The organism is Micromonospora sp. CA-248089, from assembly GCF_050948515.1.
GTDB lineage: Bacteria > Actinomycetota > Actinomycetes > Mycobacteriales > Micromonosporaceae > Micromonospora.
Genome location: NZ_CP192016.1, coordinates 4,542,314 through 4,599,640, shown reverse-complemented (window position 1 = coordinate 4,599,640; position 57,327 = coordinate 4,542,314). Strand labels below are relative to the sequence as shown.

Genomic DNA, 57,327 nt, shown 5'->3' with positions numbered 1-57,327 from the left:
ACCGAGCACAGCGACGTGGACGTGGACGTGCTGGTGGCCGCCGACGAGGGACGCGCCGCCGCGGGGCACCGGCGGTCCACGTCCCGCCGCGGCACGCCGTACGCGGCCCGCCGGGCGTACCTGACCGAGTACGGCGGTCGCCTCGTGCACGTCTCCGTGGCCGCCCGCGACGTCCGCTCCTGGGTGCGCCGCCTGAGCCAGCCCGCCGACTGGGCGTTCGGCCTCCCGGTCACCGCGCCCGCCCGGCTGCTGTGGGCGGTGCCGGAGTGGCGCCGCCGGATCGACCTGCCCGTGCTGTGCCAGCCCGCCGACGAGCCCCGCCTGGAGGAGCTGCTCGCGACGCTGGGCAAGGTCGCCGCCGCCCGGGTGGCCGACGACCCGGTCGGGGTCCGGCTCGCGGCGGCCGACCTGGCCCGGCTCTGCCCCTCGGTGCTGCGGCCGGCGAACCCGTCGGTGCGCGTGGTGTCCCGCCGCGCCGCCCTGTCCGCCGCGCTGGACCTGCCGGTCGCCCCGCCCGGCTACCGCGACGACATGCTGCTCTGCCTCGGGCTGCGCGCCGGTGACCCGGCCGCTGTCGGCGCCGCCGCCGGACGGCTGGTCACCGGCATCCTCCCGCTGGTCCGCCCGTACGCGGACGAGATCGCCGCCACCCACGGCGCGGACCTGGCCGAGGCGCTCGTCGACGGCCGGGTGGACCGCTACCTCGGTCAGTTCGGCCGGGCGCTGGCGACAGTGACGCCCGCCTCCCGGGACACGTCGGCGGTACCCGGGCCGCGTGCGGGAGAATGGTCAACCGTGCCCGCCCCTGACGCGCCGCTGACCGGCGCCCCCAGTCCCGGCCCGGCCCGGCCGTCCCGGCTCGACCCGGCCATCGCGGCGAAGCTCCGCCGCACCCCGGACGGCCTGGTCGCCGCCGTGGTCCGCGCCCACGACTCGGGCGAGGTGCTGATGGTCGCCTGGATGGACGACGAGGCGCTGCACCGCACGCTCACCACCGGCCGGGCCACCTACTGGTCGCGCAGCCGCGGCGAGTACTGGGTCAAGGGCGCCACCTCGGGCAACCACCAGTACGTGCGCTCGGTGGCGCTCGACTGCGACGGCGACGCGCTGCTGGTCAGCGTCGAGCAGGTCGGGGCGGCCTGCCACACCGGGCAGCGCACCTGCTTCTTCACCGACCTGCCGGTCAGCTCCCCGGAGGTGACCCCGTGACCGACGGCACCGTCAGCCCGGACCGGTCCACCTTCGCCGACCTGGCCGCCCGCTGGCGGGTCGTGCCGGTGACCCGGCGGCTGCTCGCCGACGCGGAGACGCCGGTCGGGGTCTACCGCAAGCTGGCCGGCGGCCCCGGCACGTTCCTGCTGGAGTCCGCCGAACAGGGCGTCGGCTCGGCCGGCACGGCCTGGTCGCGCTACTCGTTCATCGGCGTGCGCAGCAGCGCCACGCTGACCGAGCGCGACGGCGCGGCGAGCTGGACCGGCACCCCGCCGGCCGGCGTGCCCACCGGCGGCGACCCGGTCACCGTGCTGCGCGAGACGGTCGCCGCGCTCGCCGGGCCCGGCTGGGATCCGGCCGGTGACATGCCGCCGCTGACCGGCGGCCTGGTCGGCTACCTCGCCTACGACCTGGTTCGCCGCTTCGAGCGCCTGCCCGAGCTGACCGAGGACGAGCTGGACGTGCCCGAGCTGGGCATGATGCTCGCGACCGACCTGGTGGTCCTCGACCACTACGAGGGCTCAGCGATCCTGGTCGCCAACGCCGTGCTGCCGCCGCTGGACGACCCCGGCCGGGCAGAGCGGGTCGACGCCGCGTACCACCACGCCGTGGGCCGGCTCGACGCGATGACCACCGCGCTGTCCCGGCCGATTCCGCCCATGGTCTCGACAGTGGACCGGCCCGGCGTCGGCGAGGTGGTCAGCCGCACCCCCGAGGGCGGCTACCCGAAGGCCGTGGAGACGGCCAAGGAGGCGATCCGGGCCGGCGAGTGCTTCCAGATCGTGCTCAGCCAGCGCTTCGAGCGTCCCACCGAGGCCGACCCGCTCGACGTCTACCGGGTGCTGCGCACGACGAACCCCAGCCCGTACATGTACCTGCTGCGCTTCGACGGCTTCGACATCGTCGGCTCGTCGCCGGAGGCGCACCTCAAGGTCAGCGCCGGCCCGGACGGGCGGCGGCGGGCGTTGCTGCACCCGATCGCCGGCACCCGGCCGCGCGGCGGCTCCCCGGACGGCGACGCCCGGCTCGCCGCCGAGCTGCTCGCCGACCCGAAGGAACGCGCCGAGCACGTGATGCTCGTCGACCTGGGCCGCAACGACCTGGGCCGGGTGTGCCGGCCGGGCACTGTCGAGGTGCCCGAGTTCGCCACCATCGAGCGCTACAGCCACGTCATGCACATCGTCTCCACAGTCGTCGGGGAACTGCGTGAGGACCGCACCGCGTTCGACGCGCTCGCCGCGACGTTCCCGGCCGGGACGCTCAGCGGCGCGCCGAAGGTGCGCGCCATGGAGATCATCGAGGAGCTGGAGCCGGTGCGGCGCGGCGTCTACGGCGGCACCGTCGGCTACTTCGCGTTCGGCGGCGACCTCGACATGGCCATCGCGATCCGCACGGCGCTGATCCGCGACGGCCGCGCCTACGTGCAGGCCGGCGCCGGGATCGTGGCCGATTCCGACCCCGACGCCGAGGACCGGGAGACGCGCAGCAAGGCCGCCGCCGTGCTCGCCGCCATCGCGGCCGCCGAGACGCTGCGGGCGGCCCGGTGAGCGCGCCCGGTACCACCGCGCCGCCGGCCCGCGGCCGGCGCGAACTCGCGTACGCGGTGCTGCTCTGCCTGGCCGGCGCGGGCCTGGCCTGCTGGGCGGTCACCCGGACCTGGGCGGTGGAGACGACCGCCCGGGGGTCGCTGCCGTCCGGGCGGGCCGAGCGCACCGGTACGGACCTGCTGCCCTGGGTGCTGGCGCTGACCTACGTGGGACTCGCCGGCGGTGGCGCGGTGCTCGCCACCCGGGGCCGGCTGCGCCGTCTGCTGGGTCTGCTGCTGGCCGCCGTCGGCGTGGCCGTGGCGGCCGGCGGCGGGATCGGCCTGACCGAGGCGGGGGTCAGCCGGCAGTGGCCGGTGCTGGTGCTCGCCGGCGGCCTGGCCCTGGCGGCCGGTGGAGTGTTCACCGCGCTGCGCGGCGACGGCTGGCCGGCGATGGGCGCCCGGTACGAGCGGCGATCCGCCCCGGCGGACGAGCCCGGCCGTCCGGCGGTCGAGCGTGGCACCCGGGACGCGTGGGACGCGCTGGACCGGGGCGAGGACCCGACGGTCAGCTGACCGGCTGCGCCTCGCGGGCGTCGCGCCGCTGCCGGGCCGCGGCCCGCGCGGCGGTCAGCTCGGCCACCAGCCGCTCCAGCTCGCGGCGGTGGGCGGCGCGGGCCCGGTCGGCGCAGACCGCCTCCCAGGCGTTGCCCCGTGCGGTCCGCATCCGGCCGTCGCCGGCCGTCGCGCGCTCCAGCGTGTGCACCACGCCGACGGCGAGGGAGGCGACGGTACGGGAGATGGTGGTCAAGCCGATGGTCTGGGTCGGCCCGTTGGCGCTCATGGTCACCCCATACGAGATCGTTGGCGACGGTCGGCAGCCGCCGGCGTCGAGTGTGCCCGACGACGATGCTTCCGGGTGGACGTTTCGCCGCCGTGAAGCACAGGTCAACGCTGTCGTACCGGGCGCCACCTGGGCAGGGCCGGAGGTCCTTGAGCTTGGTCACAGCCCGCCACGTGGAACCGGCCCTGCGGCCCCGGAACGATCGTGGTGAGATAGGGATGGGTGACGGTCGATGCCAGCGGTGGCGCTGCGTGACATGGCGTTCACCGGAAGTCGGCCATCATGCCACAGCCCATGTCGTGAGGTGCGCCATACCCCCGGGCACTCGTCGCCAGGTGGCGCCCCCTAGCATCGGCCCATGACGCCCGGAGAGGGGAGTCCGTTGGTGACTGCTGAGCATGCGCACGCGGAGGGGGACGACGCCGGAGCGGCGCCGTCCGCAGGGGTGCTCGACGAGATCCTGGCCGGCGTGCGCGAGGACGTGGCCCGGCGCCAGGAGCAGATTCCGCTGGAGCGGATCCGGGAACTGGCCGCCGCCGCGCCGCCGCCGCTCGACGCGTACGCGGCCCTGCGCCGCCCCGGCGTCGCGGTGATCGCCGAGGTGAAGCGCTCGTCGCCGTCCAAGGGGCGGCTGGCCGAGATCGCCGACCCGGCGGACCTGGCCGGCGACTACGCGGCAGGTGGCGCGCGGGCGATCAGCGTGCTCACCGAGGGCCGCTGGTTCGGCGGGTCGCTCGACGACCTGGCCGCGGTGCGGGCCGCGGTGAACGTGCCGGTCCTGCGCAAGGACTTCGTCGTCTCCAGCTACCAGGTGCACGAGGCCCGCGCGCACGGCGCCGACCTGGTGCTGCTGATCGTCGCCGCGCTGGAGCAGAACGTGCTGGTCGGGCTGCTGGAGCGGATCGAGTCGCTGGGCATGACCGCGCTGGTCGAGGTGCACACCGAGGAGGAGGCGGACCGCGCCCTGGAGGCCGGTGCGCAGGTGATCGGCGTGAACGCCCGCGATCTGCGTACCCTGGAGGTTGACCGCTCGGTGTTCGAGCGGATCGCGCCCGGCCTGCCGAGCAGCGTCGTCAAGATCGCCGAGTCCGGGGTGCGTGGTCCGCACGACCTGATCCGGTACGCCTCCGCCGGCGCAGACGCCGTGCTGGTGGGCGAGGGCCTGGTCACCCAGAAGAGCCCGCGCGAAGCGGTCGCCGAGCTGGTCAACGCCGGTAACCACCCGGCCACGCCCCGCCCGGTGCGCTGAGCCGCCGGGCACCCGATCCGAGAGGACGCCCGCGATGAGCGCCGCACCCGCAACCGGCCCGGTTCCCGACGCCGCCGGTCACTTCGGCCGGTTCGGCGGCCGGTTCGTCCCCGAGGCGCTCGTCGCCGCGCTGGACGAGCTGGACGCGGCGTACCGGAAGGCGATGGGCGACGAGGACTTCCTCGCCGAGTTCGACGCGCTGCTGCGCGACTACGCGGGCACCCCCTCGCTGCTCTACGAGGCCCGTCGGTTCTCCGCGCAGATCGGCGCGCGGGTCCTGCTCAAGCGCGAGGACCTCAACCACACCGGCGCGCACAAGGTCCGCAACGTGCTGGGCCAGGCGCTGCTCACCAAGCGGATGGGCAAGCGGCGGGTCATCGCGGAGACCGGCGCCGGCCAGCACGGCGTCGCCACCGCCACCGCCGCCGCGCTGTTCGACCTCGAGTGCGTCGTCTACATGGGCCAGGTGGACACCGAGCGGCAGGCGCTGAACGTGGCGCGGATGCGGATGCTCGGCGCCACCGTCGTCCCGGTGACCGCCGGTTCGCGCACGCTCAAGGACGCGATGAACGAGGCGATGCGGGACTGGGTCGCCAACGTCGAGGACACGCACTACCTGATCGGCACCGCCGCCGGGCCGCACCCGTTCCCGGAGATGGTCCGGGACTTCGTGCGCGGCATCGGCGAGGAGGCCCGCCGGCAGTGCCTGGACCTGACCGGCGCGCTGCCGGATGCGGTCGCGGCCTGCGTCGGCGGCGGCTCCAACGCGCTGGGCATCTTCCACGCGTTCGTGCCGGACACCGGGGTCCGGCTCTACGGCTTCGAGGCCGGCGGCGAGGGCGTCGACACCGGCCGGCACGCCGCCAGCATCACCGGCGGCTCGTCCGGCGTGCTGCACGGCACCCGCACGTACGTCCTCCAGGACGCCGACGGGCAGACCATCGAGTCGCACTCGATCTCGGCCGGCCTGGACTACCCGGGCGTCGGGCCGGAGCACGCCTGGCTGCACGACACCGGCCGGGCCACCTACCTGCCGGTGGACGACGCCGACGCGATGGCCGCGTTCGAGCTGCTCTGCCGCACCGAGGGGATCATCCCGGCGATCGAGAGCGCGCACGCGCTCGCCGGCGCCCGCGCGATCGCCCCCCGGCTCGCCGAGGAGCTGGGCCGGGAGCCGGTGATCGTGGTCAACCTGTCCGGGCGGGGCGACAAGGACGTGCACACCGCCGGCGCGTACTTCGGCATCCTCGACAAGGAGTGACAGCGTGAGCCGCATCGGGGTCGCCTTCGACAAGGCGCGGGCGGACGGGCGGGCGGTGCTGGTCGGCTGCATGCCGGCGGGCTTCCCGACCGTCGAGGGCAGCATCGCCGCCATGACCGCCATGGTCGAGGCGGGCGTGGACGTCATCGAGGTGGAGATCCCGTACTCCGACCCGGTGATGGACGGCCCGGTGATCCAGAAGGCGAGTGACATCGCGCTCGCCGGGGGCGTCCGCGTCGCGGACACGCTGCGCGCCGTCGAGGCGGTCGCCGCGACCGGGGCGAGCGTGGTCACCATGACCTACTGGAACCCGATCGAGCAGTACGGCGTGGACGCGTTCGCCCGCGACATGGCCGCCGCCGGCGGCACCGGCCTGGTCACGCCGGACCTGATCCCCGACGAGGCCGCCGAGTGGCTGGCCGCCTCGGACGCGCACGGCCTGGACCGGACGTTCCTGGTCTCGCCGTCCTCGACCGACGCGCGGCTGCGGATGACCGCCGAGCACTGCCGCGGGTTCGTCTACGCCACCGCGATCATGGGGGTCACCGGCGCGCGGGCGCAGACCTCCGAGGCGGCCCCGGTGCTGGTCTCCCGGCTGCGGGAGGTCACCGACATCCCGGTCGGCGTCGGGCTGGGCGTGGGCACCGGCGCGCAGGCCGCCACCGTCGCCGGGTACGCCGACGCGGTGATCGTGGGCAGCGCGCTGGTCCGGTGCGTGCTGGACGCCCCGGACCAGACCACCGGCCTGACCGCCCTGCGCAAGCTCAGCGCCGAACTGGCCGACGGAGTCCGCAACCCCGCTCGCTGACGCCCGGGTTCCGCTCCGTCGCTACCTGCTTGATCGACTCCATTTCGCCGAGCTGGCGTGGTCCAGGACGCCGGGACACCGCCACCTCGCCGAACTGGTGTCGATCAAGCGCGAGCGCGACCCGGCCGCCCGAGATCTTGGTACGAAACGGCCCTCATAGGGGCCGAAACGTACCAAGATCTTCAAGGTGTCCCGCGTGAGTGGGAGGGTGGTCAGCGGCTACTGCTGTCGGCCTGCTCGGATGCGCGCTGGCCGGGCGGGGCGGGCGGCCCGTCGCCGGGTGGCGTGAGCGCGTCGGCGGTGGTCGTGTGCCGCAGCACGCCGGAGCGCCCGGCGAGTGCGTCCGCGACCGCCGCGCGCGTCGTGGGGGTCAGCACGTCGGGCAACTCTTGCGGCGGCCACCACCGAGGCAGGCACCCGGTCGCCGGTTCGCCCGCCGGTCCGGCGTCGGCCGGCGCGGCGCGGAACACGTGCACCAGCACGTCCGGCCGCGAGCCGCACCGCCCGGCCGGTGGGGCGGGCGCCTGCGGATCGGTGACCCGGTAGAGGCCCACCAGGTCAGCCGGCTCCACCGCCCAGCCGGTCTCCGCGCGGACCGCCCGGACGACGGCGTCCGCCGGGCTCTCGTCGTGACGCAACCGGCCGCCCGGCAGGCCCCAGCGCCGGGCCCCCTCGGACCGGCGGCAGAGCAGCAGCCGGCCGGATGCGTCGGTGACGACAGCGGCGACCGCCCAGGTGAGCGGGCTCATGGACAAAGAGCCTACGACCGTGCAAACCAGATGTCATCCGACCCGCGCGGCAGGCGGCCCGGGGTGCCGCGCACACAGTCCGCACCGGTACCGTGTGCACCCGTGACCCTCGCCCCGATGACCCCACTGGCGGCCATGCCCAGCCCCAGCACCGCCGTCTGGCAGTTCGGTCCGGTTCCGATCCGGGCGTACGCGCTCTGCATCATCCTCGGCATCGTGGTGGCCTGCGTGGTCACCGAGTACCGGCTGCGCCGCCGCGGTGTCGCGCCGGGCGCGGTGCTCGACATCGCCGTCTGGGCGGTGCCGGCGGGCATCATCGGCGCGCGGATCTACCACGTGATCACCTCGCCGGAGAAATACTTCGGCGCCGGCGGCGAACCGATCAAGGCGCTCTACATCTGGGAGGGCGGCCTCGGCATCTGGGGCGCGGTGGCCGGTGGCGCGGTCGGCGCGTGGCTCGCCGCCCGGCAGCTCGGCATCCCGTTCACGGTGATCGCCGACGCGCTGGCGCCGGGCCTGCCCCTGGCGCAGGCGGTCGGCCGCCTGGGCAACTGGTTCAACAACGAGCTGTACGGCGGGCGCACCACGCTGCCCTGGGGCCTCGAGGTGCACGTGATGGACCCGGACAACCCGGGGCACGCGCTGCGCGACGACGCCGGCAACCCGGTGCTCCAGCCGGGGCTCTACCACCCGGCGTTCCTCTACGAGGCGCTCTGGAACATCGGCGTCGCCGCGCTGGTGCTCTACCTCGACCGCAAGCTGCGGCTCGGGCGCGGCCGGGCGTTCGCGCTCTACGTGATGGGTTACACGGCGGGCCGGTTCTGGATCGAGCTGATGCGCACCGACGAGGCGAACCTGATCCTCGGCGTACGCCTCAACGTCTGGACCGCCGCGCTGGTCTTCCTCGGCGCGCTGGCCTACTTCATCCGGGTCCGCGGTCCCCGCGAATACCTGGTGCCGGTGGGCGAGCCGGCCCCCGCTGCCGGCCCCGCGGGCGACGTGTCCCAGGTCGACCTCTCCGCCCGGGACGCCGACGTACGACCGGTCGCGCCCGAGGGCTACCGGGTGGTGACCGAGGACCAGTTCGAGGCGTACCGGAAGACCGGCGTGCTGCCCCCGGTGGAGCCGCCGGCCGACGACGAACCGGCACCGGCCGACTCCGCCGCCGACACCGCGACCGACGGCGACGACAGCGCGGACGCCGACCGGGCGGACGGCGACGGCACGGACCCGGAACGGGCGGACGCCGAGCGGACGAACGCCGGCCGGGCTGACGGCGGCGGGCGCCCGGCGGACCGGGACAGCTGAGCGGGGGAGTCATGCGCAGCGCGGTGGTGGTCGGCGCCGGCCTCGGCGGAATGGCGGCGGCCGGTGTGCTGGCCCGGTCGGGCTGGCAGGTCACGCTGCTGGAACGCGCCGACCGGGTCCGCCCGGAGCCGACCGCCGTGGTGCTCTGGCCCAACGGGGTCCGCGCGCTGCGTGCCCTCGGGCTGGGCGACGGGCTGGACGCGATCGCCACCCCGCTGCCCGACGGCGGCGTCCGCCGGCCGGACGGCCACTGGCTGGTGCAGGCCCGGTCCACGCCGGCCGAACGGATGCCGGTGGTGGTGCACCGGGAGGATCTGCACGACGCGCTCATCGCGGGCCTGGGTGACCGGGTCGAACTGCGGACCGGCGTGACGGTGCGGACGGTACGCGCGGCGTCGGGCGAGCGTCCGGCGGTGGGCGACGGCCGGCACACCTACGAGGCGGACCTGGTGGTGGCCGCCGACGGCACCGACAGCGAGATCCGGCGGCACCTCGCCCCGGAGACCGCCGTGGTCAGCTCCGGCTGTGCCGCCTGGCGCGCGGTCATCCCCTGGTACCGCGCCCCGCAGCTGCCGGACGACCAGCCGGTGCACGGCGAGACGCTCGGCGCCGGATACCGCTTCCTGGCCGCCTCGCTCGGCGAGCGGGGCACCGCGGGCGCCTCCCGCCGGGGCGGCGTCTACTGGGTAGCCACCGCCGCGGGCGCGCCCCGCCCGGAGCCGCCGGAGATCCAGCTCGCGCTGCTCAAGCGCTGGTTCGCGGGCTGGCCCGCCCCGATCGCCACGCTGCTGGAGGCGACCGACCCGGAGGACGTCGTCCAGCAGGAGATCCGTGAGCTGCGTCCGCTGCCGAAGGCGTACGGCTTCCCGGCCGGCCCGGGCGGCGTGGTGCTGCTCGGCGACGCCGCGCACGCCATGCCGCCGCACCTCGGGCAGGGCGCCTGCCTGGCGTTCGAGGACGCGGCGACGCTGGCCGGGCTGCTGCGGGAGTCGCGGCTGCCCGACGCGGTGACCGCGTACGACAGGTTGCGCCGCCCCCGGGCGGCCACGATGGTCCGGCAGACCCGGCGGATGTCGGCGGTCCTGCAGGCTCGGGGCCGGCTGGCGCTCCGGGCCCGGGACGCCGCCCTGGGCACGATCAGCCCGCGACTGCGCAACACCGCCGCCGCGGCGGCCGCCGCCTGGCAGCCGCCGTCCTGACCGTCCTGACGCGGCCCTCGGGGGCGCGCGGTCCCCACGCGGGCGGGCGGCCCGCGCCGGTGCTCAGATGACGGCTGCGGGCTCGGCGATGCAGGCGGTGCCGATCCGGCGGAACCCGACCCGCAGGTAGACGCGGGCGATGTCCTCGCTGCCCGCGCTCAGGAAGATCAGGCCGGTGCCGGCGGCGCGCAGTTCCCGGGCCAGGGTGGCGGTCACCGCGGCGCCCAGCCCGCGCTGCCGGGCGGACGGCAGCGTGGCCACGCCGGCGATCTCCGCCACGTCGTCGACCCGCATCGCCATCCCGCTGGCGAGCGCGCCCTCGTCGGGCGTCTCGGCGAGCACCGAGATGCGCCGCCCGTCGGCGACCCGGGCCGCCTCCTCCTCCAGCGCGGCCACGTCCAGCTGGGCGAGGGCGGCGTCCCGCTCGGCCGGTCCGGCCTCGCCGCGCGCCGTGCCGCCGTTGGCGAAGCCGACCGCCGCGACGGCCCGCCGCAGCGCGATGTCCGCCGCGAAGCCGGGGTCGCCGGGGTCCAGCACCCGCACCGGTACGTCGCTGAAGGTCCCCGGCTCGGGCAGCCGCTCCGGCTCCAGCAGCATCAGCGGTGCCTCCAGCACGCTGAGCCCCGCCGAGCGGGCCACCGCCAACAGGTCGGGCTGGTGCTCGTGCACCCACTCGAACGCCTCCGGCAGGCCCAGTTCCCGCTGCCGCGCGCGGACCGCCGTGACGTCGGCGAGCGTGGGCGCCTCGGTGGCGTCGTGCCGGGGCCGGGCGTAGAACGGCCAGCCGTCCCCGTCCCGGACGAACAGCACCAGAGCGCCGTAATCCTCGGTCCGGGCCCCGTCGCGGGGCACCGCGTCGTAGAACCGCTCCAACCGGGCGAGTACGTCAGCGCGTGCGAGATCCACCGCGCGAGACTACACGTCCCAGCATCTGGAAGTGTGATCAATCTGAACTGGTCTTGCGCCGGAAGCCCTAACGTAGACTCAATAAACCGCAGAGGGCCGACGTCGTCCCCAATCATGATCCATCCTGAGTGACGACAGGAGGCCCGGTGGCCTTTCCGTACCCTCACAGCCCGCAGCCGGCCCCACCGACCGGGCTCTACGACCCCGCGTACGAGCACGACGCCTGCGGCGTGGCCTTCGTGGCCGACCTGCACGGGCGGCGCTCGCACCAGGTCGTCGCGAACGGCCTCGGGGCGCTGTGCCGGCTCGACCACCGGGGCGCCCGGGGCGCGGAGCACAACACCGGGGACGGCGCCGGCATCATGATCCAGGTGCCGGACGCGTTCCTGCGCGCCACCGTCGACTTCCCGCTGCCCCCGGCCGGCCAGTACGCCACCGGCCTGGTGTTCCTGCCGGACGACGACGCGGCCGAGGCCCGTGCCCGCCAGGTGGTCGACAAGTACGCGCTGGTCGAGGGCGCCGAGGTGCTCGGCTGGCGGGAGGTGCCGACCGACCCGTCCGATCTGGGGGAGACCGCGCTCGCGGCGATGCCCCGGGTCCGGCAGCTGTTCGTCGCCGCGCACCGGCTGACCGGCTCGCCGGACGGCCCGGCCGGCTCCCCGCTGACCGGGCTCGACCTGGACCGGGTGGCGTTCTGCCTGCGCAAGCAGGTCGAGCGGGAGACCGCCGAGCGGGGCGTGCCGGCATACTTCCCGTCGCTGTCCGGCCGCACCATGGTGTGGAAGGGCATGCTCACCCCGGACCAGCTCCCGGCGTTCTACCCGGAGCTGACCGACGAGCGGGTGGTCAGCGCCATCGCCCTGGTGCACTCGCGGTTCTCCACGAACACGTTCCCGTCCTGGCCGCTGGCGCACCCGTACCGGTTCATCGCGCACAACGGCGAGATCAACACGATCCGCGGCAACCGCAACTGGATGCAGGCCCGCGAGGCGCTGCTGCGCAGCCCGAGCATCCCCGGCAACATCCGCCGGGTCTTCCCGGTCTGCACGCCCGCCGCGTCCGACTCGGCCAACTTCGACGAGGTGCTGGAACTGCTGCACCTGGCCGGGCGGAGCCTGCCGCACGCGGTGCTGATGATGATCCCCGAGGCGTGGGAGAACGACCCGGACATGCGCGCCGACAAGCGCGCGTTCTACCGCTTCCACGCCAGCCTGATGGAGCCGTGGGACGGCCCGGCGTCGGTCGCGTTCACCGACGGCGAGATCGTCGGCGCGGTGCTGGACCGCAACGGCCTGCGCCCGGGCCGCTGGTGGCACACCGCCGACGGCCTGGTGGTGCTCGGCAGCGAGGCGGGCGTGCTCGACCTCGACCCGGCCACCGTGGTCGCCAAGGGCCGGCTCCAGCCGGGCAAGATGTTCCTGGTCGACACCGTCAACGGCCGGATCGTCTCCGACGACGAGATCAAGACCGAACTGGCCGCCGAGCAGCCGTACCAGGAGTGGCTGCACGCCGGCCTGATCGAGCTGGACGACCTGCCGCCGCGCGAGCACACCGTCTACACCCACGACTCGGTACGCCGCCGCCAGCAGACGTTCGGCTACACCGAGGAGGAGCTGAAGATCCTGCTCGGCCCGATGGCCCGCAGCGGCGCGGAGCCGATCGGCTCGATGGGCACGGACACCCCGATCGCCCCGCTGTCCACCCGGCCGCGGCTGCTCTACGACTACTTCCATCAGCTGTTCGCCCAGGTCACCAACCCGCCGCTGGACGCCATCCGGGAGGAACTGGTGACCAGCCTGGCGTCCACCATCGGGCCGGAGGGCAACCTGCTCGACCCGGGCCCGGCGAGCTGCCGGCAGATCGTGCTGCCGTACCCGGTGATCGACAACGACGAGCTGGCCAAGATCCTGTCCATCGACGAGGACGGCGACCTGCCCGGCTTCAAGGCGGTGCGGGTCTCCGGGCTCTACCGCCTGCGCGACGGCGGCGCCGGCATCAAGGCCCGGCTGACCGAGATCTGCCGGCACGTCTCCGAGGCGATCGAGGACGGCGTCCGCATCCTGGTGCTCTCCGACCGGGACTCCAACGCCGACCTGGCCCCGATCCCGTCGCTGCTGCTCACCGCCGCGGTGCACCAGCACCTGGTCCGCGAGCAGACCCGTACCCAGGTGGCGCTGATCGTCGAGTCCGGCGACTGCCGCGAGGTGCACCACGCGGCCGTGCTGATCGGGTACGGCGCGGCGGCGGTCAACCCGTACCTCGCCTTTGAGTCGGTGGAGGACATGATCTCCACCGGCGTACTGGCCGGCGTCGACCGGGTGAAGGCCGTCCGCAACTACGTCAAGGCGCTCGGCAAGGGCGTCCTGAAGATCATGTCCAAGATGGGCATCTCGACCGTGTCCTCGTACTGCGGCGCGCAGGTCTTCGAGGCCGTCGGCCTGGACACCCGCCTGGTCCAGCGGTACTTCCGGGGCACGCCGAGCACCATCGGCGGCATCGGGCTGAACGAGATCCACGCCGAGGTGGCGGCCCGGCACGCGCGGGCCTGGCCGGCGCCGGGCGCGCAGGCCACCGACCGGCTGGAGGTCGGCGGCGAGTACCAGTGGCGCCGCGAGGGCGAGCTGCACCTGTTCAACCCGGAGACGGTCTTCCTGCTCCAGCACGCCACCCGCAGCCGCCAGTACGACGTGTTCCGGCAGTACACCGCCAAGGTCGACGAACTGGCCGCGCAGGCGGGCTCGCTGCGCGGGCTGTTCACGCTGCGCACCGGCGTACGCCCGGCGGTGCCGCTGGACGAGGTCGAGCCGGCGAGCGAGATCGTCAAACGCTTCGCCACCGGCGCCATGTCGTACGGGTCGATCTCGGCGGAGGCGCACGAGACGCTCGCCATCGCGATGAACCGGCTCGGCGGCAAGTCCAACACCGGCGAGGGCGGCGAGGACGTCGAGCGGCTGCACGACCCGGCGCGCCGCTCCGCGGTCAAGCAGATCGCCAGCGGCCGGTTCGGCGTGACAAGCGAATACCTCGTCAACGCCGACGATCTGCAGATCAAGATGGCGCAGGGCGCGAAGCCCGGCGAGGGCGGGCAGCTACCCGGCAACAAGGTCTGGCCGTGGATCGCCCGGACCCGGCACGCCACCCCGGGCGTCGGCCTGATCTCCCCGCCGCCGCACCACGACATCTACTCCATCGAGGACCTCGCCCAGCTCGTCCACGACCTGAAGTGCGTCAACCCGGCCGCCCGGGTGCACGTCAAGCTGGTCAGCGAGGTGGGCGTGGGCACCGTCGCGGCGGGCGTGGCCAAGCTCAAGGCCGACGTCATCCTGATCTCCGGGCACGACGGCGGCACCGGCGCGTCCCCGCTGAACTCGCTCAAGCACGCCGGCACCCCGTGGGAGCTGGGCCTGGCCGAGGCGCAGCAGACGCTGCTGCTCAACAAGCTGCGCGACCGGGTGACGGTGCAGGTCGACGGCCAGCTCAAGACCGGCCGGGACGTGCTGATCGCGGCGCTGCTCGGCGCCGAGGAGTTCGGCTTCGCCACGGCGCCGCTGATCGTCGAGGGCTGCGTGATGATGCGGGTGTGCCACCTGGACACCTGTCCGGTCGGCATCGCCACCCAGAACCCGGTGCTGCGCGAGCGCTTCACCGGCAAGCCGGAGTTCGTGGAGAACTTCTTCCTCTTCCTCGCCGAGGAGGTCCGCGGCTACCTGGCCGAGCTGGGCTTCCGCAGCATCGACGAGGCGATCGGCCACACCGAGCTGCTCGACGTGGCCGGTGCGATCGACCACTGGAAGGGCCACGGGCTCGACCTGAGCCGCGTGCTGCACCTGCCGGAGCTGCCCGAGGGTGCGGCCCGCCGGGGCGTACGCGCCCAGGACCACGGCCTCGACGTGGCGCTGGACAACCGGCTCATCGAGCTGGCCGGGCCGGCGCTGCGCGACGGCACCCCGGTGCGGGTCGAGGTCGAGGTCCGCAACGAGCACCGCAGCGTCGGCGCGATGCTCGGCGGCGAGGTGACCCGCCGCTTCGGCGGCGCGGGCCTGCCCGACGACACGATCGAGTTCCGGCTGCGCGGCACCGCCGGCCAGTCGTTCGGCGCGTTCCTGCCGCGCGGGGTCACGCTGCGCCTGTACGGCGACGCCAACGACTACGTCGGCAAGGGCCTGTCCGGCGGGCGGATCGTGGTCCGGCCGGACGCCGGCGCGCCGTTCGTCGGCGTGGACGCCGCGCCGGGCCGCCGCGCCGAGGACCAGATCATCGCCGGCAACACCATCCTGTACGGCGCCACCGGCGGCGAGGTATACCTGCGCGGCCGGGTGGGGGAGCGGTTCGCGGTCCGCAACTCCGGCGCCGTCGCGGTGGTCGAGGGCCTCGGCGACCACGGCTGCGAGTACATGACCGGCGGCACCGTCGTGGTGCTCGGGCCGACCGGGCGCAACTTCGCCGCCGGCATGTCCGGTGGCACCGCGTTCGTGCACCGGCTCGACCAGCGGCTCGTCAACGCCGAACTGGTCGACCTGGCGCCGCTGCGCGACGAGGAACGCGACCGGCTGCACGAGCTGGTCCAGCGGCACTTCGCCGAGACGGACTCGGCGGTCGCCGAGGACCTGCTCAAGCGCTGGCCGCAGGCGGTGGAGGAGTTCACCGCAGTGGTGCCCCGGGACTACCGCCGGGTCATGGAGATCATGCGGGCCGCCGAAGCCGCCGGCCGAGACGTCGACGACGCGGTGATGAGTGCCCTCTCTCCCGCACCGGTACCGCCCGCGCCGCGGGCGGTCGCCCAGGAGGTGGCTCGTGCCTGACCCGAACGGTTTCCTGCGCTACGACCGGCGGCTGCCGGCCCGCCGTCCGGTGCCGGTGCGCATCTCCGACTGGCGCGAGGTCTACCCGCCGGCCGGCGAGGAGCTGATCCGCGAGCAGGCCACCCGCTGCATGGACTGCGGCATCCCGTTCTGCCACGACGGGTGCCCGCTGGGCAACCGCATCCCGGACTGGAACGACCTGGTCCGCACCGGCAACTGGGACGCCGCGGTGGAGTCGCTGCACGCCACCAACAACTTCCCCGAGTTCACCGGCCGGCTCTGCCCGGCGCCGTGCGAGGCGGCCTGCGTGCTCGGCCTGGGCGGCCAGCAGCCGGTCACCATCAAGCAGGTCGAGGTGGAGATCGCCGACGCGGCGGTGGCCCGCGACGGCCTGCGGCCCCGGCCCGCCGCTGCCCCGACCGGCCGGTCGGTCGCGGTGGTCGGGTCCGGTCCGGCCGGGCTGGCCGCCGCGCAGCAGCTCGCCCGCGCCGGTCACACGGTCACCGTGTACGAGCGCGACGACGCGATCGGCGGCCTGCTCCGCTACGGCATCCCCGACTTCAAGCTGGAGAAGCAGCACATCGACAAGCGGCTGGCGCAGCTCACCGCCGAGGGTGTGCGCTTCCGTACCGGCGTCGAGGTCGGCGTCGACGTGACCGCCGAGCAGCTGCGCGCCGAGCACGACGCGGTGCTGCTGGCCTGCGGCGCGTTGCAGGGCCGGGACACCCCGGAGACGCCGGGCCGGCCGCTGCGCGGCGTGCACCAGGCGATGGCGCACCTGGTCGCCGCGAACCGGGTGGTGGCCGCCGCCGGGGACGGGAAGCCCGCCCTGGCGACGCTGCCCGACGGTACGCCGATCGACGCCGCCGGCAAGCACGTGGTGATCATCGGCGGTGGCGACACCGCCGCGGACTGCCTCGGTGTGGCGCACCGGCAGGGCGCGGCCGGCGTGCACCAGCTCGACCTCTACCCGCAGCCGCCGTCCGAGCGGGACGCGGAGCGGGACCCGTGGCCGACCTGGCCGTGGGTGCTGCGCAACTACCCGGCGCACGAGGAGGGCGGCGCGCGGGTCTTCGCCGTCGCCGTGCAGGAGTTCGTGGACGACGGCACCGGCCAGGTCCGCGCGGTCCGGATCGCCGAGGTGACAGTGGAGAAGGTGGACGGTCGCCGGATCGTCACGCCGCTGCCCGGCTCGGAACGGGAGATCCCGGCCGACCTGGTGCTGCTCGCCATCGGCTTCGAGGGCACCGAGGAGCAGCCGCTGCTGGCCCAGTTCGGGGTGGCCCGCAACGGCCGGGGCGCTGTCGACGCCCGCGGAGACTGGCAGGCCGCCGACGGCGTCTTCGTCGCCGGTGACATGCACCGGGGCGCTTCGCTGATCGTGTGGGCGATCGCCGAGGGACGCGCCGCCGCGGCGGCGATCCACGCGTACCTGGGCGGGGTGGGCGAGCTGCCCGCTCCGGTCGACCCGGCCCGCCAGCCGCTCGCCGCCAGATGAAAGGAAGGGCCCCCTCTTAACGCCTCAGGTAGAGGAGGGGGCCCTTCTTAACACCTTCACCGGTCCGCGCGCCGGCCGCGGCTCACCGTCCGGGCCAGCCCGCGCAGGACGCGTACCCGCGCCGGCCATCGCCTCGGCGCGGGCCGGGCCAGGCCGAGGCTGACCACAGCGGTGTCGAGGCTGTCCTCCACCAGCGCGTCGTGCAGCGGACGGAAGAACAGCGGCCAGCTCACCCGCGCGGACCCGTGTGCGGTCATCACCAGCCGGTGGCGCAGCAGACACCCGTCGCCGGTCCCGGGCAGCACCTCGAACTCGTGGTGGCCGCGGAAGCCGGCCGGGGCGACGAACCGGAAGCGGACGTACGCGCCGGGCCGGTAGTCCTGCACGGTGTAGCGGACCGGCCCGTGGCCGCCGGTGGCGCCGATGCCCAACGGCTGGTCCAGGCGCATGGCCGGCCAGCGCCGCAGCGGCCAGAGGCGGTCCTCCGGCCCGGCCAGCGAGTCGATCAGCGCCCCGGCCGCCGAAGCCGGCACCGGCAGGTGTCGTTCGTGGACGTTGCGTATCACCGGTCTCCTCCCCGGACGAACCGGGCCGGGCCGCCGCAGCGGACCGGCCCGGCCGGCACCGTCAGCGGCCGAGCAGGTCGTGCGCCGCGCGGATCTTCGCCGACGAGGCGGGCGGTGCCGGTGCGGCGGTCGTCCGCGCGGCGGCGGCCACGTCGGGCCGCCCCGGAGTGAACAGCCAGGTGGTGAACACCGCGTCGAGGTCCCGTCCGGAGATCCGCTCGGCGAGCGCCTGGAACTGCGCGACGGTGCCGTTGCCGTACTGCCGCTTGGCGGTCCAGGTCCGCAGGATGCGGAAGAACGCCGCGTCGCCGACGGCGAGCCGGATCTGGTGCAGCGCCATCGCGCCCCGGTCGTAGACGGCGTCGTCGAAGATCCGCCCGGCGCCCGGGTCGCCGGGGAGCACCTGCCAGAACTCGGAGTCGGCCGGGTAGCTGTCGTACGTGAAGTCGAACAGCTCCTGCGCGGTGCCCTCGCCCTGCTCCTCCGACCAGAGCCACTCGGCGTACGAGGCGAAGCCCTCGTTGAGCCAGATGTGCCGCCAGTCCGCCACCGCCACCGAGTCGCCGAACCACTGGTGGGCGTTCTCGTGCACCACGACGTACGGGTTGGCGCCGCGCCGCCAGAAGCCGGGGCCGTACACCGGGCGGGTCTGCGTCTCCAGCGCGAAGCCGATGCCGTCGACCGGCCCGGCCACGCCGCCCTGCGCCTCGAACGGGTACGGGCCGAACAGCCCGCTCTCCCAGTCGACGATCTCGGCGGTGCGTTCGATGCTGGCCCGCGCGGCGGGCAGGCGCTCGCCGAGCGTGGTGCTGTACGCGTTCACCACCGGCTGGCCGTTCGGCGCGACGTCGGTGACGATGTCGTACTGCCCGATGGCCAGGAACGCCTGGTACGTGGCACCGGGCTTGACGCTGCGCCAGCTCCACCGGGTGCGGTTGCCGGCCTCGGGCAGCGGGTCGCGCGGCTGCACGCCGTTGCTGATCACCTCGACGCCGGTCGGCACCGACACCGAGATGTCCCAGGTGGCCTTGTCCTTCGGGTGGTCGTTGCTCGGGTACCACCACCAGGCGGACTCTGGCTCGTTGACGGCGAGCGCCCCGTCGGCGGTACGCGTCCAGGCGGTGTAGCCCTGGACGGTGGTCTGCGACGGCACGCCCGCGTACGTCACCACGACGGTGAGCTGCTGGCCCTTCGTCAGCGGCCGGGCCGGGGTGATCACCAGCTCGTGGTCGCCGGCCCGGGTGAACCCGGCGACCCATCCGTTCACCCGCACCGACGCGACGTCGAGGACGAAGTCCAGGTCGAACCGGGACAGGTCCTTGGTGGCGGTGGCCAGGATCGTGGTGGTGCCGGTGAGCCGGTCGCCGGCCGGGTCGTAGCGCAGCCGGATGTCGTAGTGGCCGACGTCGTAGCCGCCGTTGCCGTAGTCGGGGAAGTAGCTGTCGCCCAGCCCGGGGCTGCCCGGCGTCGGGGTCGCCGCCGCGGGTTGCGGCCGGCCCCATCCGGTGGGGGCGGCCTGGGCGGGCGCACCGGTCACTGCGGTGCCGGTCGCGGTGAGGGTGAGGGCGGCGATCGCCGCCGTGAGTGCGCGTCGCACGGTGGACTCCCTCCGTCGGGTGTCGTCACCGCCAAGCTAATCGACACATGTGAACCAATCTGTCCCGTCGGACCGATCTCGACTATTCAATTTCGGCAAATGTTTCGATAGCATTACCGACCAGTAACAGCACCGATCCCTCGGCCACGCGCGCGGTCAACGGGCTCCACCACCCTGCCCCGTGGAGGCTCTGTCATGTCCCGTCGCGTCCGTACCGCGCTCGCCGCCGTCCTGGCGGCCGTCCTCGGCGCCGTGCTCCTGCCCGGCGCCGCCCGGGCGGCCACCGTCAACTACGTCGCCCTCGGTGACTCCTACTCCTCCGGAGTGGGCGCCGGCCCGTACGACCTGTCCACCTGCCTGCGCAGCCAGAAGTCGTACGCCCCGCTCTGGGCCGCCGCCCACTCGGTCACCAGCTTCAAGTTCCCGGCCTGCGGCGGCGCGGTCACCGCCGACGTGCTCAACAACCAGGTCGCCCAGCTCAGCAGCAGCACCACACTCGTCACCATCACCATCGGCGGCAACGACGCCGGCTTCGCCGACGTGATGACCAGTTGCCGATTCGGCAGCACGTCCAGTTGCGAGAGCGCGGTGAACGAGTCCAAGGCGTTCGCCACCGCGACGCTGCCGGCCCGCCTCGACGCCACGTACACCGCGATCCGCAACCGGGCCCCGAACGCCCGGCTGGTGGTGCTCGGCTACCCGCGGCTGTTCGAGACCGGCTCCTGCGGCCTGCTCGCCATGAGCAGCTACAAGCGCACCATCCTCAACCAGGCCGCCGACACGCTCAACGGCGTCATCTCCGGCCGGGCCGCCGCCGCCGGGGGCACCTTCGTCGACGCGCGGCCGTTCTTCGCCGGGCACGGCGTGTGCGCCGCCGACCCGTGGATCCGGGACGTCAGCGGCGTCATCGAGGCGTACCACCCGAACGCCAGCGGCTACCGCTACGGCTACCTGGCCGCGCTGACCGCCGCGATCGGCTGACCGGCACGGCGAAGCCCCGCCCGGCACAGGCGCCGGGCGGGGCTTCCGTCTGCGTACCCCTTGGGGTCAGCGGGCCGGGACCAGCTCCACCGCCGGCGCCAGGTCCGGCACCGCCGGCCCGATCCGCCGCCGCGGCCGGCGACGGCGGCCGGAGGGTACGGCGAGCGCGGCCAGTGCCGCGGCCACCGAGATGCCGGTGAGCAGCAGGAAGCCCGCCGTGAAACCGGCCTCCCGGGGCAGCCCGCTCGGCTGCGGATTCGCGGTGATCACGGCGCTGGCGAGCGCCGCGCCGATCGCGCCGCCGATGGTACGGATGTTGGCGTTCATGCCGGTCGCCGCGCCGGTCTGCCCGGCCGGCACGTTCGCCACGATCAGGTTGGCCATCGAGGCGAACGCCAGCCCGATGCCGAGGCCCACGAGGCCACCGGCGATCCCGACCTGCCAGCGGGTGTCGTGCGCGACGGTCAGCATGGCGGCGGCCGCCACGTTGAACACCGCGCCGGTGCTCAGCTGCGCCTTGGCGCTGAACCGGGACTGCAGTCGTCCGGCCAGCAGGCCGGCCACGAACATGCCGACGAGCATCGGCAGCATCAGCAGCCCGGCCTGGGTGACGCTGGCGCCGAAGCCGTAGCCGGCGCTGGTCGGGATCTGCGCGAACTGCGGCAGGAACGCGTAGACGGCGAACATCGAGGCACCGTAGAGCAACCCGACGAGGTTCGTGGTCCAGACCGCGGGCAGGCGCATCATCCGCAGGTCGATCAGCGGGTTCGCGGCGCGGGCCTCGGTCGCCAGCCAGGCGGCCGCGAGCACCGCGGCCAGCGCCAGCAGCCCGACCACCCGGCCGGAGCCCCAGCCCCACGCGGCGCCCTTGCTGACCGGCAGCAGCAGCGCCACCAGCCAGCCGGACAGGAGTACGGCGCTGAGCCAGTTGATCCGGCCCGGGGTGCGTACCGGCGAGCGCGGGACGAACCGGTGCGCGGCGAGCGCGGTCAGGCCGACCACCACCAGCGGGATCCAGAACAGCCACCGGTAGCCCAGCGTGGCCACGATCGGCCCGGCCAGCACCACGCCCAGCCCGCCGCCGACTGCCACGACCGCGGAGATCGAGGCCACCGCCGAGCTGACCCGGGCGGCCGGGAACTCGTCGCGGATGATGCCGAACGAGAGCGGGAAGACGGCGCCGCCGATGCCCTGCACCACGCGGGCGGCGATCAGTACGCCGATGCTGGGGGCGAGGGCCGCCAGCAGGCAGCCCAGCGCGAGCGCGGCGAGCGAGAAGACGAGCGTCTTCTCCTTGCCGACCATGTCGCCGACGCGGCCGATGATCGGCGTGAAGACGGACGCGGAGAGCAGGTACGCGGTGAGCACCCAGGTCACCGTGTTGGGCGAGGTGTGCAGGTCGTGCTGGATGGTGGGCAGCACCGGCGTGATCAGCGACTGGAGCATCGCGAAGAATCCGGTGCCGGCGGCCAGCACGAGGAAGGTGAGACGGCGCGAGCCGCGCCCTGATGAGCGGATCATGTGGGAGAACTCCCCGTTGTCGGTACGAGACTGGTGGCCGCTCGCGCGGTCGTGCGGCGGTGGCGGCCGGGTTGTGCCGGTGCTCAGCGGTCGGCGGGCATGGTGGGACCTCCCGGGTCCGTGTCGTGGCGCGAGGATCGCGTGGCCGGAGGGCGGCCGGAAGTCCGGAGTAAGCTATCCGGAGGGGTGGCTCCGGTCAGTAACCGGAGGCGTGCCTCCATTAACCTAGCGGAGGGGTGCCTCCGGTTGCAAGGCGGAAGGGGTGACGCGCCTCATGGCCGACGCCGACGTGCCCGGTGAGGTCTTCTCCCGCCGCCCGAAACGGGCCGACGCCCGCCGCAACTACGACGCGCTGATCGCCGCCGCCCGCGAGGTCTTCGGCGAGCACGGCGCGGGCGCGTCGCTGGAGGAGATCGCCCGCCGGGCCGGTGTGGGCATCGGCACGCTCTACCGCAACTTCCCGCAGCGGCGGGACCTGTTCGAGGCGGTCTACGTCGAGGAGGTGCGCGCGCTCAGCGTCTCCGCCGCCGACCTGGCCGACGAGCCGCCGTGGGACGCCCTGGTCGGCTGGCTGCACCGGTTCGTCGCCTACGTGGCCACCAAGCGGGCGCTGGCCGAGGAGCTGGTGCACGACTCCGAGGTGTTCCGCAGCTGCCGCACCGAGATCTACGCGACCGGTGAGCCGCTGCTGCGCCGCGCCCAGGAGGCCGGGGCCGCCCGGCCGGACGCCGGATTCGACGACGTGATCCGGCTGATCAGCGGGCTGGCCGCGTACCAGTTCCCGGACCCGGCCCAGCGCGACCGCGTGCTGGCCATCGCGCTGGACGGCCTGCGCCCGCCGGCCGGTGCGGGATCGCCCCGGGTCTAGCCGAGGCCGAAGATGCCCGCTCGGAAGGTCCCATCGGGATGATTCCGCGTGGCGCAGGCCGCCGCTGGTGCGATCCGATAGCATCCTGAGTGTGACCGGACCGGTGAGCAAGAAGTCGTTCTCGCTGCCTGCGGATGTCGCGGAGCGTTTGGAACGCGAGCCGAACGCCAGCGCCTACGTCGTCGACGCCGTGCGGGCGCGGATGCGCGCCGAGGACCTCGATGCCGAGTTGGCCCGGCGCGGGATGACCGTTTCCGCGCAGGGGCGTGCACGTGCCCGGGCGCAGCGCGCGCAGGTGGAGCAGGAGTGGTCGCCCGGTCGCCGCCAGGCTCTGCGAGAGCGTTCGCGCCGGGCGGCACGGGAGATGGTCGGCGAGACCGACCGTCAGGCACCGGCGGCATGACCACTGAGGAACCGCCGGTCCGCCTGGTGCTGGACCGGTCGGCGTTGGTCGGCTACGTGGCCGGTTCGATGCATGTGGCCGAGCCGCTGCACGAGGTCGCGCACGACGGCGTGCGCTTCGGCGTGCCAGCGGTCGTCGTGGCCGAGGCCTTGGCGGTGATCGACGAACCGGGCGACCGCGCGGTGCTGCACCGGCTGTTGGCGCGTCCCGCCTGCGCTGTTCTGCCGACCTGGGGCGAGGACTGGCAGGAGTTGGCCTACTGGCGCAGGATCACCGGCCGGGTCGATCTCGCGGCGGCGGTGATGGCCGTTCTCGACCACGACGCAAGTGTGCTGACCAGCGAGGGTAAGGCATACGGCGACGGGGGAGACCTTCCCGTCATCGCCTTTCCCGGCTGACCGGAGGCGCCGGCCGGCGGCCCCTGAGCGAGAACCGCCGGCCGCTCGCAGTCCCGTCAGCGGTGCCCGTTGCCCGGCCGCCCCCACGGTCCGGTGATCGCGAACACGTACCCCGGCGACTGGATGTTGGCGAACAACGTCTTGCCGTCCGCGCTGAACGTCGGCCCGGTGAACTCGCTGTCGTTCAGTTCGTTGCGCGCCAGCGGGTACGCCTTGCCCTGCTCGGTGACGCCGACCAGGTGCGACACGCCCTCGCCGTCCTCGGCGAGGATCACCCCGCCGTACGGCGAGACGGTGATGTTGTCCGGCCCGTCGTAGTTGCCGTGGTCGGCCTCCGGGTCGGTGTTCACCCCGAAGATGGTCTTCAGCGTGACGGTCTGCCGGCGCGGGTCGTAGAACCACACCTGCCCGTCGTGCTCGTGCGCGCTGCCGTCGTCGAGCCGGGCGTAGCTGGCCACGAAGTACGCGCCGCCGTCGCCCCACCAGGCGCCCTCCAGCTTGCGGCTGCGGGTCACCTCGGCGTCGGTGAACTGCTTGCGGACCGACACGGTCCGGGCGTCGCGGTCGGGCACCTCGACCCACTGGACCCGGTAGCGGGTGCCCGGCGTGGTGGCCTCGGACAGGTCGGCCACGTGGTCGTCGCCGCGCAGGCAGCGCATCGCCGCGAGGCTGCCGGCGGTGCCGCCGTCGGGCCGCTGGGCGAGCGCCCGCAGCGCGCCCTTTCCGGCCCGGAAGCCGGGCGGCGGCGTCCACCGGAAGTACAGGCCGTTGGGCCCGCTCGCGTCCTCGGTCAGGTAGATCGAATGGGTGTACGGGTCGACAGCCACCGCCTCGTGGGAGTACCGCCCGAGGAACGTCAGCGGCACCGGGCCGGTGTTCGCGGAGCTGTCGTGCGGGTCGACCTCGAAGACGTACCCGTGGTCCTTCAGATACCGCCCACCGGCCCGCTGCTCGGTTTCCTCGCAGGTCAGCCACGTGCCCCACGGGGTGATGCCACCGGCGCAGTTGTTGTGCGTGCCGGCCACGCTCACGTACTCGCGCAGCCGCCGCCCGTGCCGGTCCACCTCGATCGTGGTGGTGCCGCCGCGGGCGCCCGGGTCGTAGGTGAGGCCGGCCAGCGTCGGCACCGGGTACGGCTCGTCGCCGCCGATCTCGTGGTTGTTCACCAGCACCGAGCCGTGCGGGCCGCGGAAGCAGCCGGTGCCGTCGGCGTCGCTCGGGGTGGGCTGCCCGGACTCCAGCAGCGTCGCGCCGGCCTGCGCGACGACCGTGTACGAGAAGCCCGGCGGCAGCGCCAGCAGACCGGCCGGGTCCGGCACCAGGTCGCCGTAGCCGACGGCGGGGCGGCACGCGGGCCGGGCCGCGGCCGGTCCGGCGATCGCCTCCAGGCTGCCGGTCACCACGATGCCGAGTCCGCCGGCCGCGCCGCCGCGCAGCAGGGCCCGCCGGGAGAGAGGTGAGGAGGTCACGTCGTCGCCTTCCTGTGCGCACGATTGCCTGGGGGAAGGCAAGCGGGCCCGAGGGAACGGCAAGCGGCCGGGCCGCTCGCAGCCGGGTGAACAGCTGACGAATCCCGCGTGCCGAGCGCCTCGTGCCGGTGCGGCGCGGGTCCGTTAGGGTTCCCCTCGATCGCAAAACGTCGGAGGGCGGACGGTGGGCAGACTCGCTTCGGCGTACCGGCAGGCGGTCGATCGGCATCGACGGGCGGTGCGCCACTGGGAGGCGGCCCGGCGGCTGCTCGGCGCCGCCGGGCCGCGCCGGTCGGCAGCCCGGAGCTGGTCGCGCGGCTGGCCCGCCTCGGCGGTGAGCTGGCCGCCGCGGTGCCCGGCACCGCCCGCGTCGCGACTCACCCCGTTCCGGTACGCCTCGGCGCGGCGACCACAGTCGACGGCGCGTTCCCGGTGCTCGTGCCGGTGGGGGCGGGCGCGCACCTGGCTATCGACGCGGACGCCCGCGACCCGCGCGTCGGCGAGCTGCTGCGGGCGGTGGTGGTACGGCTGCTGACCGCCGCGCCGGCCGGCGCGATCCGGGTCGCCGGCATCGACCAGGCGGCCTTCGGCGCGGCGTTCCTTCCGCTGCGCCCGCTGCACGACGCCGGTGTGCTCGCCGCGACTGCGACCACCGAGGCGGAGACGACGGCGCTGCTCGACCTGGCCGAGCGCCATGCGCGTACCGCCCAGCGATCCGCGCCGGAGGACCGCGAGCTGCTGGTGGTGGTCGCCGCGTCCGCGCCCCCGCCCCGGGAGCTGGCCCGGCTCGCCGCGCTCACCCACGCCGGCCCGGCCGCCGCGGTCTGCGTGCTGCTGGCCGGCCACCCGCCCGCCGGGCCGTCCGCCGCGCCGCCGCTGGGCGCCACCACCCAGCTGCGCCTCACCGAGCGGTACACGCTCGTCGGGGACCCGCCCGGCCGTCCGTTCAGCGCCGACGGCAGCGGGGTGGCCGCACCGGTGGTCCTCGACGGCGACCCCTCGCACGCCACGGTGACCGCGCTGGCCCGCCGGTACGCCGAGACCGCCGGTCAGGACGGCGTCACGTTCGCCGACCTGCTGCCCGCGCAGCGGTGGGCCGGGTCCGCCGCCTCCGGGCTGCGTACCGTGCTCGGCCGGGCCGGACGCCGGCCGCTGAGCGTGGCGTTCGACGACGCCACCCCGCACTGGCTGGTCGGCGGGCGGACCGGCGCCGGCAAGACGGTCCTGCTGCTCGACGTGCTCTACGGGCTGGCGGCCCGCTACTCCCCGGCCGAGCTGAGGCTGATGCTGCTCGACTTCAAGGAGGGCGTCAGCTTCACCGAGTTCGTGCCCACCGACCGCGACCCCACCTGGCTGCCGCACGCCGACGCGGTCGGCATCGAGTCCGACCGCGAGTACGGCGTGGCGGTGCTGCGCGAGCTGCGCGCCGAACTGGGCCGCCGCGCCGACCTGCTGAAGCGGCACGGGGTCAGCCGGCTGGCGGACCTGCCGCCGAACGCCCGGCCGCCCCGGATCGTCACCGTCGTCGACGAGTTCCACGTGCTGTTCGCCGGCAACGACGCGCTGGCCCGGCAGGCCGTCGACCTGATCGAGGAGCTGGCCCGCAAGGGTCGCTCGTACGGCCTGCACCTGGTGCTGGCGAGCCAGAGCACCACCGGCATCGAGGCGCTCTACGGCCGGGCCGAGGCCATCTTCGGGCAGTTCCCGCTGCGGATCGCGCTACCCGGCGGCGACGCCGTGCTGGACCCGCGCAACGACGCCGCACGCGGGCTCACCGTCGGCACCGCCGTGGTGAACACCGGCGCGGGCGCGCCCGGCTCGGACGTGGAGGTGCGGTTCCCCGACGCGCACGCCGCCTCGGCCGACCTCGCCGCGCTGCGCCACGAGCTGCACGCGGCCCGTCCGGCCGGGTCGCGCCCGCCTGCCGTCTTCCGGGGACACGAGACGCCCCGGCTCACCGACGACCCCGCCTGGACCGCGCTGACACCCGGCGCCGACACGCCGTACGCACTCGTCGGCCGCGTGGTCGACGTAGCCGGCAGTCCGGCCGGGTTCGCGCTCGACGCCAGTCCGGGCCGGCACCTCGCCGTGGTCGGCACCGCCGCGGCCGGCGCGGACGTGCTCCGGTCGGCCGCCCTGTCGCTGGCCCGCCAGCACGCACCCGGCACCGCCCGGTTCCTGTTCGCCCCGCTGGCGCCGGGCACCACGGAGGCCGCCGACGACCTGGCCATGACGCTGGCCGCAGCCGGGCATCCGGTCCGGCGCCTCGACGCCGACGCGCTGCGCGCCCAGCTCGCCGAGGCCGCCGCCGGCGACAGCCCGGCGTCCGGGCGCACCTACCTGGTGGTGTTCGGCATGGACGCCGCCGCCACGACGCTGGCCGCCTCCGACCCGGCGACGTTCCGCTCCGGGTACGACGACCTGCGCGCCGTGCTGCGCCAGGGGCCCGCGCGCGGCACGCACGTGCTCGGCTGGTGGCGCGGGCTGCGCCGCCTCGCCGACGACCTCGGCGGCAGCGGGCACCGCGACGACGTGACCGGCCTGGTCGCGCTCAACGTTCCCGCCGCCGACCTGGGCCTGCACCTCGGCGTGCACGACCTCGCGTACGCGCCGCGCGACGGCCGCGCCCTGCTGGTCGACCGGCACGAGCACCGCACCGCGCTGATCGTGCCGTTCGCCGCCGGGGGAGATATCACGTGAGCGCGAGGAGTGAGCCGGGTTTGCGAGCCCCGCAGTCGCGAACGGAAGACGGCCCAGCATGAGCGGATTCGACGAGTACGCGGCGCTGCTGCGGGAGCTGTCCACCCGGCAGCGCGGCGGTGAGCGGGAGATCGCCGCCGAGGCGGAGCGCCGCCGCGGCCTCCAGTCCGCCGTCGACACGCTCGGGCAGCGCCTCGCCGCCCAGGGGCAGCACCTGGACCGGCTCGGGCAGGCGATCGGCGTGCCGATGACGTCGGTCCCGGCGGAGGCGCCGGCACCGGCGATGGCGGCCGGCGGGGAGCGCCGGGTTCCGCGCCCGGACCGGGGGACGGGGTGACCGGCGGCGCAGCCGACGCGCCGGGGCGGCCGGATGTCGGGGCGTACCCCTCGGGGGGTGTGCCGGCCCCGCGGGCGGGTGACCCGGCGGCGGAGCTGGCGGCGGCGGGGCGGCTCGCCGAGGAGGCCGACGGGTACGGGCAGCAGGCCGACGCGCTGGCCCGCACGCCGGTGCTGCTGCCCACCTGGTCGGCGCCGGCGCGGGCGGTGGTGGTGTACGCGGGCTGCGCGCTCGCGGGCTCGCTGCTGATGCTGATCGCGATTGTGGGTTCGTCGCTGCCGGTGACCGGGCTGGACCTGGTGGCGGCGTTGTCCTGCGCGGGGGTGCCGCTGCTGTCCTTCGTGGCCGGTCAGGTGGTGCTGGCCCGCTGGGGCCGCCCGGTGGTGGAGGGCGACGCCCCGCCGGCCGGCCGGTACGTGCCGCTCGGTTTCGTGATCTGCGCGCTGGTCTCCCCGTCCTTCTTCTGCCTCTACCTCCTCCTGTTCCGCCTCCTGCGCTGACGCCCTGCCCGCCCCGCCCCGCCCTCACCCCACCCGCCCGCTCCGTCGATCATGGAGTTTCGGCCCCTGCGGTGCGGTATTTGTGGCTTTCGGGTGGGCGGAAAGTGCAAGATCGCGAGGACGGCGGGGCGGGGTGGGGCGGTAGGCTCGCGGGGTCGGTGAGCTGGGGAGGGCGTGTGAGCGCGGCGGAGATCATCGCGAGGCTGGCTGCGGCGGCCCAGAAGCTCGACGAGGCCAAGGCGCGCACCGCGGCGGCGGCGCAGGACGCGGCCGAGGCGCGGGCGCTGGTGGCGGGCGCGCTGGAGGGGGCCACGGCAGGGCCGCTGATCGGGGTCATCGACTCGTACCGGCAGGCGCTGGCGCAGGCCGCGCAGGGCGGGGAGCCGGCCCGGCAGCACGTGCGGGAGACCATCGCGAAGGTCCAGGCGCTGGGCAACTGAGCCCGGTCCGGCATGCCGGTTTGCGCGCAGGGCGCGACAAGGGTTACCGCCGCGTAACTTTTCATTGACGTGTGTGAAATCGGACACGCATCATCGTGTCCACGATCGATCGGATCCCACCCGTCCCCCCGGGCCCGCCCGGGTGCCTCCCCCCGGAGGTGCAGCCCATGCTGCTCCGAACGATCCTGGCCGCCACCACCGTCGCCGCCACCGTCCTGCTCGTCCCGGCCGCCGCCCAGGCCGCCGCCGAACCCGCCGCGCCGCCGGCCACGGCCACCGTCGCCACCGCCGCGCAACGGGCCGCCGCCGCGGCCGCCGACCCGGTGATCGTGGTCGGTGGCCTGAGTGGAATCTCCATCGCGTACGAGCCGATCGCCGCCCGGCTGCGCGCCGACGGCTACCGCGTCTCGATCTTCCAGTTGCCGAACCTCGGTCTCGGCGACATCCGCGAGTCCGCCCGCGCGTTGTCGTCCTACGTGGACCGGGTGCGCGCCACCACCGGCGCGTCCCGGGTCGACCTGGTCGGCCACTCGGAGGGCGGCCTGGTCAGCCGCTGGTACGTCAAGTACCTCGGCGGCGCGGCGACCGTCGACCAGTACGTCAGCCTGGGCAGCCCGCAGTACGGCACCTACGTCGCGAACCTGGTCGCCGTCCTCGGGCTCGGCAGCTGCGCCGGGGTGATCGCCTGCCAGCAGATGACCATCGGGTCGAGCTTCCTCGCCGACCTCAACGCCGGGGACGACACCCCCGGCCCGGTGCGCTGGGCCACGGTGCGTACCTGGCAGGACGAACTGGTCCGGCCGGTGGACAACGCCGTGCTCGCCGACGGCGCCACGAACATCCTGGTGCAGGCGTGGTGCCCGCTGCGGGTCGTCGGCCACCTCGGGCTGGTGCTGGACGGCACCACGTACACGGTGGTGCGTCAGGTGCTCTCCGGCGCCGCGATCCAGCCGAACTGCTTCGCGGTCTGAGCCACGCGCCCGGGCCCGCCGCCGCGCGGGCCCGGGCACGTCCGGCCGGGCCGTCGCGCGTGCCGTCGGTCAGTCCGCGTCCCGCCCCGTGATCACGTCGGCGGCCCGCCAGGCCAGCCCGGTCACCGGGGCACTGGTCCAGCCCGCCACCATCACCGGCAGCACCGACGCGTCGACCACCCGCAGCCCGTCCACGCCGCGTACCCGCAACAGTGGATCGACCACGTGCTCGTCGCCGGTGCCCATCGCGCAGGTGCCGATGGCGTGGTAGCCGCAGTAGCCGCGCGCCACCGCCGCGTCGACGATCTCCGCGTCGGTAGTGGTCGCCGTACCGGGCACCGTCTCGCCCTGGATGCGCTTCGCGATCGGGCCGGTGCCGAAGAACTCCCGCATCCGGCGGAACAGGTCCACCGCCACCCGTCGGTCGTGCGCGGTGGTGAGGTAGTTCGCCACGACGGCCGGCGGCGTACGCGGGTCCGCGTCGGTGATCGCCAGACTGCCCTCGCTGTCCGGCCGGCTGACGGTGCCCAGGCACATCAGGCCCGGCTCCCGTTCCAGTTCGAGGGCCTTGCCGGGCCGCGGTGGCGCGGCGGAGAACGGCGCCATCAGCAGGTGCGCGTCCGGGCGGTCCAGGTCCGGCCGGGACTTGACGTGCGCCGCGACGTCCAGCACCGGCAGGGCGAGCGGGCCGCCCCGGGTGAGCAGCCAGCGCAGCGCCGCCCGGGCCTGCCCGAGCGGGCTGCCGATGGTCATGTTGTGGCCGCCGGGTTCGGTGAGGCGGTACTGCAGGACTATCGACCGGTGCTCGCGCAGCCCGGCGCCGACCCGCGGCCGGTCGAGCAGCACCGGCACCCCGGCGGCCCGCAGCGTGTCCGCCGGCCCGATGCCGGAGACCTGCAACAGGTGCGGGGTGGCCAGGGCGCCCGCGGCGAGGATCACCTCACCCGCTGCCCGGTACGTGGTCTCCCGGCCGCCGTGCGCCACCCGTACCCCGGTGGCCCGGCCGCCCTCGACGAGCACCCGCAGGACGACGGCGCCGACCTCGACGGTCAGGTTGGGCCGGCGCCGGACCGGGTGCAGGAACGCGTCCGCGGCGCTGACCCGGCGTCCGGCGTGGATGGTGGCGGTGGGGTAGCCGATCCGCTCGTCGTCGTGGGCGTCCAGGTCGTCGGCGCGGCGCCAGCCCAGCTCGGCGCCGGTGGCCACCATCTCCTCGGCGAGCGGGTCGGTGCCGGTGGCGATGGACAGCCGCACCGGGCCGCCGGTGCCCCGGTGCGGTGCGGGGCCGAGCGGGTGGTCCTCCAGCCGCGGGAACACCCGGCCCATGACCGACCAGCCCCAGCCGAGCGGCTCCAGCGCGTCCCAGTCGTGCGCCGCGCCGCGGCTCCAGATCATGCCGTTGACCGAGGTGGAGCCGCCGATCATCCGTCCGCGCTGCCAGATCTCCTGGCGGCCCGGCCCGGTGGTGGCCGGGTAGTGCCAGGCGGTGCGCTCGTCGTCCATCAGCCGGGAGAACGCCTTCGGCACCCGCACGTACGGGCTGCGGTCCCAGCCGCCCGCCTCCAGCAGCAGCACCCGGGTGCCCGGATCCTCGGTGAGCCGGTTCGCCAGCACGCAGCCCGCCGCGCCGGCTCCCACGATGACGTAGTCGAACTCCTCCACAGGGGACCCCCACTCGTGAGAATCCCTCTGACCGTAGTTGGCCGGTCACCGTCTGCGAAAGGGGCCGGTCGGGGGAGGTGCGGTGGCCGGGTCAGGCGGCCCCGGCCAGCGCCTCGAACTCGGCGTCGGTCAGCTCCACCTCGGCCGCCGCCACGTTCTCCTCCAGGTGCGCCACCGACGACGTGCCCGGGATCGGCAGCATCACCGCCGACCGGCGCAGCAGCCAGGCCAGCGCGAGCTGCGCCGGGGCGGCGCCGTGCCCGGTCGCGATCGCGTCGAGCGGTCCGCCGGGGCGGGCCAGGTTGCCGGTGGCGATCGGGAACCACGGGATGAACGCCAGGTCGTGGCGCTCGCAGTGCTCCAGCACGTCCTCCGCGCTGCGGTCGGCCAGGTTGTAGAGGTTCTGCACGGACACGATCGGCGCGATCGCCCGGGCCGCCTCGATCTCCTCGACGTCGACCTGGGACAGCCCGATGTGCCGGATCTTGCCCTCCTGGCGTAGCAGCGCCAGCTCGCCGAGTTGGTCGGCCAGCGGCACCTTCGCGTCGATGCGGTGCAGCTGGTAGAGGGGGATGCAGTCCAGGCCCAGGTGGCGCAGGCTCAGCTCGCACTGCTGGCGCAGGTACTCCGGGCGCCCCACCGGCCGCCAGTCGTCCGGGCCGGCGCGGGTCAGCCCGGCCTTCGTCGCGATGACCAGATCGTCGGCGTACGGGTGCAGCGCCTCGCGGATCAGCAGCTCACTGACGAACGGCCCGTACGAGTCGGCGGTGTCGATGAACGTGACGCCCAGCTCGTACGCGCGGCGCAGCACCCGTACCGCCTCGGCCGGATCCCTCGGGTCGCCCCACACGCCCGGGCCGGTGAGCTGCATCGCCCCGTAGCCGAGGCGGTCGACCGGCAGGTCGCCGCCGATCCGGTAGCTGCCCGACGCCTTGGCGGGCTGGGTGCTGGCGGCCATTCGCGGTCCTCCCGGGCTCGTACGCGGTCGCGGGCCGTCGCACGCCCGGACGCGGGAGCTTTCCCCGAATCGGACCGGCGAAGCCTCCCGACGACCGGCCGGGCAGTTGCGGCGAGCAGCCTCGGCACACCGGCCCGCCGTGGGAGGCTGGGCGGAACGGTGCTCAGGAGGTGCGCATGGCCGCGACGCCACAGCTCGACTTCGCGCTGGACACGTACGAGTGCATCGTGCTCTACCCGGGGCCCTCGGGGCGGGCCCTGCCGGACGAGACGGTGCAGCGGCTGCAGGCCGAGCACCTCCAGCACATGCGGGCGCTGCAACGGCGCGGCATCGTGCTCGTGGACGGATCCGTCGACGGCCCGGCGCGGGAACCCGACCCGCCGATCGGTTTCGGTCTGGCCCGCACCGGCTCGGTGGACGACGTCCGCAGCGTCATGGAGGCCGACCCGGCGGTGCAGGCCGGGCTGTACCGGGTCGAGGTGCTCACCTTCCTCTGCCCGGCCGGCTCGCTGGAGTTCCCGCTGGTCAAGACGGAGAGCTGAGGCGCGGCTCGCGCCCCTCCGGCGGCACCATCCGCTGTCGCGTACCCGCCCACCGCCCACCGTCGATCGGCCGTGGGCGGCGGCGCTACCGTGCCCCCGGCCGGCCTCTGGCGGGGAGCGGTACGATTTCTCACCGCGCGGTCGCCGATGCCCGCCACACGACGTCGCGGTGCGGTACGCCTACCGCCCGCCCACGCGGTTGACGCGCGTCGTTGGACAACTGTTCCGCAGCTCGCAAGGGGTCGGCCGGGAGGCCGATCCGGAAGAGAGACTAGCCTGATGGGCGTGACACGCCGCGCGAAGATCGTCTGCACTCTCGGCCCCGCCACCGCGTCCCCGGAGCGTATCCGCGGGCTCGTCGAAGCCGGCATGAACGTGGCGAGGCTCAACTTCAGCCACGGCAGTCACGCCGACCACGAGTCGGTCTACCGGCTGGTCCGGGAAGCGGCCGAGGCGGCCGGCAAGCCGGTCGCCGTGCTCGCCGACCTCCAGGGCCCCAAGATCCGTCTCGGCCGGTTCGCCGACGGCCCGCACGAGTGGCGCACCGGCGACTCCGTCGTGATCACCGGTGACGACGTCGTCGGCACCAAGGAGCGGGTCTCCTGCACCTACCGCAAGCTGCCCCAGGAGGTGAAGGCCGGCGACCGGCTGCTGATCGACGACGGTCGCGTCGCGGTCGAGGTCAGCGACGTCACCGGCAACGACATCCGGTGCCTGGTCACCGAGGGTGGCCCGGTCTCCAACAACAAGGGCGTCTCGCTGCCGAACGTCGCGGTGAGCGTCCCGGCCCTGTCCGACAAGGATGCCGAGGACCTGCGTTTCGCCCTCGGCCTCGGCGTCGACCTGGTCGCGCTGTCGTTCGTCCGGTCGCCGGAGGACATCAAGCTCGTCCACTCGATCATGGACGAGGAGGGTGTGCGCCGCCCGGTCCTGGCCAAGGTCGAGAAGCCGGAGGCGGTCGACCATCTGGAGGCGATCGTGCTCTCCTTCGACGGCGTCATGGTCGCCCGCGGCGACCTCGGCGTCGAACTGCCGCTGGACCAGGTGCCGCTGGTGCAGAAGCGCGCCGTGCAGCTGTGCCGGGAGAACGCCAAGCCGGTCATCGTGGCCACCCAGATGCTCGACTCGATGATCGAGAACTCCCGCCCGACCCGCGCCGAGGCGTCCGACGTGGCCAACGCGGTGCTCGACGGCGCCGACGCGGTGATGCTCTCCGGCGAGACCAGCGTCGGCAAGTACCCGGTCCTCACCGTCAGCACCATGGCGAAGATCATCACCACCACCGAGGCCGGCTCGATCGCCGTCCCCCGGCTGCAGCACGACCCGCGTACGCACGGCGGCGCGCTCACCGTCGCCGCCTCGTCGATCGCCCGGGCCATCGGCGCCAAGGCCATGGTCGCGTTCTCGCAGACCGGTGACACCGTCAAGCGCCTGGCCCGGCTGCACTGCGACCTGCCGCTGCTGGCGTTCACGCCGGTGCCGGAGGTGCGCAACCAGCTCGCGCTGTCCTGGGGCGTGGAGACGTTCCTGATGCCATTCGTCCAGCACACCGACGACATGTTCCGCCAGGTCGACCAGGCGCTGCTCGGCCTCAACCGGGCCAACCCGGGCGACTACGTGGTGATCGTGGCGGGCAGCCCGCCCGGCACCCCCGGCTCCACCAACACGCTGCGCGTGCACCAGCTGGGCTCGCTGGTCGACGCTGCCTCGGCACGAGCCCTCCAATGAGTGTGGCGACCGGGCAGGCGGCGGTCGACCAGCTGCTGGAGGTGCTCGACCTCGCCCGTACCGGGGAGATGACCTTCCGGGGGATGAGCCCGCCGGTGGGCCCGCAGCGGGTCTACGGCGGCCAGGTCGCCGGTCAGGCCCTGGTCGCGGCCGGCCGCACCGTCGACGCGGAGCGGGCCGTGCACTCCCTGCACGGCTACTTCGTGCGCCCCGGCGACCCGGCCGAGCCGATCGAGTACCAGGTGGAGAACGTCCGCGACGGCCGCTCCTTCTCGGTACGCCGCTCGGTGGCGCTGCAGCACGACAAGCCGATCTTCTTCATGTCGGCGTCGTTTCAGCGCCAGGAGGAGGGGCTGGACCACCACGCCCCGCTCCCGCCGGACGTACCCCGCCCGGACGACGTGCCGACCATGACCGACCGGCTCTCCCGCTACCCGGAGCGCCTCGGCATCTGGGGGATGATCCCGCGCCCGATCGACGTGCGGTACGTCGGCGAGCCCGGCTGGGTGCGTCCCGGTGACCGCCCGGCCGAACCGCACCAGCGGGTGTGGATGCGCCTTGACGGCAAGCTGCCGGACGATCCGCTGCTGCACGCGTGCGCCCTCACGTACGCCTCCGACCTGACGCTGCTGGACTCGGTGCTGTCGGTGCACGGCGAGGTGTGGGGGCCGGGCGGCGTGGTCGGCGCGAGCCTCGACCACGCGCTGTGGTTCCACAGGTCGTTCCGTGCCGACGAGTGGTTCCTGTACGACTGCTGGAGCCCGTCGGCGTCGGGTGCCCGTGGCCTGGCCACCGGCCGGATGTTCACCACCGACGGACGGCACATCGCCAGCGCCGTCCAGGAGGGGCTGCTGCGGCGCGTCGGCGGCTGACCGTCCGGCCGGTGATCGTCCGGACGCGGGCCGGGCGGCCGGTCCGCATCGCAGCGGACTAACCTGGCCGTATGCGCCTTTCCGCCCGGGTCGACTATGCCCTCCGCGCGGCCGCCGAGCTGGCCTCCGTCGCGGACGGGACTGCCGAGCGGAGCCGCCCGGTGACCGCCGAGCAGATCGCCCGCGCGCAGGACATCCCGCCGAAGTTCCTGGAGAGCATCCTGCTGCAACTGCGCCGGGGCGGCATCGTGCACGCCCAGCGTGGCCCGGAGGGCGGCTACTGGCTGGCCCGGCCGGCCGGGGAGATCTCCCTGGCCGAGGTGATCCGCGTCATCGACGGCCCGCTGGCGCACGTACGCGGGCAGCGTCCGGAGCAGCTCGGCTACCAGGGTGCGGCCCGCGCGCTGCAGGACGTCTGGATCGCGCTGCGGGCCAGCGAGCGGGAGATCCTCGAGCTGGTCACCATCGCCGACGTGGCGGCCGGCGCGCTGCCCGGCCGGGTCAACGAGCTGGCCGCCGACCCGCGCGCCTGGAGCTGACGACCGCCTCCGCACGTCCGGGCACACCGTCCGGCGACTCCTACCAACCGGATGGGGGACTTGACCCGGGGTGCCCTCGTGCCGCATTGTCGACCAAGTTGATAGGAGATACCGAAAAGTCAGGGGGCGCTCGTGCGCAAGCTGCTGGTCCTCGCCCTCGTCGGGCTCGCCGCGCAACTCGTCGACGGCGCGCTCGGCATGGCGTACGGGCTGACCTCCTCGACGCTTCTCCTGTTCGCCGGTGTCGCACCGGCCGCCGCGTCCGCCTCGGTGCACCTGGCCGAGATCGGCACCACGCTCGCCGCCGGCGTCTCGCACTGGCGATTCGGCAACGTCGACTGGAAGGTGGTCGGCCGGATCGCGCTGCCCGGCGCCATCGGCGCGTTCGCCGGAGCGACTTTCCTCAGCTCGATCTCCACCGAGGCGGCGGCCCCGTGGATGGCCGCCATCCTGTTCACGCTCGGCGCGTACCTGCTGGTGCGGTTCTCCCGGCCGCTGCGCGCGAACCGGGCCGCCGGCCGGCTGCGCAGCCGTTTCCTCGCGCCGCTCGGCCTGGTCGCCGGCTTCGTCGACGCCACCGGCGGCGGTGGCTGGGGCCCGGTCGCCACCCCGGCGCTGCTGGTGTCCGGCCGGATGGAACCCCGCAAGGTCATCGGCTCGGTGGACACCTCCGAGTTCGTGGTGGCCGGCGCGGCCAGCATCGGCTTCCTCATCGGCCTGGGCTCCGAGGGCTTCCTGCTGCCGACGGTGGCCGCGCTCCTGGTCGGCGGCCTGATCGCCGCGCCGATCGCCGCCTGGCTGGTCCGCATCGTTCCCGCCCAGCTGCTCGGCGCCGTGATCGGCGGCGTGATCGTGCTGACGAACGCCCGCACGCTGCTGAGCGCCGGCGGCGTGGGCGGGTCGGTGCCGGTCGTGGTGTACGTGCTGCTCGGCACCGCCTGGCTGGTCGCCGTCGGGCTGGCGGTGCGCGCGCTGCGCCGTACCCGCCGGGCCCGCGCCACTGTCGACGCGGCCCTGGCCGCCGCGCCGCCGGCCGAGGCGGGGAAGCCTGCCCAGCCGGGGGAGTCCGTCGAGCCGGCGGAGGCCGCGCAGCCGGGGCAGGTCCCGCAGCCGGTGGCCACCGCCGAGACCACCGAGGCCGCGGAGTCGCGGAAGCTCGCCGCCGCTGTCGAGGGCTGAGCCGCCCGCGGCCTGAACCGCGCGCCTCGCCTGGCCGTGCCGTCGCCCGGGAGGGCTCTGTCTCGGCCGGTCGCTCGCCGGGAGAGAACATGTCCCCTGACCGGTATGCCTCTCGGTCATATTTATGACTCTGAGGTATATCGGCTGTCGGTTCATTCCTTCGCGCCGTCGCCCGACCGCGCCGCCGCTCCACCGTTCCGCCGCGCTTGTGGGCGTGTCCGGCGGTGACCTAGGCTGACGAAGCGCGGAGCCGAATCACCGACGTCGATGCGTCGACGTCGCCCGTCGCGTCAGGGCACGTATCCGCCGGTCCGGGCAGACCGGCGTCGGTCGCGTGCCTGACCTCCGCGAAAGGCGTTTCCCCGTGCACCCCACCACCCCTCGCCGCCGGATCGCGCTGCTCGCCGCGGCCTCGGCGGTCACCCTGTCGGCCGGCGCGCTCACCACGATGACCGCTGCCGCGGCGGCCGTCGCCTGCCGGGTCGACTACCGGATCACCAACCAGTGGAGCGGCGGCTTCGGCGCCGACGTGACAGTCACCAACCTCGGCGACCCGGTCAACGGCTGGACCGTCGGCTGGAGCTTCGCCGCCGGCCAGCAGGTCGTCCAGGCGTGGAACGCGACGGTCAGCCAGTCCGGGGCGCAGGTGAGCGCCCGCGACGCCGGCTACAACGCGGCCATCGGCACCGGCGGCACCGCGAACTTCGGCTTCAACGGCTCCTGGAACAACGCGTCGAACCCGGTCCCGGCCGCGTTCACGCTCAACGGCACCGCCTGCACCGGCGCGCCGTCTACCAGCGCGCCACCGTCGACGCCGCCACCGAGCACCACACCTCCGCCCACCACACCGCCACCGACCACACCCCCGCCCACCGACCCGCCGGCCGGGGCGAAGCAGATGGAGAAGCTCGACCGAGGGCTGGTCAGCGTCCGCTCCGGCAGCGGGAACCTCGTCTCCTGGCGGCTGCTCGGCACCGAGACCTCCGGCGTGGCGTTCAACCTCTACCGGGGCGGCAGCAAGGTCAACGGCAGCCCGATCACCGGCGCCACCACGTACCTGGACAGCGGCGCGGCGGCCGGCTCGGCGTACACCGTGCGGGCCGTGGTGAACGGCGCCGAGCAGGCGGCGTCCGCCCCGGCGCTCCAGTTCGCCAACGGTTACCTGGACGTGCCGATCCAGCCCCCACCCGGCGGCACCACCCCGGCAGGGGAGGGCTACAGCTACTCGGCGAACGACGCGAGCGTCGGTGACCTCGACGGCGACGGCCGCTACGAGTTCGTGCTCAAGTGGGATCCGTCGAACGCCAAGGACAACTCGCAGTCCGGCTACACCGGCAACGTCTACGTCGACGCGTACACGCTCACCGGCACGCGGCTGTGGCGCGTCGACCTGGGTCGCAACATCCGCGCCGGCGCCCACTACACCCAGTTCCAGGTGTACGACTACGACGGCGACGGCGATGCCGAAGTGGCCATGAAGACCGCCGACGGCACCCGCTCCGGCACCGGCCAGGTGATCGGCAACGGCTCGGCCGACCACCGCAACTCCAGCGGCTACGTGCTCGCCGGCCCGGAGTACCTGACCATGTTCGACGGCCGCACCGGCGCAGCCCTGTCCACAGTCGACTACGACCCGCCGCGCGGCACCGTCTCCTCCTGGGGCGACTCGTACGGCAACCGGGTCGACCGGTTCCTCGCCGGCACCGCGTACCTGGACGGGCAGCGCCCCTCGCTGATCATGGCGCGCGGCTACTACACCCGCGCCGTCGTCGCGGCCTGGGACTTCCGCGACGGCACGCTGCGCAAGCGCTGGACGTTCGACTCGAACGCCTCCGGCAACGGCGCCGCCGCCGGCCAGGGCAACCACCAGCTCTCCGTGGCCGACGTCGACAACGACGGCCGCCAGGAGATCGTGTACGGCGCCGCCACCATCGACGACAACGGCCGGCTGCTGTACTCCACCGGCAACGGCCACGGCGACGCCCTGCACGTCGGTGACCTCGACCCGTCCCGCGCCGGCCTGGAGATCTTCAAGGTCGACGAGGACGGCAGCAAGCCCAGCTCCTGGATGGCCGACGCGCGTACCGGGCAGATCATCTGGCAGACCGCGCCGAACGGCGACAACGGCCGCGGCGTCTCCGGTGACGTCTGGGCCGGCAGCCCGGGCGCGGAGTCCTGGTCGTCGGCGGTCGACGGGCTGCTCAACACCCGGGGGCAGAACATCGGACGCAAGCCGTCGTCGGCGAACTTCCTGATCTGGTGGGACGGCGACCCGGTCCGGGAACTGCTCGACGCCACGAAGATCGACAAGTACGGCACCGGCGGCGAGACCCGGCTGCTCACCGGCAGCGGCGTCGCCTCGAACAACGGCACCAAGTCCACCCCGGCACTCTCGGCCGACCTGCTCGGCGACTGGCGCGAGGAGGTGGTCTGGCGTACCTCCGACAGCACCGCGCTACGGATCTACAGCACGCCGGTCACCACCGGCCTGCGCCTGCCGACGTTGATGCACGACCCGCAGTACCGGGTGGCGGTGGCCTGGCAGAACACCGCCTACAACCAGCCGCCGCACCCGGGCTTCCACCTGGGCGACGGCATGAGCACCCCGCCCGCCCCGAACATCTACCTGCGCTGAAACGGCAGGCACCGGGTCGCCGGTCGCGGAATCCGCTCCGCCGGCGACCCGGTGCACCACACCGCAGCATTCCCGACCCGTCCCGACCGGGAATGCCGTACCACCACCGAGGACAAAGTTAGGCGTCCCACGCGACGGTGCGGTGACGTGGCTATGAAGAGCGTGTTTCAGCCCTCCCGGCGCAGCCCGCCCGCCACCTTCTCGGCGATCAGCTCGAACGAGCGGACCCGGTCGGCCACGTCGTAGACCATCGTGGTGAGCATCAGCTCGTCCGCGCCGGTGCGCTCCAGCAACTCACCGAGCTGCCGGGCCACCGTCTCCGGCGAGCCGGTCGCCTGCCCGTCACGGCGCTGGGCGACGAACTCCCGCTCGAACTCCGAGTACGGGTACGCCGCCGCCTCCTCCGGCGTGACCAGCGGCTCCGGCCGCCCCGAGCGCAGCTTCAGGAACGACAGCCCGGCCGGCCCGGCCAGCCACTCGGCCCGCTCGTCGATCTCCGCGCAGACCGCGTTGACGGCCACCATCGCGTACGGCCGGTCCAGCCACTGCGACGGCCGGAAGTTCTGCCGGTAGAGCTGCAACGCCGGGATCGTGTTCTGCGAGCTGAAGTGGTGCGCGAACGAGAACGGCAGCCCGAGCAGGCCGGCCAGCTGCGCGCTGAACCCGCTGGACCCGAGCAGCCACACCTGCGGCGACTGGCCGCGGCCCGGCGTCGCGGTGATCGGGCCCGGCTCGGCGCCGGAGAAGTAGTTCATCAGGTCGGCCAGCTCACGCGGGAAGTGCTCGGCGGACAGGCCCTCCATGGTGCGGCGCAGCGCCAGCGCGGTCACCTGGTCGGTGCCCGGCGCCCGGCCGATGCCCAGGTCGATCCGGCCCGGGTGCAGCGCCTCCAGCGTGCCGAACTGCTCGGCCACCACCAGCGGTGCGTGGTTGGGCAGCATCACGCCGCCGGAGCCGAGCCGGATCGTGCTGGTGTTCGCCGCCAGGTGCGCGAGCAGCACCGCCGGCGCCGAACTCGCGATCGCCGGCATGTTGTGGTGCTCGGCCACCCAGAACCGGCGGTAGCCCAGCTCCTCGGTGCGGCGGGCCAGCTCCGTGGTGTGTCGCAGCGCCTCACCGGCACTGCCGGTCGCCGCCACCGGGGCAAGATCAAGAACAGACATGGGTACGTCGATCACAGCGTGGTGCAACAGGCGACGTGCCGGAATTGTTCCGCCGGGTGCGCTACCCCATACCCCGGGCCTGCTCGAAGATCAGGCTGGTCTGGGTGTGCTGCACCGCCGGATCGACAGCCAGATGGTCGAGGACGAAGTCCCGCAGCGCGTCCCCGGAGGCGGCCCGCACGTGCAGCACGTAGTCCTCCGCGCCCGCCACGTGGAACACCGACACCACCCCTGGTAGCCGCACCGACCGGGCCCGGAACGCGTCCACGGCGGCCCGCTCGTGCGCCGTCAACCGCACCGACACCAGCGCCTGCAACGGCAGACCCACCGCCGCCGGGTCGACCTCGGCGTGGAACCCGCGGATCGCCCCGCACTCGCGCAGCGCCCGGGTACGCGTCAGGCACGTCGACGGCGCCACCCCCACCCGCTCGGCCAGCGCGTTGTTCGGCAGCCGGCCGTCGGCCGCCAACTCGGTGAGGATCGCGCGATCGGTGTCGTCCAGGCCGGCGAACGGCCGTACATCATTCGGTGCGGCAGGCATGTGACCATCCTTCACCGAATCGCCACCGGGCGAAAGCGCGATTCCCAGAATCTTGTTCGCTCCTATTGCCCTCTGCCATCGTCATGTTCGACGCTTCCGGCATGACTTCCGTGGACACCGCAGCCGTACACGCCGGGCGCGCCGACCTCGCCGGGCTCGGCGTCCACGTCCCGCCGATCGACCTGTCCACCACCAACCCGCTGCCCTCGGTGGCCGGAGGCGGTGACGACTACGAGACGCTCGCCACCGGCGGCACCCTCCCGGCCGGCGGCAGCGCCGTCTACCAGCGCCTCTGGAACCCCACAGTGGCCCGGTTCGAGACCGCGCTCGCCCAGCTCGAAGGCACCGCCGAGGCGGTCGCGTTCGCCAGCGGCATGGCCGCCCTCACCGCCGCCCTGCTCGCCGCCACCCGCGACGGCAAACGCCACGTCGTCGCCGTCCGCCCCCTCTACGGCGGCACCGACCATGTCCTCGCCACCGGCCTGCTCGGCACCGAGGTCACCTGGGCCACCCCCGCCGACGTGGCCGCCGCCATCCGACCCGACACCGCGCTGGTGCTGGTCGAGACGCCCGCCAACCCCAGCCTCGACCTGGTCGACATCGCCGCGCTCGCCGGCGCCGCCGGTGACGTCCCGCTGCTCGTCGACAACACCGTCGCCACCCCGGTGCTCCAGCAGCCCGCCCGCCACGGCGCCGCGCTCGTGCTGCACAGCGCCACCAAGAGCATCGGCGGCCACGGCGACGTCCTCGCCGGAGTGATCGCCTGCGCTCCCGAATGGGCCGCCCGGCTGCGCCAGGTCCGCGCCGTCACCGGCGCCGTCCTGCACCCGCTCGGCGCGTACCTGCTGCACCGCGGCATCCAGACCCTCCCGCTGCGGGTCCGCGCCCAGCAGGCCGGTGCGGAGAAGCTCGCCGCCTGGCTCGCCGGCCACCCCGCCGTCGAGCGCGTCCACCACCCGTCCCTGTACGACCCGGCCGGGCTGGTCGGCCGCCAGATGTCCGGCACCGGCAGCCTGCTCGCCTTCGAGGTACGCGGCGGCGCGCCCGCCGCGGCCGAGGTCGCCGGCACCTGCGAACTGATCACCCACGCGGTGTCGCTGGGCGGTGTCGACACGCTGATCCAGCACCCGGCCTCGCTCACCCACCGGCCGGTAGAGGGCGACGCCAAGCCCTGCGGCGGGCTGCTGCGCGTCTCGGTCGGCCTGGAGGACCCGGAGGACCTGCGGGCGGATCTCGCGCAGGCGCTGTCGCGCATCTGACGGCGGCGGGTCGCCCGCGTCCGCGGCGTCGGCCGGTCACGACTTCGGGCCGACGTGCCGGTCGAGGGCGGCGACCGCCTCCCGGCGGGCCACCGAGAGGGAGTTGCGGCGGTTCATCCGCCAGGCGATGCCCAGCCGGTCGAGGGCCCGCTGGCAGAGGCCCATGATGTCGGCGGACTCGTTGGCGAACATGTAGCGCGGATAGACGTACGCCTTGCCGCGCACGACGACCCGGTTGGCGAAACGGCAGCCGTCGGAGTGGAACAGGCCGCGCAGGAAGTCGCCCGCCTGGGCCTCGACAATGGGTCGCTGCCAATCGGTCAGAACGATCGGGCGCTCGTGCTTCTTGCCGGGCCCGTGCTGCGGTAGTAGGCACGGCCAGTGCTTCCCGTAACTCTGCACGCTGACGCAGCCCGGTTTCTGGACCCGCTGGACCTTCTCGGCCAGCACCGCTCGCATGGCGTCGTCGCACGCCTCGATCAGGCCCGGCCAGCAGTCGCTGCAGGCGATCCGGAGCACCGGCACCCGGGCCTTGGTGACGAGGTGCCCGTCGCCGAGGTAGAGGCCGAGGAGATAGGCGTAGGCCGCCGGATCTGTCGGAGCGTGCATGTCGTCACGACAGCGGAAGCATCGCAGTGCGGTGCCCTGCTGCTTCGGCGTCGGCCGATCCTTGCACCAGTGGCGAACCGTCGGGTAGGAGAGCCCCACGGTCCGCGCCACCTGGGCAACGGTCGCGCCGTCGAGGTAGAGACGCCGCGCCCGGGCGCGCAGTTCGGGTGGATGCACAACCCTATGGTCGAACGCCTGTATGACATTTCTGGTGCCCTCGGTGGGATTCGAACCCACACTGTATGGAGTTTGAATCCATTGCCTGCTGCCAGTTGGGCTACGAGGGCGTTCCGTGATTCGGCCTCGACAGCTTACCCGCTAGGCTGAGGGCGGCGGCACCCGGCAGGGCGGGTGTCGGGCTCGAACCGGTGGGAGTGGCTCGTGGGCGAGATGCAGGCGGACGCCGAGCGCAAGCGCGTTCTGATCGCCGAGGACGAGGCGCTCATCCGGCTGGACCTGGCCGAGATGCTTGTCGAAGAGGGCTACGAGGTGGTCGGCGAGGCAGGTGACGGCGAGACCGCCGTCAAGCTCGCCGAGGAGCTCAAGCCGGATCTGGTCATCCTCGACATCAAGATGCCGATCATGGACGGGCTGGCCGCCGCCGAGCGGATCGCCGGCGCGCGCATCGCCCCGGTGATCATCCTGACCGCGTTCAGCCAGCGTGACCTGGTGGAGCGGGCGCGGGCGGCCGGCGCGATGGCGTACCTGGTCAAGCCGTTCCAGAAGAGCGACCTGGTGCCGGCGGTGGAGATCGCGCTGTCCCGCTACTCGGAGATCGCCGCGCTGGAGTCGGAGGTCGCCGGCCTCACCGACCGGCTGGAGATCCGCAAGACCGTCGAGCGCGCCAAGGGTGCGCTGATGACGACGTACGGCATGACCGAGCCGCAGGCGTTCAAGTGGATCCAGCGCACCGCGATGGACCACCGGATGACCATGAAGGAGGTCGCCGAGCGGATCCTCGCGGAGACCGCCGGCGGCGAGGTGGAGCAGCCCACGCCCTGACCTGCCCGCGAGGTGTCCGATCGATAGGATCGGATCCATGCGCGTCCGGCCGGTCCTCGTCGCCGCTGCCGCCGCGCTGCTCCTGGCGGCCTGCCACGCGACCCCGCGGCCGCTGCCGCAGCCCGCTTCCGTACGCCCGCAGTGGCAGCCCGTGGAGCTGGCCCTTCCCGCCGGCGCCTCGGGGCGTCCGGTGCCGCGCGACGCGGTTCGGTGCGCCGGTCGGTGGTACGTGGTGGGCGGGCTGGTCGATCCGGCGGGGGAGACCCGTCCGGCGGCGTGGTCCTCATCGGACGGCGTGACCTGGTCGCCGATTCCGGTGCGCGCGCAGACGTTCTACGGCCGTCAGCACGTGCTCTACGCGGTCGCCTGCCGCGACGACGGGATGGCCGCGCTGGGCGCGAAGACCGGTGGCGTGCACGGCAATCCGCGTACCGGGACGTGGGTGTGGCGGCCGGGTGGGCCGTTGCGGGAGGTGCCGGCGGCGTTCGAGCTGTTCGGCGGTCCGCGCGCGGTGAGCGCGTCGCGGCTGGCGGCGGGGCCGGGCGGCTGGCTGGTCGCCGGGGCCCGCGCGGACGGCGCGGCGGTGTGGTCGTCGCCGGACGCCGAGGGGTTCGTCCTGCGTGAGGGGGTCGCGGAGCTGGCCGGCGACGGCCGGGGCCGGACGGCGGCGTACGACGTGGCGGCGGTGGGGTCGGGCTGGCTGGTGGTGGGGGCGTTGCTGCCGCCCGGCGGGACGGCCCGGACGCCTCTCGCGTGGGCCTCGGCCGACGGCCGGGTGTGGCGGCGGGTGGCCCTGCCGGTGCCGGATGGGGCGGCCGGGGCGGCGGAGCGGGTGGTGCCGGCCGACGGCGGGCCGGTGGTCCTCGGTCCGGTGGGCGACCGGTTCGGGGTGTGGCGCGGGTGCGACGACTGCGGCTCGCGGTCCGCCGGTTCGGCGCAGGGCTGGCGGCGCGTCGGCGGGTTCGGTGCGTCGGGGCCCGGGGTGTCGTCGGTGGACGCGCTCGCGGCGTCGGGGCGGCGGCTCGTCGCGGTGACCGGGGACGGCGCTCAGCGACGGCTCTGGATGTCGCGTGACGGCGGCGTGTCGTGGCTTCCCGTGATCACTCCGGTGCCGGTGCCGGACGGTGGCGACGCGGCGCTGCCGGTGGCCGTCGGCGACGGCGGGCTGCTCGTGGTCGTCGACGACGGGAAAACGTCCCGTGCCTGGTGGGGGGCGTTGTCGACCATCGATCGGTAGCGGGTGAGGAGGTTCCAGCTCGTTACCGAGGAATAGTCGGCGAAAGCCTTGCCGGGCCTACGGTTCTTACGGCGATCGGCTTGAATCCGCCACCGCGTGTAACGGTTCGGTCAACCCCGCTTTCCAGGTCTTACGCCACCGCTCGCGGTGGGATAACGTCCCGGCCCAGACCGGCGACGACGGTCTTGGTTCGTCCACCCCGCAAGGGCCAATCAGCGGCGGGTGGTTCGGATCATGGACGGAGGAGGGTTCGGGCCTTGAGGCAGAAGCTCGCACGCGTGATCGGCGGGGTCGCCATGCTGGCGCTCGTCGCCGGTGGCACCGCTTGTTCCAGCGGCAGCGACGATGAGGGTTCCGGGGGCAGCGCCTGCGGGAGCAAGATCGCTTTCTTCGGCGCGCTGACCGGTAGCTCGGCCGCGCTGGGCATCAACGAGAAGAACGGCGTCAAGCTGGCCGTCGACAAGTACAACAAGGAGAACCCGGACTGCAAGGTCGAGCTCGCCGAGCTCGACTCGCAGGGCAGCCCGGACCAGGCGCCGGGTCTGGCCCAGAAGGCGATCGACGACACCAAGATCCTGGGCGTCGTGGGTCCGGCCTACTCGGGCGAGTCCGAGGCCGCCGGCCCGCTGTTCAACGAGGCCGGCCTGGTCACCATCACCCCCTCCGCGACCCGTCCCAGCCTCGCCGAGCAGGGCTGGAAGACGTTCTTCCGCGCGGTCGGCAACGACCTGAGCCAGGGCCCCGCCGCCGGTAACTACATCAAGAACGTGATGAAGGCCGACCGGGTCTACGTCATCGACGACCAGTCCGCGTACGGCGCCGGCCTGGCCGACGAGGTCAAGAAGGTTCTCGGCTCCTCGGTCGTGGGCAGCGACAAGGTCCAGGGCGAGGGCAAGCAGACCGAGTTCTCCGGCGTGGTCACCAAGGTCAAGGCCGCCAACGTCAAGGCGGTCTTCTACGGCGGCTACTACCAGGAGGCCGGCCTGATCCGCAAGCAGCTCACCGCTGCCGGGGTCACCGCTCCGCTGGTCGCCGGTGACGGCGTGAACGACGGCGCGTACATCACCTCCGCCGGTGCCGCCGCCGCCGAGGGCACCATCCTCACCTGCCCCTGCGCTCCGTCCACCGAGGCGCGCGGCACCTTCGCCGCCGACTTCAAGGCGCTCAACGGCACCGACCCGGGCACCTACAGCGACACCGCCTTCGACGCGGCGAACATCCTGCTGGCGGGCATCAAGGCCGGCAAGAGCACCCGCGCCGACCTGCTGGAGTTCGTGAAGGGCTACAGCGGCGAGGGCGTTGCCGCCAGCTACAAGTTCGTCGAGGGCGGCGAGCTCGACCCGGCGCAGGTCAAGGTCTGGGCGTTCAAGGTGCAGGGCGGCAAGGTCGTCCCGGACCAGGAGATCCCCAAGTCCTGATCGTTCGATCGCTGGACTGGCGATTGAGTAGTGATCGCGGGTGCGGCCGGGAGCTGGCTCCCGGCCGCACCCTCTTTTTCTCTTGAGCGACGGAGCGTCCCTCCCTTGGACTTCGACGGATTGTTCTCCAACTTCGGGGAACTCACCACGACCGGCTTGACGCAGGGCGCCATCTACGCCCTGGTCGCGCTCGGCTACACGCTTGTGTACGGCGTGCTCAGGCTCATCAACTTCGCCCACTCCGAGGTCTTCATCGCCGGCGCGTTCGCCGCGATCTGGACCTGGAACGGCTTCGGACTCGACCAGAACTCGCAGGTCAGCGGCATCGGCTCGATCCTGTTCTACCTACTGGTGGCGATGATCGTGGCGGCCATCGCCTCGGCGGGCACCGCGACGGTGATCGAACGGGTGGCGTACCGGCCGCTGCGCAAGCGCAACGCGCCGCCGCTGGCGTTCCTCATCACCGCCATCGGCGCCTCGATCGCCATCTCCGAGGCGTTCGGCGTCTACACCCGGCGCCGGCCGGAGGGCGCGCCGATCCTGGTCAGCTCGGAGCCGCTGTTCCACATCGCCGGGGTGCCGATCGACGCGGTGCAGCTGCTCACGATCGGTTCCGCGCTGGTGATGATGTTCGCGCTGGACCAGTTCATCAACCGCAGCCGTACCGGCCGCGGCATCCGGGCGGTGGCCCAGGACGCCAACACGGCGGCCCTGATGGGCGTCAACAAGGACCGCATCATCCTGATGGTCTTCATCGCCGGTGGCACCATGGCCGGCGTCGCGGGCCTGCTCTACGACGTGCGGATCCAGACGCTCACCTACAGCGTCGGCTTCCTGCTGGGCCTCAAGGCGTTCACCGCCGCGGTGCTCGGCGGTATCGGCAACCTGCGCGGCGCGCTCGTCGGCGGGTTGCTGCTCGGCGTCGTGGAGAACTACGCCGCGGGCCTGTTCGGCAGTCAGTGGAAGGACTTCGCCGCGTTCGCGGTGCTCGTCGTCCTGCTGATGTTCCGGCCGACCGGTCTACTCGGCGAATCACTGGGGAGGGCACGCGCATGACGACCACCATCGACCCGCCGGAGCGGCGGGAGACGGCGGCGGACAAGCTGCGGCAGGGCCGGCATGCGATCTCGGAGCGCTGGCACCACGCGCCGCGCTGGGTGCGCTGGGTGCTGCTGATCGCGGTCATCGCGTTCTTCTACGCGCTGCCGAACAAGGAGTTCTACCAGTACCTCGGACCGATCCCGACCCCGGGCGCGAACTTCACCCAGGTGATGTTCACGGTCTCGATCTACGTGCTGCTGGCGGTCGGGCTCAACATCGTGGTCGGCTTCGCCGGCCTGCTCGACCTCGGCTACTTCGGCTTCTTCGCCGTCGGCGCGTACACGGTCGCGGTGCTGACCTCACCGAGCAGCGACCTCAAGACGCTGTGGCCGTGGCTGGCGGTGGTGCCGATCGCGATCGGCCTGACCATGGTCTCCGGCGTCATGCTGGGCACGCCGACGCTGCGTCTGCGCGGCGACTACCTGGCGCTGGTGACGCTCGGCTTCGCCGAGATGATCCGGATCGCGGCGGTCAGCTCCGAGTTCCTCAAGGGACAGCGCGGCTTCAACCAGATCCCGCACCCGCCCGGCCAGTACGCCGACGGCCGGCCGTGGTTCGGCGTGCTCGACGCCCGCCCGTACTACTGGCTGGTGCTCACGCTGATCATCCTGGTGGTGATCGGGGTGCGGAACCTGACCCACAGCCGGGTCGGCCGGGCCTGGATCTCGATCCGCGAGGACGAGGACGCGGCCCAGCTGATGGGCGTGCCGACGTTCAAGTTCAAGCTGTGGGCGTTCGCCTCCGGCGCGGCCATCGCCGGCCTGGCCGGCGCGCTGTTCGCCGGTAAGCAGAACTTCGTCAACTCGCAGAACTTCGAGCTGCTCAACTCGATCATCATCCTGGCCGCCGTCATCTTCGGCGGCTCGGGCAACATCGTCGGCGCGATCGTCGGCGGCGGCCTGGTGGCGTACATGATCGAGCGGTTCCGCGGCATCGAGCTGTTCGGCATCGAGCTGTACGAGTACCGGTTCCTCTTCTTCGGTCTGGTGCTCGTGGTGATGATGATCTTCCGCCCGCAGGGCCTGATCCCGAACCGGCGACGAGCGGCGGAGTTCAAGGACCGCCGCAAGGAGGTGATCGTCGGTGAGTGACACCGAGCAGACCCCGGCTGTTCCGGCCCAGGCGGCGGCCCCGGCCGTCGAGACGGTCGACAAGCGGGAGCCGTTGCTGGAGGTCGACCACGTCACGCTGCGCTTCGGCGGCGTGGTGGCCCTCAACGACGTGGACTTCACCCTCTACAAGGGTGAGATCCTCGGCCTGATCGGCCCGAACGGCGCCGGCAAGACCACCTGCTTCAACGCGATGACCGGCATCTACCAGCCCACCGAGGGCGAGATCCGGTTCCTGGGCCAGAAGATCAGTGGCAAGAAGCGCCACCAGATCACCCGGATGGGCATGGCCCGGACGTTCCAGAACATCCGTCTCTTCCCGGAGATGACCGCGCTGGAGAACGTCCAGGTCGGCGCGGACGCGCACCACAAGACCAGCGTCATCTCCGCCCTGCTGCGCCTGCCGCGGCACTGGAAGGAGGAGCGCGAGGGCCGGGAGAAGGCCGAGCGCCTGCTGGACTTCGTCGGCATCAGCAAGCGGCGGCACGAGTTCGCCCGCAACCTGTCGTACGGCGAGCAGCGACGGCTGGAGATCGCCCGCGCGCTGGCCACCGACCCGAAGCTGCTCTGCCTGGACGAGCCGGCCGCCGGCTTCAACCCGGCGGAGAAGGAGGAGCTGCTCCAGCTCATCCGGCAGATCCGGGACCAGGGCGTGACGGTGCTGTTGATCGAGCACGACATGCGCCTGGTGATGGGCGTGACCGACCGGATCGTGGTCCTGGAGTTCGGAAAGAAGATCGCCGAGGGTCTGCCCGCCGAGGTGCGGGACAACCCGAAGGTGGTCGCGGCGTACCTGGGGGTGCCGGACGATGCTGCTTGAGATCGAGGACGTGAGCCTGCTCTACGGGCGGATCCAGGCGCTGCACGGCATCAGCCTGACCGTGGACGAGGGGGAGATCGTCGCGCTGATCGGCGCGAACGGCGCCGGCAAGTCCACCACCATGCGGGCGATCTCCGGCATCCGGCCGGTCGCCTCCGGCACGATCAAGTTCGCCGGTGAGGACATCACCAAGCTCCGGGCCGACCTGCGGGTGCGGCGCGGGCTGTGCCAGGCGCCCGAGGGCCGGGGCATCTTCCCCGGCATGACGGTGCTGGAGAACCTCGACATGGGCGCGTACACCCGGCGCGACAAGGCCGGCATCGCGCAGGACCTGGCCCGGGTGCTGGACCTGTTCCCGCGGCTGGCCGAGCGGCGCAAGCAGGCCGGCGGCACGCTCTCCGGCGGCGAGCAGCAGATGCTCGCGGTCGGCCGGGCGCTGATGAGCCGGCCGAAGCTGCTGCTGCTCGACGAGCCGTCGATGGGTCTCGCGCCGATGCTGATCCAGCAGATCTTCACGATCATCACGGAGATCAACCAGCAGGGCACCACCATCCTGCTGGTGGAGCAGAACGCCCAGCAGGCGCTGGCGCGCGCCCACCGGGCGTACGTGCTGGAGACCGGCCGGATCGTCAAGAGCGGCACCGGCGCGGACCTGCTGCACGACCCCTCGGTCAAAGAGGCCTACCTCGGCGTGGCCTGACCGACCGACCCCTCGCAATAAGGAGTACAGCCATGTCCCACCCCAACCCCGGACGGCGGGCGGCGCTCGGCGTCGCCGGTGCGGCCGTCCTGCTGCTCTCCCTCGCCGCGTGCGGCGAGAAGGAGAACTCGGCCGAGCCGGGCGACGGCCCGTCGGTGTCCGCCACGGCCGACTCCAACCTCGCCGCGAAGGTGCCGGACGCCATCAAGGCCGACGGCGTGATCAAGGTCGGCACCGACTCGACGTACGCCCCGGCCGAGTTCCTCGACCAGGACGGCAAGACCGTGGTCGGCTTCGACGTGGAGCTGTTCAACGCGGTGGCGCAGAAGCTCGGCCTCAAGGCCGAGTACGAGTCGGCGCCGTTCGACGCGATCCTGCCCGGTGTGGGTTCGGGCAAGTACGAGGTCGGCGTCTCGTCGTTCACCATCAACGCCGACCGTCTCAAGACGGTCAACATGGTGAGCTACTACTCGGCGGGCACCCAGTGGGCGACCAAGAAGGGCAACCCGGCCGGGGTGGACCCGGAGAACGCCTGCGGCAAGAAGATCGCCGTGCAGGTCGGTACGGTCCAGCTCGACGACATCACCGCCCGGTCGAAGAAGTGCACCGACGCCGGCAAGCCGGCCATCAAGATCGACCAGTACCAGGCGCAGAGCGACGCGACCGCCGCCGTGGGCAGCGGCAAGAACGACGCCATGCTGGCCGACTCCCCGGTCGGCGCGTACGCGGTGAAGCAGAGCAACGGCCAGCTGGAGGTGCTCGGCGACATCTACGAGTCGGCGCCGTACGGCTACGCGGTGAACAAGGAGCAGCAGGCGTTCGCCGAGGTGCTCAAGGAGGCCGTGCAGGCGGTCATCGCCGACGGCAGCTACAAGGCGGCGCTCAGCAAGTGGGGTGTCGAGGGCGGCGCGATCACCAACCCTGAACTGAACCCGTCGGTCTGACCATGTCGGTCGACACATCCGGACGGGCACGGCCTGAACCGATCAAGGCCGTGCCCGTGCGGCACCCCGGGCGCTGGGCCGGTGTGGCGGTGATCGCCGTGCTGGTCGCGATGTTCGTGCACATGCTGGTCACGAACTCCGCGTTCCAGTGGTCGTTCATGGTGGACGAGATGTTCCGCCCGCCGATCATCGAAGGACTGCGCGGCACCATCCTGCTGCTGATCACGTCGATGGTGATCGGCATCGGCCTGGGCATCGTCATCGCGATCATGCGGCTGTCGCCCAACCCGGTGCTGCGCGGCGTGGCCTGGGTCTACACCTGGTTCTTCCGCGCGGTCCCGCGGCTGGTGCTGGCGATCCTCTTCGGCAACCTCGGCATCCTCTGGTCGCGCCTGGAGTTCGGTCTGCCGTTCGACAGGCAGATCGGCGCCCTGTTCGGGTTGCACGACTTCGAGGCCCGCCTGTTCGGGTTCAGCGCGGTGGACATCCTGACCGGCTTCGTCGCCGGCATGCTGGCGCTGGGTCTGTCCGAGGCCGCGTACATGGCCGAGATCGTCCGGGCCGGCATCCAGTCGGTGGACGAGGGGCAGACCGAGGCGGCTCAGGCGCTGGGCATGAGCCGGGCGCACATCCTGCGGCGGATCGTGCTGCCGCAGGCGATGCGGGTGATCATCCCGCCGACCGGCAACGAGACCATCGCGATGCTCAAGGACACCTCGCTGGTGGCCTTCGTGCCGGTGTCGATGGAGCTGTTCTTCCAGCTCAAGGCCGTCGGCTCCCGGACCTTCCAGCCCTTCCCGATGTACGTCGCCGCGACGCTGTGGTACCTGCTTCTGACCAGCGTCCTGCTGGTGGGGCAGTACTACCTGGAGCGGCACTACTCCAAGGGCGTCGGACGCAGCGGGCGGGCCCGGCAGCGGCTCCGGGGTCTGGCCGCCGAGAGCGGCGGCACCACGAGTGGGACGGCGGAATCATGACCGAGGCGACGGTTTCCCCGCAGGCGCCGGCCGCCGAGTCCGGGCTGATGGTGCGGGCCGAGCAGGTGCACAAGTCGTTCGGGCCGCTGGAGGTGCTCAAGGGCATCGACCTGGAGGTCCGCTCCGGCGAGGTGTGCTGCCTGCTCGGGCCTTCCGGCTCCGGCAAGTCGACGTTCCTGCGCTGCATCAACCACCTGGAGAAGATCGACGCCGGCCGGATCTGGGTGGACGGTGACCTGATCGGCTACCGGGAGCGCGGCGGCAAGCTCTACGAGATGCGGGACAGGGAGGTCGCGGCGCAGCGCCGCGCCATCGGCATGGTGTTCCAGCGGTTCAACCTGTTCCCGCACATGACGGTGCTGCAGAACGTCATGGAGGCCCCGGTGCTGCTGCGCCAGGCCAAGAAGACGGAGGCCCGGGAGCACGCCGCGCAGCTGCTGGACCGGGTGGGACTGGGCGACAAGCTCGGCGCGTACCCCGGTCAGCTCTCCGGCGGCCAGCAGCAGCGGGTGGCTATCGCCCGGGCGCTGGCCATGCGGCCGAAGCTGATGCTGTTCGACGAGCCGACCAGTGCGCTCGACCCGGAGCTGGTGGGCGAGGTGCTGGACACGATGAAGGACCTGGCCCGCGACGGCATGACGATGATCGTGGTGACCCACGAGATCGGTTTCGCCCGCGAGGTGGGCGACCACCTCGTGTTCATGGACGGCGGCGTGGTGGTCGAGCAGGGCGACCCGCGCGAGGTGATCTCGGCGCCGCAGCACGAGCGGACCAAGGCGTTCCTGGCCAAGGTTCTCTGACCTCGGCCTCCGGTGCGGCGCGCGCCGCACCGGAGGCCGGAGTTGTCGGGCGTACGGACTAGAGTCGCAGCCGTGACAGCTACGACGCCGCGCCTGCTCCTCGTCGACGGACATTCCCTGGCATACCGGGCGTTCTTCGCCCTGCCTGTGGAGAACTTTTCCACCACCACGGGGCAGCCGACGAACGCCGTCTACGGCTTCACCTCGATGCTGATCAACGTGCTGCGCGACGAGCAGCCGACGCACATCGTCGTGGCGTTCGACGTCTCCCGCCGCTCCTTCCGCACCGACAGGTACGCCGAGTACAAGGCCGGGCGCAGCGAGACCCCCACCGACTTCAAGGGCCAGGTCAGCCTGGTCAAGGAGGTTCTCGCCGCGCTGCGCGTGCCGGTGGTCGAGAAGGAGGGCTACGAGGCCGACGACGTCATCGCCACGCTCGCCTGCCAGGCCCGCGACCAGGGCATGGACGTGCTGATCACCACCGGCGACCGGGACGCGTTCCAGCTCGTCGGTGAGCGGGTCACAGTGCTCTACCCGCGCAAGGGCGTCTCCGACCTGGCCCGGATGGACCCGGCCGCGGTCGAGGCGAAGTACGGCGTCACCCCTGATCGCTACCGCGACCTGGCCGCGCTGGTCGGCGAGACCAGCGACAACCTGCCGGGCGTGCCGGGCGTCGGCCCGAAGACCGCGGCCAAGTGGATCAACCTGTACGGCGGCGTCGAGGGCGTGGTGGCCCGCGCCGACGAGATCAAGGGCAAGGCCGGCGACAGCCTGCGCGAGCGGCTCGCCGACGTGATCCGCAACTACGAGATCAACTGCCTGGTCTCCGACCTGGAGCTGCCGGTCCGCCCCGAGGACGCCCGCTGGCAGGGCTGGGACCGCGAAGCCGTGCACCAGGTCTTCGACACGCTCCAGTTCCGCATCCTGCGCGACCGGCTCTACCAATATTTGGAAGCCGTCGAGCCGGAGGCCGAGGCGGGCTTCGACCTGGCCGGCGAGGTGCTCACCGAGCCGGGCGCGTTCGCGGGCTGGCTCGGCACGCACGCCCCGGCGGGCGCCCCGGTGGGCCTGGCGGTCACGCTCGACACCGGCCCCAACCGCCGGCACACCGCCACCGTGACCGCGATGGCGCTGGCCACCGCCGCCGGCGCGGGCGCCTGGTTCGACCCGAGCGCCCTGGGCGCCGACGACGAGGCCGCGCTGGCCGGGTGGCTGGCCGACGCCGACCGCCCGAAGGTGCTGCACGACAGCAAGCCGGCGGTGCTGGCGTTCGCCGCGCACGGCTGGGAGCTGCAGGGCATCGCCCGCGACACCCAGATCGCCGCCTACCTGGCCCGCCCCGACCAGCGCTCGTACGACCTGACCGACCTGGCGCTGCGCTACCTGCACCGGGAGCTGCGCGTCGACGCGCCGGAGACCGGTCAGCTCACGCTCGACGGGCTCGGCGACGAGGGGGTGGCGGAGCAGAACCTCATGCTCCAGGCCCGCGCCACGCTCGACCTGGCCGACGCGATCGACGCCGAGCTGTCCCGCGACGGCGAGCAGTCGGCCCGGCTGATGGCCGGCGTGGAGCTGCCGCTGATGCGGGTGCTCGCCACCATGGAGCGCACCGGCATCGCCGCCGACACCGACTACCTCTCCGAGCTGGAGGCGCACTTCGCCGCCGAGGTGAAGGCCGCCGCCCAGAGCGCGTACGAGGTGGTCGGCCGCGAGTTCAACCTCGGGTCGCCGAAGCAGTTGCAGGAAATCCTCTTCACCGAGCTGGGCCTGCCCAAGACCAAGCGGATCAAGACCGGCTACACCACCGACGCGGACGCGCTGCAGTGGCTCTACGCCCAGACCGAGCACCCGCTGCTGCACCACCTGCTGCGCCACCGCGACGTCGCCAAGCTCAAGTCGACAGTCGACGGGCTGCTCAAGTCGGTCTCCGACGACGGCCGGATCCACACCACGTTCAACCAGACGGTGGCGGCGACCGGGCGGCTGTCCTCCACCGAGCCGAACCTGCAGAACATCCCGATCCGCACCGAGGAGGGGCGGCGGATCCGCCGCGCGTTCGTCGTCGGCGAGGGCTACGAGTGCCTGCTCACCGCCGACTACAGCCAGATCGAGATGCGGATCATGGCGCACCTGTCCTCGGACGACGCGCTGATCGAGGCGTTCAACTCCGGGCACGACTTCCACGCCGCCACCGCGTCGTCGGTCTTCACCGTCGAGGTCGGTGACGTCACCGCCGACCAGCGCCGCAAGATCAAGGCGATGAACTACGGCCTGGCGTACGGGCTCAGCGCGTTCGGCCTGTCCCAGCAGCTCGGCATCTCCGCCGAGGAGGCGCGCGGGCTGATGGAGAACTACTTCGCCGGGTTCGGCGGGGTGCGCGACTACCTCCAGGAGGTGGTGGCCCGCGCCCGCCAGGACGGCTACACCTCCACCATTCTGGGCCGCCGCCGCTACCTGCCCGACCTGGTCAGCGACAACCGGCAGCGCCGGGAGATGGCCGAGCGGATGGCACTCAACGCCCCGATCCAGGGTTCGGCGGCCGACATCATCAAGGTCGCGATGCTGCACGTCGACAGCGCGCTGCGCGACGCCGGGCTGCGGTCCCGGATGCTGCTGCAGGTGCACGACGAGCTGGTCTTCGAGGTCGCGCCGGGCGAGCGCGAGGCGCTGGAGGCGCTGGTACGCAAGCAGATGGGCGAGGCGTACCCGCTGTCGGTGCCGCTGGAGGTCTCGGTGGGCGAGGGCCGCGACTGGAACAGCGCCGACCACTGACACCCCACCGCCGTCCCACCCGCGCCACCACCCGCCCGCCCCGGCGGTGATCAAGGAGTTTGTGTCCCCGAACGGGCTCTGGCGTGACACAAACTCCTTGATCACCGCACAGGAGGCGACGGCGGCGAGAGGAGGGGCGGTTGCGCGGGGGCGGCGGCCTGGAGGGCGGCGGCCAGGCGGTCCCGGACGGCCACCTGGGCGGCGATCCGGGCGTCCAGCACGGCCAGCCGCTCCCGGCCGACCCGTAGCCCGGCCGGAGACGGCGGCGCCGAGGCCACGTCTCCGTCCAGGCACGGCAGGAAGACCCGCACGTCGTCCAGCGTCAGCCCGGCGTCGAGCAGGTGACGGATGTTGCGGACCCGGGTGACGACCCCGTCGTCGTACTCGCGGTAGCCGTTCGCCGCCCGGGCCGAGGCGATGAGCCCGTGTTCCTCGTAGTGCCGCAGGGCACGTGGTGTGCAGCCCGTCGCCTTCGCCACCGCGCCGATCCGCACCGTCGCCACCGTCCTCTCACGCGACCACCGCGCCCCCGTCCACCGGCAGCACCACGCCGGTGACGAAGTCCGCCTCCGGCTCGCACAGCCGCCGGATCGCCCAGGCTACGTCCTCCGGGCGGCCGAGCCGGCCCGCCGGGGTGTGCGCGAGCTG

At 73.3% G+C, this 57,327-nt stretch carries 50 protein-coding genes, 1 tRNA gene and 2 pseudogenes (2 of these 53 only partly in view); 38 read left to right on the top strand and 15 right to left on the bottom strand.

Annotated features, from left to right (window positions below):
• From ACQP26_RS21440 to ACQP26_RS21425, 4 genes and pseudogenes are all read left to right on the top strand, one after another.
• Window positions 1-567 (top strand): annotated as a pseudogene (locus ACQP26_RS21440) (phosphoribosyl-AMP cyclohydrolase) (its annotated part extends 33 nt beyond the left edge of the window); the annotation flags it as partial.
• Window positions 568-795: 228 nt separating this feature from the next.
• Window positions 796-1,209 carry a phosphoribosyl-AMP cyclohydrolase gene (hisI, locus tag ACQP26_RS21435; RefSeq protein ID WP_269707052.1) on the top strand — a complete coding sequence of 138 codons (414 nt, stop codon included), beginning with the start codon at window positions 796-798 and terminating at the stop codon, window positions 1,207-1,209.
• Window positions 1,206-2,759 (top strand): anthranilate synthase component I, encoded by a 1,554-nt coding sequence (locus tag ACQP26_RS21430; protein WP_269704933.1) that lies wholly within the window; start codon window positions 1,206-1,208, stop codon window positions 2,757-2,759. Before hisI ends, ACQP26_RS21430 begins: the two co-directional genes overlap by 4 nt.
• Window positions 2,756-3,313 (top strand): Trp biosynthesis-associated membrane protein, encoded by a 558-nt coding sequence (locus ACQP26_RS21425; RefSeq protein WP_269704934.1) that lies wholly within the window; start codon window positions 2,756-2,758, stop codon window positions 3,311-3,313. The genes ACQP26_RS21430 and ACQP26_RS21425 overlap by 4 nt, the downstream gene beginning before the upstream one ends.
• Here ACQP26_RS21425 and ACQP26_RS21420 read toward each other — a convergent pair.
• On the bottom strand, window positions 3,306-3,581 hold the full coding sequence (locus ACQP26_RS21420) for a hypothetical protein (protein WP_269704935.1): 276 nt from the start codon (window positions 3,579-3,581) through the stop codon (window positions 3,306-3,308). The two genes, ACQP26_RS21425 and ACQP26_RS21420, sit on opposite strands and share 8 nt — an antisense overlap.
• 445 nt (window positions 3,582-4,026) lie before the next feature.
• Between ACQP26_RS21420 and trpC the strand changes: the two genes are divergently transcribed.
• The 3 genes from trpC to trpA are packed head-to-tail and all read left to right on the top strand — an operon-like array spanning window position 4,027 to window position 6,899.
• Complete coding sequence (gene trpC, locus ACQP26_RS21415; RefSeq protein ID WP_269707053.1) at window positions 4,027-4,830, top strand: indole-3-glycerol phosphate synthase TrpC; 804 nt, start codon at window positions 4,027-4,029, stop codon at window positions 4,828-4,830.
• Window positions 4,831-4,864: 34 nt separating this feature from the next.
• Window positions 4,865-6,091, top strand: coding sequence for a tryptophan synthase subunit beta (trpB, locus tag ACQP26_RS21410; protein WP_269704936.1), 1,227 nt, complete (start codon window positions 4,865-4,867; stop codon window positions 6,089-6,091).
• Window positions 6,092-6,095: 4 nt separating this feature from the next.
• Entirely contained in the window at window positions 6,096-6,899 is an 804-nt protein-coding gene (gene trpA / locus ACQP26_RS21405) for a tryptophan synthase subunit alpha (RefSeq protein ID WP_433493830.1), read from the top strand.
• A 212-nt stretch (window positions 6,900-7,111) separates the two neighbouring features.
• Here the strand turns inward: trpA and ACQP26_RS21400 are convergent, their stop codons facing one another.
• Window positions 7,112-7,648 carry an NUDIX hydrolase gene (locus ACQP26_RS21400; RefSeq protein ID WP_433493829.1) on the bottom strand — a complete coding sequence of 179 codons (537 nt, stop codon included), beginning with the start codon at window positions 7,646-7,648 and terminating at the stop codon, window positions 7,112-7,114.
• Between the two features lie 102 nt (window positions 7,649-7,750).
• On the opposite strand from ACQP26_RS21400, the gene lgt reads away from it, so the two are divergent.
• Complete coding sequence (gene lgt, locus ACQP26_RS21395) at window positions 7,751-8,956, top strand: prolipoprotein diacylglyceryl transferase (RefSeq protein WP_433493828.1); 1,206 nt, start codon at window positions 7,751-7,753, stop codon at window positions 8,954-8,956.
• An 11-nt stretch (window positions 8,957-8,967) separates the two neighbouring features.
• Window positions 8,968-10,155: an FAD-dependent oxidoreductase gene (locus ACQP26_RS21390; protein WP_433493827.1), complete on the top strand. Its 1,188-nt coding sequence runs from the start codon at window positions 8,968-8,970 to the stop codon at window positions 10,153-10,155.
• A gap of 63 nt (window positions 10,156-10,218) precedes the next feature.
• On the opposite strand, the gene ACQP26_RS21385 is transcribed toward ACQP26_RS21390, so the two are convergent.
• Entirely contained in the window at window positions 10,219-11,061 is an 843-nt protein-coding gene (locus ACQP26_RS21385) for a GNAT family N-acetyltransferase (protein WP_433493826.1), read from the bottom strand.
• Between the two features lie 146 nt (window positions 11,062-11,207).
• Between ACQP26_RS21385 and gltB the strand changes: the two genes are divergently transcribed.
• Window positions 11,208-15,863 carry a glutamate synthase large subunit gene (gltB, locus tag ACQP26_RS21380; RefSeq protein ID WP_433493825.1) on the top strand — a complete coding sequence of 1,552 codons (4,656 nt, stop codon included), beginning with the start codon at window positions 11,208-11,210 and terminating at the stop codon, window positions 15,861-15,863.
• Entirely contained in the window at window positions 15,856-17,361 is a 1,506-nt protein-coding gene (locus ACQP26_RS21375) for a glutamate synthase subunit beta (protein ID WP_269704943.1), read from the top strand. The genes gltB and ACQP26_RS21375 overlap by 8 nt, the downstream gene beginning before the upstream one ends.
• A 56-nt stretch (window positions 17,362-17,417) precedes the next feature.
• On the opposite strand, the gene ACQP26_RS21370 is transcribed toward ACQP26_RS21375, so the two are convergent.
• The gene (locus tag ACQP26_RS21370) at window positions 17,418-17,927 is read right to left on the bottom strand and encodes a hypothetical protein (RefSeq protein ID WP_433493824.1); all 510 of its coding nucleotides are present in this window, start codon (window positions 17,925-17,927) and stop codon (window positions 17,418-17,420) included.
• A gap of 61 nt (window positions 17,928-17,988) precedes the next feature.
• On the bottom strand, window positions 17,989-19,524 hold the full coding sequence (locus ACQP26_RS21365; RefSeq protein WP_433493823.1) for a M1 family metallopeptidase: 1,536 nt from the start codon (window positions 19,522-19,524) through the stop codon (window positions 17,989-17,991).
• Window positions 19,525-19,719: 195 nt separating this feature from the next.
• Between ACQP26_RS21365 and ACQP26_RS21360 the strand changes: the two genes are divergently transcribed.
• A complete protein-coding gene (locus ACQP26_RS21360) occupies window positions 19,720-20,505 on the top strand; it encodes an SGNH/GDSL hydrolase family protein (RefSeq protein WP_269704946.1) in 786 nt (261 codons plus the stop codon).
• 66 nt (window positions 20,506-20,571) lie between these two features.
• Here ACQP26_RS21360 and ACQP26_RS21355 read toward each other — a convergent pair whose 3' ends face one another.
• Window positions 20,572-22,026, bottom strand: coding sequence for an MFS transporter (locus ACQP26_RS21355; RefSeq protein WP_281577214.1), 1,455 nt, complete (start codon window positions 22,024-22,026; stop codon window positions 20,572-20,574).
• Window positions 22,027-22,288: 262 nt separating this feature from the next.
• On the opposite strand from ACQP26_RS21355, the gene ACQP26_RS21350 reads away from it, so the two are divergent.
• The 3 genes from ACQP26_RS21350 (at window position 22,289) to ACQP26_RS21340 (ending at window position 23,695) form a co-directional block, all read left to right on the top strand.
• Entirely contained in the window at window positions 22,289-22,894 is a 606-nt protein-coding gene (locus ACQP26_RS21350) for a TetR/AcrR family transcriptional regulator (protein WP_269704948.1), read from the top strand.
• Between the two features lie 91 nt (window positions 22,895-22,985).
• Window positions 22,986-23,297: a hypothetical protein gene (locus tag ACQP26_RS21345; protein WP_269704949.1), complete on the top strand. Its 312-nt coding sequence runs from the start codon at window positions 22,986-22,988 to the stop codon at window positions 23,295-23,297.
• Window positions 23,294-23,695 carry a hypothetical protein gene (locus ACQP26_RS21340; RefSeq protein WP_269704950.1) on the top strand — a complete coding sequence of 134 codons (402 nt, stop codon included), beginning with the start codon at window positions 23,294-23,296 and terminating at the stop codon, window positions 23,693-23,695. The genes ACQP26_RS21345 and ACQP26_RS21340 overlap by 4 nt, the downstream gene beginning before the upstream one ends.
• Before the next feature lie 56 nt (window positions 23,696-23,751).
• On the opposite strand, the gene ACQP26_RS21335 is transcribed toward ACQP26_RS21340, so the two are convergent.
• Entirely contained in the window at window positions 23,752-25,164 is a 1,413-nt protein-coding gene (locus tag ACQP26_RS21335; RefSeq protein WP_433493822.1) for an alkaline phosphatase PhoX, read from the bottom strand.
• Window positions 25,165-25,348: 184 nt separating this feature from the next.
• On the opposite strand from ACQP26_RS21335, the pseudogene ACQP26_RS21330 reads away from it, so the two are divergent.
• From ACQP26_RS21330 to ACQP26_RS21310, 5 genes and pseudogenes are all read left to right on the top strand, one after another.
• A pseudogene (locus ACQP26_RS21330) lies at window positions 25,349-27,864 on the top strand (FtsK/SpoIIIE domain-containing protein).
• Window positions 27,865-27,922: 58 nt separating this feature from the next.
• Complete coding sequence (locus tag ACQP26_RS21325; protein WP_433493821.1) at window positions 27,923-28,201, top strand: hypothetical protein; 279 nt, start codon at window positions 27,923-27,925, stop codon at window positions 28,199-28,201.
• Window positions 28,202-28,260: 59 nt separating this feature from the next.
• Entirely contained in the window at window positions 28,261-28,701 is a 441-nt protein-coding gene (locus ACQP26_RS21320) for a hypothetical protein (RefSeq protein ID WP_433493820.1), read from the top strand.
• A gap of 176 nt (window positions 28,702-28,877) precedes the next feature.
• Window positions 28,878-29,141, top strand: coding sequence for a DUF6244 family protein (locus ACQP26_RS21315; RefSeq protein ID WP_269704954.1), 264 nt, complete (start codon window positions 28,878-28,880; stop codon window positions 29,139-29,141).
• A gap of 167 nt (window positions 29,142-29,308) precedes the next feature.
• Window positions 29,309-30,112, top strand: coding sequence for a lipase family alpha/beta hydrolase (locus ACQP26_RS21310; RefSeq protein WP_433493819.1), 804 nt, complete (start codon window positions 29,309-29,311; stop codon window positions 30,110-30,112).
• 69 nt (window positions 30,113-30,181) lie between these two features.
• Here ACQP26_RS21310 and ACQP26_RS21305 read toward each other — a convergent pair whose 3' ends face one another.
• Complete coding sequence (locus ACQP26_RS21305) at window positions 30,182-31,774, bottom strand: GMC family oxidoreductase (RefSeq protein ID WP_433493818.1); 1,593 nt, start codon at window positions 31,772-31,774, stop codon at window positions 30,182-30,184.
• Window positions 31,775-31,865: 91 nt separating this feature from the next.
• Window positions 31,866-32,732, bottom strand: coding sequence for an aldo/keto reductase (locus ACQP26_RS21300; RefSeq protein WP_433493817.1), 867 nt, complete (start codon window positions 32,730-32,732; stop codon window positions 31,866-31,868).
• 176 nt (window positions 32,733-32,908) lie between these two features.
• Here ACQP26_RS21300 and ACQP26_RS21295 point away from each other — a divergent pair, with 176 nt between their 5' ends.
• The 6 genes from ACQP26_RS21295 to ACQP26_RS21270 all read left to right on the top strand — a co-directional run bounded on the left by ACQP26_RS21295 (window position 32,909) and on the right by ACQP26_RS21270 (window position 40,227).
• Entirely contained in the window at window positions 32,909-33,274 is a 366-nt protein-coding gene (locus tag ACQP26_RS21295; RefSeq protein WP_269704958.1) for a YciI family protein, read from the top strand.
• A 279-nt stretch (window positions 33,275-33,553) separates the two neighbouring features.
• Window positions 33,554-35,002, top strand: coding sequence for a pyruvate kinase (gene pyk, locus ACQP26_RS21290; protein ID WP_433493816.1), 1,449 nt, complete (start codon window positions 33,554-33,556; stop codon window positions 35,000-35,002).
• A complete protein-coding gene (locus ACQP26_RS21285; RefSeq protein WP_269704960.1) occupies window positions 34,999-35,874 on the top strand; it encodes an acyl-CoA thioesterase in 876 nt (291 codons plus the stop codon). Before pyk ends, ACQP26_RS21285 begins: the two co-directional genes overlap by 4 nt.
• 71 nt (window positions 35,875-35,945) lie before the next feature.
• The gene (locus ACQP26_RS21280; protein WP_269704961.1) at window positions 35,946-36,413 is read left to right on the top strand and encodes an RrF2 family transcriptional regulator; all 468 of its coding nucleotides are present in this window, start codon (window positions 35,946-35,948) and stop codon (window positions 36,411-36,413) included.
• 132 nt (window positions 36,414-36,545) lie between these two features.
• Window positions 36,546-37,592: a sulfite exporter TauE/SafE family protein gene (locus ACQP26_RS21275; protein ID WP_433493815.1), complete on the top strand. Its 1,047-nt coding sequence runs from the start codon at window positions 36,546-36,548 to the stop codon at window positions 37,590-37,592.
• A gap of 364 nt (window positions 37,593-37,956) precedes the next feature.
• A complete protein-coding gene (locus ACQP26_RS21270; protein WP_433493814.1) occupies window positions 37,957-40,227 on the top strand; it encodes a cellulose binding domain-containing protein in 2,271 nt (756 codons plus the stop codon).
• Between the two features lie 167 nt (window positions 40,228-40,394).
• Here ACQP26_RS21270 and ACQP26_RS21265 read toward each other — a convergent pair whose 3' ends face one another.
• Complete coding sequence (locus ACQP26_RS21265; RefSeq protein WP_433493813.1) at window positions 40,395-41,390, bottom strand: LLM class flavin-dependent oxidoreductase; 996 nt, start codon at window positions 41,388-41,390, stop codon at window positions 40,395-40,397.
• Between the two features lie 61 nt (window positions 41,391-41,451).
• Window positions 41,452-41,931, bottom strand: a complete 480-nt coding sequence (locus tag ACQP26_RS21260) for an Lrp/AsnC family transcriptional regulator (RefSeq protein WP_047894721.1) — start codon at window positions 41,929-41,931, stop codon at window positions 41,452-41,454.
• Window positions 41,932-42,014: 83 nt separating this feature from the next.
• Between ACQP26_RS21260 and ACQP26_RS21255 the strand changes: the two genes are divergently transcribed.
• Complete coding sequence (locus ACQP26_RS21255; RefSeq protein WP_281577219.1) at window positions 42,015-43,190, top strand: trans-sulfuration enzyme family protein; 1,176 nt, start codon at window positions 42,015-42,017, stop codon at window positions 43,188-43,190.
• A 36-nt stretch (window positions 43,191-43,226) separates the two neighbouring features.
• On the opposite strand, the gene ACQP26_RS21250 is transcribed toward ACQP26_RS21255, so the two are convergent.
• Entirely contained in the window at window positions 43,227-43,976 is a 750-nt protein-coding gene (locus tag ACQP26_RS21250) for a helix-turn-helix domain-containing protein (protein WP_433493812.1), read from the bottom strand.
• A 32-nt stretch (window positions 43,977-44,008) separates the two neighbouring features.
• Window positions 44,009-44,086 (bottom strand) — tRNA-Leu (locus ACQP26_RS21245).
• A gap of 94 nt (window positions 44,087-44,180) precedes the next feature.
• Between ACQP26_RS21245 and ACQP26_RS21240 the strand changes: the two genes are divergently transcribed.
• The 11 genes from ACQP26_RS21240 (at window position 44,181) to polA (ending at window position 56,679) form a co-directional block, all read left to right on the top strand.
• Window positions 44,181-44,801, top strand: a complete 621-nt coding sequence (locus tag ACQP26_RS21240; RefSeq protein ID WP_194801284.1) for an ANTAR domain-containing response regulator — start codon at window positions 44,181-44,183, stop codon at window positions 44,799-44,801.
• A 37-nt stretch (window positions 44,802-44,838) separates the two neighbouring features.
• The gene (locus tag ACQP26_RS21235; RefSeq protein ID WP_433493811.1) at window positions 44,839-46,038 is read left to right on the top strand and encodes a hypothetical protein; all 1,200 of its coding nucleotides are present in this window, start codon (window positions 44,839-44,841) and stop codon (window positions 46,036-46,038) included.
• A 257-nt stretch (window positions 46,039-46,295) separates the two neighbouring features.
• Complete coding sequence (locus ACQP26_RS21230; RefSeq protein ID WP_269704968.1) at window positions 46,296-47,456, top strand: branched-chain amino acid ABC transporter substrate-binding protein; 1,161 nt, start codon at window positions 46,296-46,298, stop codon at window positions 47,454-47,456.
• Between the two features lie 105 nt (window positions 47,457-47,561).
• Window positions 47,562-48,512, top strand: coding sequence for a branched-chain amino acid ABC transporter permease (locus tag ACQP26_RS21225; RefSeq protein ID WP_091420555.1), 951 nt, complete (start codon window positions 47,562-47,564; stop codon window positions 48,510-48,512).
• Window positions 48,509-49,648 (top strand): branched-chain amino acid ABC transporter permease, encoded by a 1,140-nt coding sequence (locus ACQP26_RS21220; RefSeq protein WP_433493810.1) that lies wholly within the window; start codon window positions 48,509-48,511, stop codon window positions 49,646-49,648. Before ACQP26_RS21225 ends, ACQP26_RS21220 begins: the two co-directional genes overlap by 4 nt.
• Entirely contained in the window at window positions 49,641-50,486 is an 846-nt protein-coding gene (locus tag ACQP26_RS21215; protein WP_433493809.1) for an ABC transporter ATP-binding protein, read from the top strand. The genes ACQP26_RS21220 and ACQP26_RS21215 overlap by 8 nt, the downstream gene beginning before the upstream one ends.
• A complete protein-coding gene (locus ACQP26_RS21210) occupies window positions 50,476-51,186 on the top strand; it encodes an ABC transporter ATP-binding protein (protein ID WP_043329572.1) in 711 nt (236 codons plus the stop codon). Before ACQP26_RS21215 ends, ACQP26_RS21210 begins: the two co-directional genes overlap by 11 nt.
• A 32-nt stretch (window positions 51,187-51,218) precedes the next feature.
• Entirely contained in the window at window positions 51,219-52,130 is a 912-nt protein-coding gene (locus ACQP26_RS21205) for an ABC transporter substrate-binding protein (protein ID WP_433493808.1), read from the top strand.
• Window positions 52,131-52,132: 2 nt separating this feature from the next.
• On the top strand, window positions 52,133-53,107 hold the full coding sequence (locus tag ACQP26_RS21200; RefSeq protein WP_433493807.1) for an amino acid ABC transporter permease: 975 nt from the start codon (window positions 52,133-52,135) through the stop codon (window positions 53,105-53,107).
• Window positions 53,104-53,907: an amino acid ABC transporter ATP-binding protein gene (locus tag ACQP26_RS21195; RefSeq protein WP_433493806.1), complete on the top strand. Its 804-nt coding sequence runs from the start codon at window positions 53,104-53,106 to the stop codon at window positions 53,905-53,907. The genes ACQP26_RS21200 and ACQP26_RS21195 overlap by 4 nt, the downstream gene beginning before the upstream one ends.
• A gap of 72 nt (window positions 53,908-53,979) precedes the next feature.
• Window positions 53,980-56,679 carry a DNA polymerase I gene (polA, locus tag ACQP26_RS21190; protein ID WP_433493805.1) on the top strand — a complete coding sequence of 900 codons (2,700 nt, stop codon included), beginning with the start codon at window positions 53,980-53,982 and terminating at the stop codon, window positions 56,677-56,679.
• 101 nt (window positions 56,680-56,780) lie between these two features.
• On the opposite strand, the gene ACQP26_RS21185 is transcribed toward polA, so the two are convergent.
• Complete coding sequence (locus ACQP26_RS21185) at window positions 56,781-57,182, bottom strand: MerR family transcriptional regulator (protein ID WP_433493804.1); 402 nt, start codon at window positions 57,180-57,182, stop codon at window positions 56,781-56,783.
• Between the two features lie 7 nt (window positions 57,183-57,189).
• A protein-coding gene (locus ACQP26_RS21180; protein ID WP_281577222.1) for an SDR family NAD(P)-dependent oxidoreductase crosses the window boundary here: on the bottom strand, window positions 57,190-57,327 show its 3' portion. The gene runs 612 nt beyond the window's last position; the window shows 138 of its 750 coding nt (coding positions 613-750); its start codon lies off the right edge, out of view — the gene reads right to left on this strand; its stop codon occupies window positions 57,190-57,192.

What these genes read in the sequence shown, in the direction of transcription:
- ACQP26_RS21420 (WP_269704935.1), bottom strand. Translation starts at nt 3,581, where the DNA reads ATGAGCGCCAACGGGCCGACCCAGACCATCGGCTTGACCACCATCTCC.
- trpB (WP_269704936.1), top strand. Translation starts at nt 4,865, where the DNA reads ATGAGCGCCGCACCCGCAACCGGCCCGGTTCCCGACGCCGCCGGTCAC.
- ACQP26_RS21400 (WP_433493829.1), bottom strand. Translation starts at nt 7,648, where the DNA reads ATGAGCCCGCTCACCTGGGCGGTCGCCGCTGTCGTCACCGACGCATCC.
- ACQP26_RS21390 (WP_433493827.1), top strand. Translation starts at nt 8,968, where the DNA reads ATGCGCAGCGCGGTGGTGGTCGGCGCCGGCCTCGGCGGAATGGCGGCG.
- ACQP26_RS21360 (WP_269704946.1), top strand. Translation starts at nt 19,720, where the DNA reads ATGTCCCGTCGCGTCCGTACCGCGCTCGCCGCCGTCCTGGCGGCCGTC.
- ACQP26_RS21355 (WP_281577214.1), bottom strand. Translation starts at nt 22,026, where the DNA reads ATGATCCGCTCATCAGGGCGCGGCTCGCGCCGTCTCACCTTCCTCGTG.
- ACQP26_RS21340 (WP_269704950.1), top strand. Translation starts at nt 23,294, where the DNA reads ATGACCACTGAGGAACCGCCGGTCCGCCTGGTGCTGGACCGGTCGGCG.
- ACQP26_RS21325 (WP_433493821.1), top strand. Translation starts at nt 27,923, where the DNA reads ATGAGCGGATTCGACGAGTACGCGGCGCTGCTGCGGGAGCTGTCCACC.
- ACQP26_RS21310 (WP_433493819.1), top strand. Translation starts at nt 29,309, where the DNA reads ATGCTGCTCCGAACGATCCTGGCCGCCACCACCGTCGCCGCCACCGTC.
- ACQP26_RS21300 (WP_433493817.1), bottom strand. Translation starts at nt 32,732, where the DNA reads ATGGCCGCCAGCACCCAGCCCGCCAAGGCGTCGGGCAGCTACCGGATC.
- ACQP26_RS21295 (WP_269704958.1), top strand. Translation starts at nt 32,909, where the DNA reads ATGGCCGCGACGCCACAGCTCGACTTCGCGCTGGACACGTACGAGTGC.
- pyk (WP_433493816.1), top strand. Translation starts at nt 33,554, where the DNA reads ATGGGCGTGACACGCCGCGCGAAGATCGTCTGCACTCTCGGCCCCGCC.
- ACQP26_RS21285 (WP_269704960.1), top strand. Translation starts at nt 34,999, where the DNA reads ATGAGTGTGGCGACCGGGCAGGCGGCGGTCGACCAGCTGCTGGAGGTG.
- ACQP26_RS21280 (WP_269704961.1), top strand. Translation starts at nt 35,946, where the DNA reads ATGCGCCTTTCCGCCCGGGTCGACTATGCCCTCCGCGCGGCCGCCGAG.
- ACQP26_RS21265 (WP_433493813.1), bottom strand. Translation starts at nt 41,390, where the DNA reads ATGTCTGTTCTTGATCTTGCCCCGGTGGCGGCGACCGGCAGTGCCGGT.
- ACQP26_RS21260 (WP_047894721.1), bottom strand. Translation starts at nt 41,931, where the DNA reads ATGCCTGCCGCACCGAATGATGTACGGCCGTTCGCCGGCCTGGACGAC.
- ACQP26_RS21255 (WP_281577219.1), top strand. Translation starts at nt 42,015, where the DNA reads ATGTTCGACGCTTCCGGCATGACTTCCGTGGACACCGCAGCCGTACAC.
- ACQP26_RS21235 (WP_433493811.1), top strand. Translation starts at nt 44,839, where the DNA reads ATGCGCGTCCGGCCGGTCCTCGTCGCCGCTGCCGCCGCGCTGCTCCTG.
- ACQP26_RS21220 (WP_433493810.1), top strand. Translation starts at nt 48,509, where the DNA reads ATGACGACCACCATCGACCCGCCGGAGCGGCGGGAGACGGCGGCGGAC.
- ACQP26_RS21210 (WP_043329572.1), top strand. Translation starts at nt 50,476, where the DNA reads ATGCTGCTTGAGATCGAGGACGTGAGCCTGCTCTACGGGCGGATCCAG.
- ACQP26_RS21205 (WP_433493808.1), top strand. Translation starts at nt 51,219, where the DNA reads ATGTCCCACCCCAACCCCGGACGGCGGGCGGCGCTCGGCGTCGCCGGT.
- ACQP26_RS21200 (WP_433493807.1), top strand. Translation starts at nt 52,133, where the DNA reads ATGTCGGTCGACACATCCGGACGGGCACGGCCTGAACCGATCAAGGCC.
- ACQP26_RS21195 (WP_433493806.1), top strand. Translation starts at nt 53,104, where the DNA reads ATGACCGAGGCGACGGTTTCCCCGCAGGCGCCGGCCGCCGAGTCCGGG.